Genomic DNA, 57,671 nt, shown 5'->3' on the forward strand with positions numbered 1-57,671 from the left:
CTGCTCGACGGCCTCTGGAGTACCAGCGTACGACTTGGCACCGACAACACCGAGAGGTTTTACCGGCTGATCATCAGCCCTTCACTGGCGGAAGCCGATGGTCGGGACGGCGCGGCGCAGCGGCCATGCCCGGCTGGTGGCGGGCAGCAGTTCCTCCAGGAACGCGTACCGCTCCAGGGCCGCCGGGTCCTGGTCGGCGCAGGTGCGTACGTGCTGCCACCAGGCGGCGATCTCGACCCAGCCGGGCGCGGACAGTGATCCGCCGAACTCCTGGACCGAGAGCGCGGCGGTCAGTCCGGCGAAGGCGAGCCGGTCGGCGAGCGGCCAGCCGGCCAGGGTGCCGGTGACGAACCCGGCGACGAAGACGTCGCCCGCCCCGGTGGGGTCCAGGGCCTCGACCGCGATGGCGGGCACCTCGGCGGCGGTCCCGGTGGCCCGTTCCACGGCGTACGCGCCCTCCGCGCCCAGGGTGACGACGACGAGGGGTACGCGTGCGGCCAGGGCCTGCGCGGCGGCGCGCGGGCAGTCGGTACGGGTGTAGCGCATGGCCTCCTCGGCGTTGGGGAGGAAGGCCGAGCAGTGCCCGAGGTCGGGCAGTGCGTCCAGGTCCCACCGGCCGGTCTCGTCCCAGCCGACGTCGCCGAAGACCATGGCGCCGTCCCGGGCGGCGCCGGTCACCCATGGCTCGCTGCGGCCGGGGGTCAGCGAGGCGATGGCGGCGCGGGCGCGGGGCGGGCAGTGCGGGAGTGTCCGGCCGGAGGTCGCGGCGGGGACGGGGGCGGGTGCCTCGTGGCCGTGCGAGACCATCGTGCGCTCGCCCTCGTAGGCCATGGAGACGGTGACCGGTGAGTGCCAGCCGGGGACCGTGCGCGACATCGAGAGGTCGATGCCCTCGCCCTGTTCGAGAGCGTCCCGGCAGTACTCGCCGTAGTGGTCGTCGCCGAACGCGGCGGCCAGCGAGGTGCGCAGTCCGAGCCGGGCGAGCGCGGTGGCCATGTTGGCGACGCCGCCGGGGCTGGAACCCATACCCCGGGCCCAGGACTCGGTGCCGCGTACGGGTGCGCTGTCGAGGCCGGTGAAGATGATGTCCAGGAAGACCGGGCCGGTCAGGAAGACGTCGCAGGGCGGGTCCTGCGGGGCGCGCAGCCCGAGCAGCGGGTCGATGCCTGAGATGTCTGTGCTCACCGTGCGCTCCCGGCCGTGGTGGATCTGGACAGTGCGAGATCCGGCCAGTGTGCCCGATGCGCCCGCGTGACCGGAGGGTCCGCGCCACCGCGCTCACACTTGCTCCGACCTGCATAAACATCCGCCGCTACCCGGTCGGAAGGCGCATAAACCCGTAAGTGACCCAGATCACATCGAGGCTGCTTTCCGTCCGCTCTGCGCGCTTGATACAAATTGGCCCGCGAGCACCGTTCGGGACAGCTGACGACGAGTGTCGCATCTCCCGCTTTTTATTGCCTTGCCCCCTTTGCGTCACCCTCACTCCGCATCACCCCTCGCTCCGCCCTGCCCGGATCCGCCGGGCCCCCCGCGTCACCCCCGCCTTACCCTCCCCTGCCTTTCTCCTGCCTCTTCTGGCATGTCTTCAGGAACGCCCATGTCCTCGCGCCCCCGCGCCGCGTGGCCCCTGGTCGCCGTGTTCACCGCCGGTTACCTCGCCGCCTATCTGCTCCCCACCATCGTCGGCCGCCTCAGCGCCTATCTGGGGCTGAGCTCCGCCCAGGCGGGCCTGGTCGGCAGTGCCCTGCTGCTGAGTTCGGCCTCGGCCGGTTTCGCCCTGGCGGGACGCGTCGAGCGGTACGGGTCACGGAGACCGGCGCGCGTCGGACTGATACTGGCCGTGCTGGGCTACGGCTGCGCCGCGCTGACCGCCTCGGTCCCGCTGGTGGTCGCGGGTGTCGTGGTCGGCGGGTTCGGCTCCGGCACGGCGACCGCGGTCGCGACGGCCGGCATCGCCGCGCAGCGTGACCCGCACCGGACCTCGTCCCTGGGGCTGCTCAGCGTCTCGGCGACGGCGGGCCTCCTCTATCTGACGGTCCCCCACCTCGGCGGAGGTCACCGCCTGCCGTTCGCGTCGATCGCCCTGGTCGCGCTGCTCGTCTGGCCCGCCACGTCCCGGCTGGGCGGTTCCTCGCCCGCCGGCGCCGCCTCGGCCGTCCAGGGGCGGCTGCCGCACCGGCGGTCGGGCCTGGTGCTGGCCGGCGGGATGCTCGTCTGGTCCATGGCGCAGAACGCCCTGTGGGGGGTCAGCAGCCGGATCGGTGTCGTCCAGGTGGGGCTCTCCGAGGTGACCGTCGGCGCGGTGTTCGCGGCCGCGCTCGGGGCCGGTCTCCTCGGCGTCATGGGGGCCGGGATGCTGGGCGCCCGGCTCGGACGGGCCGTGCCGATCGGGCTCGGGACCGTGATCATCGCGATGAGCATCGTGCTCAGTTCCTCGGCCGAGGACCTCGGCGCGTTCGCGACCGGCGAGATCATGTGGAACGCCTTCTACCCGGTCGTCCTGTCGTATCTGATCGGCCTGGCGGCCTCACTGGACGTGCGCGGCCGCTGGGCGGTCCTGGCGGGCTCGGCGTCATCGGTCGGCGTGGCCTGCGGACCCGTCCTCGGCAGTGTGCTGTCCGAGGAGGCCGGTTACGCGGTGATGGGCCTGATCCTGGGCGCCGCCACGCTGCTGGTCGCCGCCCCCGTGACCGCCGTCGCACTGCACACCGGAGGGCGCCCGCTGGTGCCCGGTTCCGTCCGGCGCAGGGGCGGTGCCCCGGCGGCACTGCTCGCCGCGACGACCGGCAGCCTGTCCGGCGCGGTGCCGAAGCTGGGAGCACCGGAGCAGGCCGTCACGGAGATCAGTGTTCCCGCGCTGCGCCGCAGGCGGCTCGTCAGGAGCGCGTTCCGGACGGCCGGCCCGGCGGGCGGACCGGGTCAGTCGAACGCGTACGCCTCGACCTCGGCCAGGTAGCGCGCCCTGCGCTCCTCGTCGTGGTCGAGGAAGGCCGCCTCGAAGGAGTTCCGGGCGAGGGTGCGCAGTTGCTCGTGGTCCAGGGCGAGTGCCTCGTGGACGGCCTGGAAGTTGTCTCCGGCGTATCCGCCGAAGTAGGCGGGGTCGTCGGAGTTCACCGTGCAGAGCAGCCCGGCGGCCATCATGGCGGGCAGCGGGTGGTCCTCCAGCGTGTCGATCGCGCGCAGCCGTACGTTGGACAGCGGGCAGAGCGTCAGCGGGATCCGCTCGGAGACGAGCCGGTCCACCAGGTCCCGGTCCTCCATGCAGCGCAGGCCGTGGTCGACGCGCTCGACGCCCAGGACGTCCAGGGCCTCACGGATGTACTCCGGTGGGCCCTCCTCGCCCGCGTGGGCGACCTTGCGCAGGCCGAGGGCCGTGGCCGCGGCGTACACCTCGCGGAATTTCGCGGGCGGGTGGCCGACCTCGGCGGAGTCCAGGCCGACGGCGCTGATGCGGTGCAGGTACGGTTTCGCGGCCTCCAGGGTCTCCAGCGCCGACTCGGCGGACTTGTCGCGCAGGAAGCACATGATCAGCTGGGTGGAGATGCCGTGCGTCTCCTCGCTGCGCTCCAGCGCCCTGCCGAGTCCCTCGATGACGGTGCCGATCGGGACACCCCGGCCGGTGTGGGCCTGCGGGTCGAAGAATATCTCCGCGTGGCGGACGCCCTGGGCGGCGGCGCGGGCGAGGTAGGCGTCGGCCAGTTCGGCGAAGTCCTCCTCGGTGCGCAGGACGGCCATGAGGGCGTAGTAGAGGTCGAGGAAGCTCTGCAGGTCGTCGAAGAGGTAGGCGGTGCGCAGCGCCTCGGTGTCCGCGTGGGGCAGGTCCACGCCGTTGCGTGCGGCGAGGGCGAAGGCCAGCTCGGGTTCAAGGGTTCCTTCGATGTGGAGGTGGAGTTCGGCTTTGGGGAGGTGCACGGGGATCTCGTCACTGGTGGCGGGTGGGTACGGGGACCGTGATCAGGTCCTGGGCGATGGTCAGTTCGCCTTCGAAGCCGGCTGCCCTGGCCTGGTGCTCGAAGGCCTCGGGGTCGTTGTAGCGCTGCGAGAAGTGCGTCAGCACGAGGTGCCGTACGCCTGACTCCTTCGCCACGCGTGCGGCCTGGCCCGCGGTGAGGTGGCCGTGGTCGGCGGCGAGCCGGCCGTCCTCGTCGAGGAAGGTGGACTCGATGACCAGCATGTCGCAGCCCTCGGCGAGCGCGTACGCGCCGTCGCAGAGCCGGGTGTCCATGACGAAGGCGAACCGCTGCCCGCGCCGGGGCTCGGAGACCTCGTCGAGCGGGATGCCGCGCAGGACACCGTCACGCTGGATCCGCCCGACGTCCGGACCGCGGATGCCGTGCTCGGCGAGCTTCTCGGGGAGCATGCGCCGACGGTCGGGTTCGGTGAGGCGGTAGCCGTAGGACTCGACGGGGTGCGAGAGGCGGTGGCTGTCGAGGGTGTACGCGTCCGTGGTGGCGAGGATCCCGTCGGCGGCGACCGGGACCTCGGCCAGGTCGACGGACTGGCGGTAGGCCGTCGCGTACCGCAGCCGGTCGAAGAAGTGCTGCCCGCTCGCCGGGAAGTGGGCGGTTACGGGGTGCGGTACCTGGTCCAGGTTGATCCGCTGGATCACCCCGGCCAGTCCCAGCGAGTGGTCCCCGTGGAAGTGCGTGACGCAGATCCGGTCGATGTCGTGCGCGGCGACGCCCGCGCGCAGCATCTGGCGCTGGGTGCCCTCGCCGGGATCGAAGAGGATGCCCTCGCCGTCCCAGCGCAGCAGGTAGCCGTTGTGGTTGCGGTGGCGGGTCGGGACCTGGCTGGCGGTGCCGAGGACCACGAGTTCGCGTACGGACACGGTGTGCGGACCTGTCTAGCCGGGGGGCCACTGCATCCCGCGCCCGCCCAGGACGTGGGCGTGCGCGTGGAAGACGGTCTGGCCGGCACCGGCACCGGTGTTGAGCACGATGCGGTAGCCGCTCCCGGTGATGCCCTCGTCGGCGGCGACCAGACCGGCCTCGCGCAGCACGTCCGCGGCGATCTGCGGTTCGGCGGCGGCGAGCGAGGCCCCGTCCGGGTAGTGCGCCTTCGGGATGACGAGCACGTGCGTGGGGGCCTGCGGGTTTATGTCACGGAAGGCGACGGTCGTGGCGCTCTGGCGGACGATGGTCGCCGGGATGTCGCCCGTGACGATCTTGCAGAACAGGCAGTCGGTCTGCGGCTCTCCCGCCATGGCCCGGCCTCCTCGGTCGTTTGGTGATCGCGATCGGTACACCGGCATGCTATCCGCCCGCGCCCACAGGACGGCCGGTCCGCGTGCCGGGGCCCGCCGGGACGGGGGTGAGGTGGCCCGGGAGGGACGGCCGACGGGGCGCGGGCGGCCTGGGGGCGTCTCCCGGCACGGTGGCCTGGAGGTGACAGCCTCCGCCGTGACGGGTTCGGACGGAACCCGGAAGCTGTGGCCCGGGTGGCGGGCCCAGGTGACGTCTCCCGGGACGAGGGACTGAGGGTGACGGCCTCGGACGGGGCACGGCAGCGGCGGCCCGGGTGGCGGGCCCCCGTGGCCTCTCCCGGGACGAGGGCCTGAGGGTGACGGCCTTCGTCCCGGGAGAGGCCACGGGCAGGAACCCGGAAGCGGGGAGGCGGCGGACGCGGGGCGGTGCCTACCGGGACGGCAGCCCAGGGTGGCAGCCCCTGGGTGAGAGTTCGCGAACGGCCGTCCCCGGCGCGGCGGTCGCTCAGCTCCAGCGTCCCGTACGGCCCATCAGGAGCGCCGCCGCGGCCGTCCCCGCGGTCGAGGTCCGCAGCACGCTGGGGCCGAGCCGGTACGGCGGCGCGCCCGCCTCGGCGAAGGCGGCGAGTTCCTGCGGGGAGACTCCGCCCTCGGGGCCCACGACCAGCACGATCGAGCCCGTGGCGGGGAGCTCGGCGGTGGCGAGCGGCGCGCTGCCGGTCTCCCGGTCCTCGTGCAGGACCCCCGCGAAATCGGCCGAGGCCAGCAGCGCGGCGACCTGCTTCGTCGTCATCACGTCCGCGACCTCCGGGAACCGCACCCGGCGGGACTGCTTCCCCGCCTCCCGGGCCGTGGTGCGCCACTTCGCCAGGGACTTGAGCCCGCGGTCGCCCTTCCACTGGGTGATGCAGCGTGCCGCCTGCCAGGGCACGATCGCGTCGACGCCCGTCTCGGTCATCGTCTCGACGGCGACCTCCCCGCGGTCGCCCTTGGGCAGCGCCTGCACGACGGTGATCCGGGGCACGGGCGCCGGTTCCTCGTGGACCGTGGCGAGGCCGGTGACGACGAGCCGGTCCTTGCCCTCGGCCGCCCGTACGACGCCTTCGGCCCAGCGGCCCCGCCCGTCGGTCAGGACGAGGTCCTCCCCCGGGTTCAGCCGCTTCACGGACACGGCGTGCCGCCCTTCGGATCCCTCCAGGACGAACTCCGGCCCACTGGGCATGTGCTCGACGACGAAGACCGGTGCCGTCACTGGGCACTCCTCCCACTCACTGCCGCACGCGCGGCTTCCGTCTCGGCGGCGAGCAGTTCCACGAGTTCCCCGGCGGGCAGCTCGCGTGCCATCCGGTGCCCCTGGCCCGCCCACAGGGCCATGCCCTGCGGGTCGCCGGCCTCGGCAGCCGCCTTGCGCAGCCCGCTGGTCATCTGATGGACCTGCGGGTAGGCGGCGGGGGCGTACCTGCCGTGCTCGCGTACGAAGCGGTTGACCAGCCCTCGCGCGGGGCGCCCGGAGAACGCTCTGGTCAGGGCCGTCGTCACGAACAGCGGGTCGGTCAGGGCCCGCTTGTGCAGGGGGTGCGCCCCGGACTCGGGGCAGGCCAGGAAGGCGGTGCCGAGCTGTGCCGCGTCCGCGCCCGCCGCCAGCACCGCCGTGATCTGGGAGCCGCGCATCAGCCCGCCGGCCGCGACGACCGGCAGCCGCACGCTCTCGCGGACCTCGGCGACGAGGGTGAGCAGGCCGGTGCCGGTGAGGCCGCCCTGCGGGTCGTCGCGGTGCGTGGACTGGTGGCCGCCCGCCTCGGTGCCCTGGACGCAGACCGCGTGGGCGCCCGCCCACTGGGCGTTCCGCGCCTCCTGGGGTGTGGTGACCGTGACGACGGTGAGCGTGCCGGCCGCGGCGAACGCGTCGAGGACCTCGCGGGTGGGGCAGCCGAAGGTGAAGGAGACCACGGGGACGGGGTCCTCCAGGAGGATCGCGACCTTGGCCTCGTAGCCGTCGTCGCCGCTGGAGTCGGGGTCGCCGAGCGGGGTCTCGTACCAGGACGTCTCACCGGCGAGCTGATGGCGGTAGACCTCCACCGCGCTCGGGTCGGCGAGCAGCGGCTGCGGCATGAAGAGGTTGACGCCGAAGGGCCGGCCGGTCAGGCGGCGCAGCTGCTTGATCTCGTGGTACATCCCGTCCGCCGTCTTGTAGCCGGCGGCCAGGAAGCCGAGCCCTCCGGCGTCGGCGACGGCCCCGACCAGCTGCGGGGAGGAGACACCGCCCGCCATCGGGGCCTGCACGATCGGATACCGGCAGAGATCGGTCAGCGCCAAGGACATGACGGCATCGTGCCACGTCCCGTGCGGGGCGCCGAATCAGCCGATCCGGCCGTCGAGGGGCGGGTCGCCGCACCACCGCACCGCCCGCCGGTACGGAACCGGCGGGCGGTGCGGTGTGGACGTCGTGCGGGGTTCAGCGGCCGTTGAAGGCGTCCTTCAGCCGGGAGAACAGGCCCTGCTGGCCCGGCTGGAACTGGCCGGTGGGCCGCTCCTCGCCGCGCAGCTTGGACAGCTCCCGCAGGAGGCGCTCCTGCTCGGGATCCATCTTCGTCGGGGTCATGACCTCGACGTGGACGATCAGGTCACCGCGCCCACCGCCGCGCAGATGCGTGATGCCGCGCCCGTGCAGCGGGACCGACTGGCCGGACTGGGTGCCGGGCCTGATGTCGATCTCCTCCAGCCCGTCCAGTGTCTCCAGCGGCACCTGGGTGCCGAGCGCGCCGGCCGTCATCGGGATCGTGACGGTGCAGTGCAGGTCGTCGCCCCGCCGTTGGAACACCGCGTGCGCCAACTCGTGGATCTCGACGTACAGATCGCCGGCCGGGCCGCCGCCGGGGCCGACCTCTCCCTCGCCCGCGAGCTGGATGCGGGTGCCGTTGTCGACACCTGCGGGGATCTTCACGGTGAGGGTGCGCCGCGAGCGGATGCGGCCGTCGCCGGCGCACTCGGGGCAGGGGGTCGGCACGACGGTGCCGAAGCCCTGGCACTGCGGGCAGGGCCGCGAGGTCATGACCTGTCCGAGGAAGGACCGGGTGACCTGGGAGACCTCGCCGCGGCCGCGGCACATGTCACAGGTCTGCGCGGAGGTGCCGGGTGCGGCGCCCTCGCCACTGCAGGTCGTACAGACGACCGCCGTGTCGACCTGGATGTCCTTGGTCGTGCCGAAGGCCGCCTCGTTGAGGTCGATCTCCAGCCGGATCATGGCGTCCTGGCCGCGCCGGGTCCGCGAACGGGGCCCGCGTTGGGCGGCGTTGCCGAAGAACGCGTCCATGATGTCGCTGAAGTTGCCGAAGCCGCCGGCTCCGAAACCGCCCGCGCCGCCACCGCCGGAGGCGGACAGCGGGTCGCCGCCGAGGTCGTAGACCTGCTTCTTCTGCGGGTCCGACAGCACCTCGTAGGCGGCGTTGATCTCCTTGAACCGCTCCTGGGTCTTCGGGTCCGGGTTGACATCCGGGTGCAGCTCGCGTGCGAGCCTGCGGAATGCCTTCTTGATCTCGTCCTGAGATGCGTCGCGGCGCACGCCGAGTACGGCGTAGTAGTCCGTGGCCACTTACGACTCCGCCAGGATCTGTCCGACGTAACGTGCCACTGCGCGTACCGCTCCCATCGTTCCGGGGTAGTCCATGCGGGTCGGTCCGACCACGCCGAGTTTGGCGACTGCCTCGTCGCCCGAACCGTAGCCGACCGCGACGACGGACGTGGAGTTGAGGCCCTCGTGGGCGTTCTCGTGCCCGATCCGTACGGTCATGCCTGAGTCCGTGGCCTCACCGAGCAGCTTCAGCAGGACGACCTGTTCCTCCAGTGCTTCCAGCACCGGTCGGATCATCACAGGGAAGTCGTGCCCGAAGCGGGTGAGGTTGGAGGTGCCGCCGATCATCAGCCGCTCCTCCGTCTCTTCGACCAGAGTTTCGAGAAGGACGGAGAGCACCGTCGAGACGGTTCCCCGGTCCTCGTTCTCGAAGGATTCCGGCAGGTCCTGCACCAGTTGCGGAACGTCCGCGAAGCGGCGTCCGACGACCCGGCTGTTGAGCCGGGCCCGCAGATCGGCGAGAGAGGTCTCGCCGAACGGGGCGGGGCAGTCGATCATACGCTGTTCGACCCGGCCCGTATCCGTGATCAGTACGAGCATCAGACGGGCCGGAGCGAGCGAGAGCAGTTCCACGTGCCGCACCGTGGAACGGGTCAGCGAGGGGTACTGCACGACGGCGACCTGCCGGGTCAGCTGCGCGAGCAGCCGGACCGTGCGGCCCACGACGTCGTCGAGGTCGACCGCGCCGTCGAGGAAATTCTGGATGGCCCGGCGCTCCGGCGACGACAGGGGCTTGACGCCCGCGAGCTTGTCGACGAAGAGCCGGTATCCCTTGTCCGTCGGGATACGCCCCGCACTGGTGTGCGGCTGGGCGATGAAGCCCTCGTCCTCCAGCACCGCCATGTCGTTGCGGACGGTGGCCGGGGAGACCCCGAGCCTGTGCCGCTCCGTGAGCGCCTTGGAGCCGACGGGCTCCTCGGTGCCGACATAGTCCTGGACGATGGCGCGCAGCACTTCGAGTCTGCGTTCGCTGAGCATCGCGCACACCTCCAGCTGTGGTTCTCCGGTGTCTGCCTGGCACTCTGTGTGTTCGAGTGCCAGCAATCCCCCCGGTCAGTGTACGGGGGCGGGGTGGGGCGGGGGCAAGGGCGACCGGCCATGCCGTCGCGGGACCGCGCAGGTCGTTGCCGATAGCGTCACCGTATGGACGTCTCTTGGGAAGACCTCGGCTGGGAGCGGTTGGGCAACGGTACGGGACGCCGACGCCTTCCCGTCTGGGACGCGACCGCCGCGCTGGTGGCCGGGGCGGACGGCGTGCTGCTCTACGACACCGGTTCGACGCTCCGCGAGGGGGCCGCGCTGAGGACGCAGGCGGAGGCCCTGTTCGGCCGCAGGGTGACGCATATCGCACTGAGCCACCCCCATTTCGACCATGTGCTGGGCACCGCCGCGTTCGCCGGGGCGGAGGTCTACGGGGCGGTCGGCACGGCCGGTCTGCTGGGGCGGCACGGGGCGGCGGGGCTGCGCGCGGACGCGATGCGGCACGGGATGAGCGAGGAGGACGCCACGGCGGCGACGGACGTGCTCGTGGCGCCGCACCACCAGGTGAGCGGGGAGTGGACGCTCGACCTGGGCGGTGGCCTCCAGGTGCTGCTGGCCAACGTGGGTCCCGGGCACACCGGCCACGACCTCGCGGTGCTGGTGCCGGGCTCCCCCGTCGTGGTGCTCTGCGGTGATCTGGTCGAGGAGTCCGGCGAGCCGCAGGCCGGCCCGGACGCGGCCCCGTCCCACTGGCCGGCCGCCCTGGACCGGCTGCTGGAACTGGGGGGCGAGGACGCTTCGTACGTGCCGGGGCACGGCGCGGTGGTGGACGCCGCGTTCGTACGGGCGCAGCGCGACCGGCTGGCGGCCCGTTTCGGCGGGTCCTGAGCGTGTCGCCCTCTATCGTCGTGCCATGCGCAGCTACCAGCCGGACCTGACTCCGCCGTGGAAGAGGTCCGCCCCCGCACCCGAGGTCCCCGCCGAGCCCGATCTGGTCGTGGAGGAGGCGGTCAGCGGATTCTGCGGTGCGGTGATCCGGTGCGAGAAGACGGCCCAGGGGCCCACGGTCACGCTGGAGGACCGTTTCGGCAAGCACCGGGTGTTCCCGATGGAGCCGCGCGGATTCCTGCTGGAGGGCCGGGTGGTCACCCTCGTGCGGCCGTCGGCCGGCGGGCCCACGCGCCCTGTGCGCACCGCCTCCGGTTCGGTGGCGGTCCCCGGGGCGCGGGCGCGGGTGGCTCGGGCCGGGCGGATCTACGTCGAGGGGCGGCACGACGCCGAGCTGGTCGAGCGGGTCTGGGGGGACGACCTGCGCGTCGAGGGCGTGGTCGTGGAGTACCTGGAAGGCATCGACGACCTCCCGGCGATCGTGCGCGCGTTCTCCCCGGGCCCGGACGCCCGGCTCGGCGTCCTGGTCGACCACCTGGTGCCGGGCTCCAAGGAGTCCCGTATCGCCGCCGAGGTCACGGACGCGGACGTGCTCGTCGTCGGGCATCCGTACATCGACGTCTGGGAAGCGGTGAAGCCGTCGTCCGTGGGGATCCCCGGCTGGCCGGCGGTGCCGCGCGGCCAGGACTGGAAGACGGGGGTGTGCCGGGCGCTGGGATGGCCGGAAAACACGGGCGCGGCCTGGCAGCACATCCTGTCCAGGGTCGGCTCGTACAAGGACCTGGAACCGCAACTCCTGGGCCGCGTAGAGGAATTGATCGATTTCGTCACTCTTCCTGCCTGATGTCCCGGAACGGTTGAAGAGGATCCCGTACCGATCCCGGTGAATCTCTGCGCCACCCACGCACCATCGGTTGTCGAGAGGTGTGGGGTTCGGCGGGCCCGGCGTGCCCGACGTCTGCGACGGGCCCGGCGGGCACGGAGGGGCCCGCGTGTTCCGCGGGCCCAGGGGGAAGCCGGGGGCAGCGGATGGCACGCGAAGTGTGGCGGGACAGTGCGGAGAACGAGGCGGTCTCCGCCGTCTTCCACCTCGTCCAGGAGCTGATCGACCAGTACCGGGTCAACCGGCCGGTGATGCCTCTGGTCGTGGCGCAGGCCGCGGGCGCGGGACCGGACATCGACGGCAGGGTGGAGCAGATCGTCCCGCAGGTCCACCGGGCGAACCGGCTGCGCCGCGTCCCGGTGAAGCTGCTCGCCGGCCACGGCGACACCGCGTACGAGGCGGCGCTGTCCATGGTGCGCACGCTGACCGAGCGTCCCTGGGAGACCCGGAGCACCTCGCAGTACAAGCCGTTCGTCTTCCCCCGCTCCCGACTCCTGGACGCCATCGAGCAGGCCACCGCGACGGTCGTCTCACAGCCGGACCAGGGGTCGGCGGGTGAGCGCGACCTCGACATCATGAAGGTCACCCGGCCCGGTCCGGACGCGAGGACCGACATCGTGTGCGGCCGGGCGGCGGGCGACCCGGCGGTCCTCACCCGGGACCTGCCGCTGGGGTGGCCACGGGGTTCCCGGACCTCGCCGGCCCCGCGACGGCCCCGTAGCCGGACCTCGCAGGCCGTAGCCGGCCCGCTCGTCCCGGCCACGCGGGGCCTCAGTCGACCAGGTCGCGCACCACGGCGTCGGCCAGCAGGCGCCCGCGCAGGGTGAGGACCGCGTGGCCACCGGCGTACGGTCCGGGCTCCAGCAGCCCGTCCGTGACGGCCCGGCCGGCCGCCGCGAGCCCGGCGGGGGCGAGCAGCGACAGGGGGCAACCCTCGACGAGCCTCAGCTCCAGCAGGATCCGCTCGACGCGCCGGTCCTCCTCCGTCAGGATCTCGCGGCCGGCCCCGGGCGAGCGGCCCTCCGCGAGCGCCTGCGCGTACGCCCCGGGGTGCTTGACGTTCCACCAGCGCACCCCGCCGACGTGGCTGTGCGCTCCGGGACCGGCGCCCCACCAGTCGGCGCCGCGCCAGTACAGCTCGTTGTGCAGGCAGCGGCCCTCCGGGGTACGGGACCAGTTCGACACCTCGTACCAGGAGAAGCCCGCCGCGGCCATCGCCTCGTCGGCGATCAGGTAGCGGTCGGCGTGGGTGTCGTCGTCGGTCATCGGGACCTCGCCGCGGCGGATGCGGCGGGCAAGCCGGGTGCCTTCCTCGACGATGAGCGCGTAGGCCGACACATGGTCGGGGCCCGCGCCGATCGCCGCGTCCAGGGAGGCCCGCCAGTCGTCGTCGGACTCCCCCGGGGTGCCGTAGATCAGGTCGAGGTTGACGTGCTCGAAGCCGGCCGCGCGGGCCTCGGCGACACAGGCCTCGGGCCTGCCGGGGGTGTGGGTGCGGTCCAGGATCTTCAGGACGTGCTGCCGGGCGCTCTGCATCCCGAAGGAGACGCGGTTGAAGCCGCCTTCCCGCAGCGCCGCCAAATAGGCCGGGTCGACGGACTCCGGGTTGGCCTCCGTGGTGATCTCCGCGTCGTCCGCCAGCCCGAACTCCTCGCGGATCGCCCCGAGCATCCTGACGAGGTCGGCGGCGGGCAGCAGGGTGGGCGTACCGCCGCCGACGAACACCGTGCGGACGGGGCGGGGGTCGTCGCCGAGCACCTTGCGGGCCTGGCGGACCTCCTCGACCAGATGCGCCGCGTAGTTGTCCCGGGAGGCCAGCGCACCGCCGGAGCCGCGCAGCTCCGTCGCGGTGTAGGTGTTGAAGTCGCAGTAGCCGCAGCGGGTGGCGCAGTAGGGCACGTGCAGGTAGAAACCGAGCGGTCGGCCGGCGGCGCCTTCCAGGGCATGGCGGGGCAGTGCCCCGTCGTCGGGCACGGGCTCACCATCGGGCAGTACGGAAGGCATGCCGTCCATTGTCGCTCGCCGCCGGAGCTTTCCCTCCCACGCTCCCGCCCGCCCTCCCGTTCAGTCGACCTGGAGGACGAGCAGGGCCAGGTCGTCGTCGGGCGGCCGCTCCGCGAAGGCGTGGACGGCGTGCTTGATCCGGTGGGCGATCCGGTCGGCCGACAGCCCGGCACAGCCGGACAGGGCGTGTGCGAGTCCGTCGCCGTCGTCGAACATCAGCCGGCCGGACCTGCGCTCCGTCACCCCGTCGGTGACGCAGAGGAGGCTGTCACCGGGCGCGAGGTCGAAGCTCTGGCTCTCGTACGCCACGTCCTCGACGATCCCGAGCAGGATCTGCGGCTCGGCGGCCGGGCGTACGGAGCCGTCGGGGCGCAGCAGCAGCGGGAGGGGGTGGCCCGCGCTGGCCACGGTGCAGCGGACGCCGCCGCCCGGGAGCGGCACGATGTCGCCGTAGAGCAGGGAGAGGAAGCGGGACTGCGGGCCGTCCTGGATCTGCCGGCCGCCCGCCGCGGCGACCATCAGGGCGGCTGCCTCGGCCGCCTCCATGGCGTCGTCGAGGAGGAGCCGGTTGAGCCGGTCGAGCACCTCGCCGACGCGGAAGCCCTCCCGGGACAGCAGGCGGAGCCAGGGGCGGGCGAGGCCGGTGACGACGGCGGCTTCGGGGCCGCTGCCCTGGACGTCGCCGAGGACGAAGCACCAGCGTCCGCCGGGGCACGGGAAGAGGTCGTAGAAATCGCCGCCGACGACACCGTCGTCCCCGGGCTCGTACACCAGGGCGCTGGTGACGCCGGGTATCTCGGCGACCTTGCTGGGCAGCAGGCCACGCTGCAGGATGCGGCTGATGGTGGCCTGCCGGGTGTAGGCGCGGGCGGCGCCCACGGCGAGGCCGACACGGCGTACGAAGTCGGCGATGAGCGCGGCCACCTCGCCGGGGAAGAGCGCGACCCCTTCCCGGCCCACGAGCACCGCGCCGAGGGTGCGTCCGCCCGAGGTGATGCGGTGGGCGAGCGCGGCGCCGCCGTCACCGTGGCCCGCGACGGCGTCGGCGGGCCACGGGATGGGTACGGGGCCGCTGCCGACGCTGCCGGGTAGGCGGAGGGGCTCCTTCTCCAGTGCCGGGCGGAGTGTCTCGGTGGCTCCCTTGTCGCTGTGCCAGACACCGGCGAGGCGTGGGGCGGCCCCGGGGCCGCCGCCCTCGCTCTCCAGCCAGATCGCGCACCAGTCCGCGAGCCTGGGCACCATCAGCTGACCCGCTATGGACGCCACCAGGTCCTCGTCGAGCTGGCCGGCGAGCAGGTCGGACGCCTCGGCGAGGAAGGAGAGCGCCCCGCGCCCGGCCCGGTCCGTGTCGTCGCGTTCGGCCCGCCGGACGGTGGGGGCGGGCATCTCGGCGCGCCTGCCCCGCCGGACCGAGTCCTCGGCCGGTGCGGGACCGGGGAGGCCGTCCCAGTCGTCGGCCTGGAGCCGGGCCCAGACGGTCTTGAGCCCGGTGCGGTAGGTGATGCCCCAGGATTCGGCGAGGGTGGCGACGAGCTGCAGTCCCCGGCCGTACTCGGCGGGATCGGGCCGTTCGGTCCGGCCGTCCCGCACCGACCGGGCGGGGTGGTGGTCGGTGATCTCCAGCACCAGAGCGGCCGGCTCCGCCCCGGCCGTGTCCTCCAGTCTGAGGAGCAGCTCGACCGTCGTGCCGGCGTGCACGACCGCGTTGGTGACCAGTTCGTTGGCCACGGTCACCGCGTCGTCGGTGAGGCGGTCGCCGAAAGCCCCGGCGGACGGCAGGCCGACGGCCGTCCAGTCGACGAGCGCGGCCCGGACGAACCGGCGGGCCGCGGCGGGGGCCAGCGGGATTCCGGGCAGGCTGGTGCGGGCGACCGTATGCGCGTCGCTGCCCTGACCTGCGACGACACCTTCGGGACGGTGAACGATGTCCCGCTGGATCGGAATGGGCCCCACGGTGCGGCTCCTGACGGTTCTCGCGATACACCGCTGACGTTCTACGACAGAGTGACAGACCGGGCGGGTACATAAGCACCGAGTGACCGAAATGGGCGGGGCCGGACGGGGCGGGCTGAACGGCGGACGGGGCCGGCGGGTGCTCGCGCACCCACCGGCCCCGCCTGTGACCTGCTCCTCCGCTCCGTACGGCGGTTGTCACGCCTCGCGGGAGCCCGCGTACATGTCGTCGATGAGGTCCTTGTACTCGCGCTCGACGACCGGCCGCTTCAGCTTGAGGCTGGGGGTCAGCTCGCCGTGCTCGATGTCGAGGTCGCGCGGCAGCAGCCGGAACTTCTTGATGGTCTGCCAGCGCTGCAGGCCCTCGTTGAGCTGCTTCACGTAGCCCTCGATGAGCTCCACGGCCTGCGGGGAGGCCACCACGTCGGCGTACGGCTTGCCACCCAGCCCGTTCTCCTGTGCCCAGCCGAGGATGGTCGGCTCGTCGAGGGAGATGAGGGCGGTGCAGAAGTTACGGTCCGCGCCGTGCACCAGGATGTTGGAGACGAACGGACAGACCGCCTTGAACTGTCCCTCGACCTCGGCCGGGGCGATGTACTTGCCGCCCGACGTCTTGATCAGGTCCTTCTTGCGGTCGGTGATCCGCAGGTAGCCGTCCTCGGACAGCTCGCCGATGTCGCCGGTGTGGAACCAGCCGTCGGACTCCAGGACCTCGGCGGTCTTCTCGGGCAGCCGGTGGTAGCCCTCCATCAGGCCGGGGCCGCGCAGCAGGATCTCGCCGTCGTCCGCGATCCGGACCTCGGTGCCGGGGAGCGGCTTGCCGACGGTGCCGGTGCGGTAGGCCCCGCCCGGGTTGACGAAGGAGGCGGCGCTGGACTCGGTGAGGCCGTAGCCCTCCAGGATGTGGATCCCGGCGCCGGAGAAGAAGAAGCCGATGTCGGGGGCGAGTGCGGCGGAGCCGGACACGCAGGCGCGGAGCCGGCCGCCGAAGGCCTCCCGGATCTTGGCGAAGACGAGGGTGTCGGCGACCTTGTGCTTGGCGCCGAGTGCGAACGGCACGGACGCCTTGCCGGTACGACGGAAGTTGTCCTGCGACACCTTCGCGTACTCCCGGCCCACGCCCGCCGCCCACTGGAAGATCTTGTACTTGGCGCCGCCGCCGGCCCGCGCCTTGGCCGCGACCCCGTTGTAGACCTTCTCGAAGATCCGGGGGACGGCTGCCATGTAGGTCGGCCGGACCACCGGAAGGTTCTCGATGATCTTGTCGACGCGGCCGTCGACCGCCGTGACGTGGCCGACCTCGATCTGGCCGGAGGTGAGGACCTTGCCGAAGACATGGGCGAGCGGCAGCCAGAGGTACTGGACGTCGTCCGCGTTGATCAGGCCGGTCGCCACGGTCGCCTTGGCCATGTACGACCAGTTGTCGTGCGGCAGACGCACCCCCTTGGGGCGGCCGGTGGTGCCCGAGGTGTAGATCAGGGTCGCCAGCTGGTCGGCGGTGATAGCCGCGACCCGGTCGGTGACCGCGTCCGGGTTCTTCGCCAGGTGTTCGGCACCCCGCGCCTCGAGCTCGGCCAGCGTGAGGAGCCAGCCCTCCGGGTCGCCCTCCACGGGCTCGGCACCGGCCGGGTCGATGACGATGACATGGGCGAGGGAGGGCAGCCCCGCCCGGTTCTCCCGGGCCTTCGCCAGCTGTGCGGCGTCCTCGGCGATCAGGACACGGCTCTCGGAGTCGGCCAGGATGAAGGCGGACTCCTCGGTGTTCGTGGACGGGTAGACCGTCGTGGTCGCGGCACCCGCGCACATCACTCCGAGGTCGGCGAGGATCCACTCGACACGCGTGGACGAGGCGAGCGCGACCCGCTCCTCCGGCCGGACGCCGAGACCGATCAGGCCGGCCGCGATCGCGTACACCCGGGTCGCCGCCTGCGCCCAGGTCAGCGACTTCCAGTCGTCCGGACCCTGGCCGGAGGCCGACGGCACGGGAAAGCGGTACGCCTCACCGTCCGGAGTGGCCGCCACGCGGTCGACGAAGAGGGCCGCCACGGAGGGCGGTCGGCTATCGATCAAGGTCTTTGTGTCGCTCACGACGTCCTCCGGGCCTGCGGCATTGCTACGACCGGCTGCTGGGTACTGGTGCGGGATATATGGGGGGCTGCTGCCTGTGTTCCTGGTTCTCGCGCCCGCTCGCCCTACTTGCTTAACTGGCGAGTAACTAACGGGTGGTGATCAGAGTAGAGCGCACGGGTCCGCGACGTAAGAGGCAACAGGCCGCCGCTTCATAACGAACGGGCCCCCGCGCCGCACAGATGTCTGCGCGGCGCGGGGGCCCGTCTGGCGCTCCCGGGAACCGGCCCCCGGGAGGGAGGAGGGCACGGCTACTTCTTTGCCTTGCCCTCGCCGGCCGACTCGTCGGTCGACAGGACGGAGATGAACGCGTCCTGCGGCACCTCCACGTTGCCGACCATCTTCATCCGCTTCTTGCCTTCCTTCTGCTTCTCCAGCAGCTTCCGCTTACGGGAGATGTCACCGCCGTAGCACTTGGCGAGGACGTCCTTGCGGATGGCGCGAACGGTCTCACGCGCGATGACCCGGGCACCGATGGCCGCCTGGATCGGCACCTCGAAGTTCTGCCGGGGGATGAGCTTCTGCAGCTTGGCGACGAGCCGCACCCCGTACGCGTACGCCTTGTCCTTGTGCGTGACCGCGGAGAACGCGTCGACCTTGTCGCCGTGCAGCAGGATGTCGACCTTGACGAGCTGGGCGGACTGCTCACCCGTGGGCTCGTAGTCGAGCGAGGCGTAGCCGCGCGTCTTGGACTTCAGCTGGTCGAAGAAGTCGAAGACGATCTCGGCGAGCGGCAGGGTGTAGCGGATCTCGACACGGTCCTCGGAGAGGTAGTCCATGCCGAGCAGGGTGCCGCGCCGGTTCTGGCACAGCTCCATGATCGCGCCGATGAACTCGCTCGGGGCCAGGACCGTGGCCCGGACGACCGGCTCGTGCACCTTGTCGATCTTGCCCTCGGGGAACTCGCTCGGGTTGGTGACGATGTGCTCGGTTCCGTCCTCCATCTCGACGCGGTAGACCACGTTCGGGGCGGTGGCGATGAGCTCGAGACCGAACTCGCGCTCGAGCCGCTCGCGGACCACGTCGAGGTGGAGCAGGCCGAGGAAGCCCACGCGGAAGCCGAAGCCGAGTGCGGCGGAGGTCTCCGGCTCGTACACCAGGGCGGCGTCGTTGAGCTGGAGCTTGTCGAGGGCCTCGCGCAGGTCCGGGTAGTCCGAGCCGTCCAGCGGGTACAGGCCGGAGAACACCATCGGCTTGGGGTCCTTGTAGCCGCCCAGCGCCTCGGTCGCCCCGTTGTGCAGGGAGGTGATGGTGTCACCGACCTTGGACTGCCGGACGTCCTTCACACCGGTGATGATGTAGCCGACCTCACCGACGCCGATGCCGTCGGCCGGGGTCATCTCCGGGGAGGAGACACCGATCTCCAGCAGCTCGTGGGTGGCGCCCGTGGACATCATCCGGATGCGCTCGCGCTTGCTGAGCTGGCCGTCGATGACCCTGACGTAGGTGACGACGCCGCGGTAGGGGTCGTAGACCGAGTCGAAGATCATCGCGCGGGCGGCTTCGTCCGCCTTGCCGACGGGGGCGGGTACGTCGCGGACCACCCGGTTGAGCAGTGCGTCCACGCCGATACCGGTCTTCGCCGAGACCTTGAGCACGTCCTCGGGCTGGCAGCCGATGAGGTTGGCCAGCTCCTCGGAGAACTTCTCGGGCTGCGCGGCCGGCAGGTCGATCTTGTTGAGCACCGGGATGATGGTGAGGTCGTTCTCCATCGCCAGGTAGAGGTTTGCGAGGGTCTGTGCCTCGATCCCCTGTGCCGCGTCGACGAGCAGGACCGTGCCCTCGCAGGCGGCGAGGGAACGGGACACCTCGTAGGTGAAGTCCACGTGACCGGGGGTGTCGATCATGTTGAGGATGTGGGTCGCGCCCGTGTCCTCACCCTCGGTGGGCGCCCACGGCAGACGGACCGCCTGGGACTTGATGGTGATGCCGCGCTCGCGCTCGATGTCCATCCGGTCGAGGTACTGAGCGCGCATCTGCCGCACATCGACCACGCCCGTCAGCTGAAGCATCCGGTCGGCAAGCGTCGACTTGCCGTGGTCGATGTGCGCGATGATGCAGAAGTTGCGGATCAGCGCCGGGTCGGTACGGCTCGGCTCGGGCACGTTGGTAGGAGTCGCGGGCACGCAGGGTCCTGATTCTTGAGACGCCGAACGCCGTGTCTCGGGTCGATGTCGGGTCGGTCGGATCAATACGCAGGCTCCATCGTCCCACGCCTGCGGGGCTGGGACCGGTTTGGGCCGGTCCGAGGGTGACTGGTACCGTGGGCAGCTGTGTCTCGTGGCCCTCAGAAGCCATGTGACGCACATAGAAGATCCAACGAACCTGAAAAGGCTCTTTCGTGGCGAACATCAAGTCCCAGATCAAGCGGAACAAGACGAACGAGAAGGCGCGCCTGCGTAACAAGGCCGTCAAGTCCTCGCTCAAGACCTCGATCCGCAAGGCCCGTGAGGCTGCCGCTTCCGGTGACGTCGAGAAGGCCACTGTGGCCGTCCGTGACGCGTCCCGCCAGCTCGACAAGGCTGTCTCGAAGGGTGTCATCCACAAGAACGCCGCCGCCAACAAGAAGTCGGCGCTGGCGCTCAAGGTTGTCGCCCTCCAGGGCTGAGCTACTGATGTGAAAGCCGGAACGGACTCAGCGGGCCCTCTCTCCCGCTCCTGACCGGCACCCCGTGCCGCACACCGAACCTGCGTTCGCCACGCGGGTGCGGCGCACACAGCGTGAAACGGAGGCCCCGGCCACCGTCCTCCCCAGGACGGCGCGACCGGGGCTTCTGTGCTGTCCAGGGCCTTTGTGGCGTCGGGGCCTTTGCGCTGCCCCGGGGTTGGCGGTGCGGCCCGGGCTCGGTGCTGTCCGGGGCCTTTGCCCTGGCCGGACACAGTGCTGTTCCTCGCCGCGCGGCGTGATGCTGTCCGGCCACAGCGCTGTTCGGGCGCGGTGCCGCTGGGGCTCGCACCGGCCGGGCTCGCGTGTGCTCGGGCCCGCGCGCTGCGGAGGGGGCTGGGCAGCCGGCCGCTAGCGTCCGCCGGACCGTGCGGCTCGCGCGATCGCGACGACGGCCTTCTCCAGGGCGTACTCCGGATCGTCACCGCCGCCCTTGACCCCCGCGTCGGCCGCAGCGACCGCGCGCAGCGCGGCCGAGACCCCGTCGGGCGTCCAGCCGCGCATCTGCTGGCGCACCCGGTCGATCTTCCAGGGCGGCATACCGAGCTCCCGTGCGAGGTCCGCGGGGCGTCCGCCCCGGGCCGACGACAGCTTGCCGATCGCGCGGACGCCCTGGGCGAGGGCGCTGGTGATCAGGACGGGCGCGACCCCGGTCGACAGCGACCACCGCAGCGCCTCCAGCGCCTCCGCCGCCTTTCCCTCGACCGCACGGTCGGCGACGGTGAAGGAGGATGCCTCGGCCCGGCCGGTGTAGTAGCGGCCGACGACGGCCTCGTCGATGGTGCCCTCGACGTCCGCGGTCAGCTGGGAGACGGCGCTCGCCAGCTCGCGCAGATCACTGCCGACGGAGTCCACGAGTGCCTGGCACGCCTCGGGGGTCGCGGAGCGCCCGAGGGTCCGGAATTCCGACCTGACGAAGGAGAGCCGCTCGGCGGGCTTGGTCGTCTTCGGGCAGGCGACCTCACGCGCACCCGCCTTCCGGACCGCGTCCAGCAGGCCCTTGCCCTTGGCCCCGCCGGCGTGGAGGAGCACGAGGGTGATCTCCTCGGCGGGCGCGGAGAGGTACGCCTTGACGTCCTTGACCGTGTCGGCCGAGAGGTCGTGTGCGTTGCGCACGATCACGACCTTGCGCTCGGCGAAGAGCGAGGGGCTGGTCAGCTCGGCGAGCGTGCCCGGCTGCAACTGGTCGGAGGAGAGGTCCCGCACGTCCGTGTCGGCGTCGGAGGCACGGGCGGCTGCCACCACGTGCTGCACGGCACGGTCCAGGAGCAGGTCCTCCTGACCCACGGCGAGCGTCACGGGGGCGAGCGGATTGTCGGTGGAACTGCTTCTGGTGGCCATCGCGGACCAGCATCCCACGACCCTGTGACAGGGCGGCGGGGCCGCCCGCCCGGGCGTACCGGAGAATGACCGGGTGAGCGATGTGAGACATGTGCTGGTGCTGCCCGACCGTGACACGGCCCACCACGCGGCCGAGGAACTCGCCGACCGGTTCGGCGTCACGGAGGAGCCCCAGCTCGTACGGGACGCCCTGGCCGGCGAGGACGACGCGGAGGACGCCCAGTGGCTGGTGGTCGTGGAGGATCCCGCCGGGCGCCTGGACTCCGCGGCTCTCGACGCGTTCGCCGCGGAGTACGAGGGGTGGCTGGAGGCGCCGTAGCGGGGGCGGCCGGACCTGGCCGCCCGGCGGGTCCAGCCCCTTGCTTCCCGGGGTGGGCCCTGGGTTCAGCCCTTGGGCACGGCCCTGGGAGCCCTTGGGCGGGTCCTCGGTTCAGCCCTTGGGGACGATCTGGATGTCCATGTCGATCTCGATGCTGGAGCCGACCACCGCGATACCGCGGGCCAGCATCGTCTGCCAGGTGAGGGTGAAGTCCTCGCGGTGCAGTTCGGTGGTGGCCCGGCAGGCCGCGCGGGTCTCACCCTCCAGGCCGTTGCCCAGACCGAGGTACTGGGTGTCCAGCGTGACGGTGCGGCTCACACCGTGCAGCGTGAGTGCGCCACTGACGCCCCAGCGGCTGCCGCCGCGGTGGACGAAGCGCTCGCTGTAGAACTCGAGGGTCGGATAGCGCCCGACGTCCAGGAAGTCGCCGGAGCGCAGGTGGTCGTCGCGCATCCGGACGTTCGTGTCGATCGACGAGGCGTCGATGATGACGTGCATGGCGGACTCCTCCATGCGGTCGGCGATCCGGACGGCACCGGCGAAGCTGTTGAACCGGCCATGGACGCGGGCCATCCCGATGTGACGTGCCGTGAAGCCGATCTGCGAGTGCATCGGCTCGATCTCCCAGTCCCCGGGCTCGGGAAGCCGTGGAGGCTGCACCACCTGGAGCACCACGTCGCCGAGGCTCGCGTGACCACTCTCCGTGACGACGACCGGTCCGTGGAACGGGGTGAATCCCTCGGCCGTGACACCCAGACGGTAGTCGCCTGCCGGAATCGTGGCGACGACACTCCCGAAGGGGTCCGTCTCCCCGCCGACGACCTTGCGGCCCGCGCTGTCCGTGACGACGAACTCGGCCTGCCGCACCGGCTCACCGACGGGATCCAGCACCCGGCAGCTGACCAGACCCGCGGTACTCGGTACCGGTAGCCCTGCGACGGCGCTGCTGAGTGCGGTGCCGGACCTCGCCTTGTTGCCTAGCCAACGACCGAACATACGCACGTACTCCCAGGGGCGGTTCTCATCTCGGACCCCTGACGGCTGGACGTCGTTGTCGGAGCAGCGGTCCGCCGACGAAGACGTATTCGATCACCGTTGCGATGTTCGAGGCAAACGCAGCGGCTCGGAGGGTGTTGTGCCGAGGTGTTACGAGGTATTACCGAAGGTCCGAATTGGCCGTTCCGCTTGTGCGTGCCGCGCAGGACACTCATGGCTCATGTCAGGGTCTGTCGCACCTCGGGCAGCTCGGAGAGACGCAATCCGAAGTGTTCGTGGTAGGCGGCGAGGACCTCGGCATCGGTACCCAGCTCCGTCTTGTGCCGCTCACCGCGCACCGTCGTGACCAGGGTGCGGCCACTGAGCGTCGATCGCCCTGCTGCGGTGGGCAGCGAGCAGACGAGGGACCGGGTGAAGTGCGAATCCGGCGACGTCCGGTGGTACCAGGAGCCGGCCCGGAAGTCCGCGAGCACCCGTGGCCGCAGGTCCAGACGGAACTGCCGCGAGCCGCCGCGCAGCAGATCGAGGTCCCCCTGCGGCGCCTCCCGGAAGCGGAACACACCGCACGGATCGTCCTGCTCGGTGCGGTCGTCCAGCGCGAGCGGGTGGAGGGCGTGGTCGCCGAACCCGACATCGGCCAGCCACGGCCCCGTGCCGTCGTCGGTCTCCACACGCAGCGCCATGTGGTCGTACGGAATGCCGAGGCGCCCTCCGTCGCCGAAGACCCGCGCCTGGAGCAGGGTGACGCGGAAGCCGAGCTCTCGCAGCAACGCGGCGAAGGCCCCGTTGAGTTCGTAGCAGAAGCCGCCCCGGCGGTCCGTCACGATCTTGTCGAGGATCTTCTCCTCCTCCAGGACGATGTCCTCGCCGAAATGGATCGAGAGGTTCTCGAAGGGCACCGTCATCAGGTGCCGGAGTTGGAGTTCGCGCAGGGCGGCCGCATCGGCACGCGTGGGACGGGCGGCGCCGATGCGCTCCAGATAGGCGTCCGTCACACCCGCCGCGCTGTTCATTCCGTTCATGCCGCTCACGCTGTCGATGTGGTCGCGGTTCGTCGGCTTCATGGCGGAAGTCTGTCCCGGTACACCGCACCACGCCATGAGCCCCAAGTCCCGGGTTCGCCGACGGAGGCCCGGAGGACCGCGGATGGCCGGCTTGTCGGCCAGGACGGAACCGGTGCCGGCACGCGGCTCCAACCAGCGCGGACAGGACGTGACCGACCGCAGCGAGGAGGACAACGGCGCCTGGGAGGCGACAGCCCCCGCGAACGGTGTGTCGTGTCCGATGGCGTTGTCGCTCGTGTGGGACCGGGCCAGGATCGTGGAAGGGGCGGACCTTCCCGCCGCTTCGGGCACCCGGCTGGTCCGGCGGCCCGCTCCCGCCCCCGAGCCCGCAACACGCCCCCGTCCCCGCGGTCATGAGCGGCCTGCCGCACGCAGCCCCGTACCGGCCCCTGTCACGGCGACGGCACCGTCGATGTCCGTCCGGAGAACCTTCGCGCCCCCGGCTCTGAGCGCCTCGACCGTGCGGGCTGCCGGATGCCCGTACGGGTTGTCCGTACCGCAGCTGATGAGCGCCAGCCTCGGACGTACGCTGCGCAGGAGAGCGGTGTCCTGGTAAGCGGATCCGTGGTGCGCCACCTTGAGCACGTCCACCCGGGGCAGCGCCGGATAGCTGCGCAGCACCCCTCGCTGGGCCGGGGGTTCGAGGTCGCCGAGGAGCAGCAGCGTCAGATCGCCCGATCGCACGAAGAGGGTGACGCTGGAGTCGTTCGGCTCCTTTGTCACGAAGGCCGGTACCGCGCCCCGCGCATCGGCCGCCGGCCAGAGAACCCTCCAGTCGAGCGGGCCGAACCGCCGACGCTCCCCCGGAACGGCCGGGACCACCGGGACGTCCGCCGTGGCCGCCGTCCGCTTCACGAAGGCGGCCTGCTCCGCCGGCTCGTCGAGACTCGTCGTCTGGATCGCGGCGACCTCCCGTCCCCGCAGGACACCCGGCAGGCCGCGCACATGGTCGGCGTGGAAGTGGGTGAGGAGCAGGAGCGGCACACGGGTGATACCGAGGTCGCGCAGGCACCGGTCGACGAGGCGCGGGTCCGGGCCGGTGTCGACGACCACCCCCGCGCCCTCTCCGGCGGCGAGCACCATGGCATCCCCCTGACCCACGTCACACATCGCGAACGCCCAGTCCGGCGGCGGCCATCCGGTCATGATCCTGGTGAGCGGCACCGGTCTCAGCACCGCGAGGACCAGGGCGAGCGCGGCAGCGGAACAGACCCAGGGGTGGCGGGCGAGAGGGCGTGCGGACAGCACCAGCACGAGCGTGAGGACGGCCAGCAGAGCCGCGCCCCTCCAGCCGCCGGGCCAGTCGGCCTCGGCTCCGGGCAGGGCCGCTCCGGTGCGGGCCACGGAGGCGATCCATCCGACCGGCCAGCCGGCGACCAGGGCCAGGGCCTCGGCCGCCGCCGTCGACACCGGGGCCACGGCGAGCGCCGCGAAACCGAGGACCGTAGCGGGTGCCACGGCGAACTCGGCCAGCAGATTGCAGGGGATCGCCACCAGACTGACCCGTGAGGCGAGCACCACGACGACCGGGGCGCACACCGCCTGCGCGGCGCCCGCCGCGGCCAGCACCTCGGCAAGCCTCGGCGGCACCCGGTGCCGTTGCAGGGCGCTGCTCCACCGGGGCGCGAGGGTCAGGAGCGCCCCGGTGGCCAGCACGGACAGGAGGAACCCGTAACTGCGGGCCAGCCACGGGTCGTACAGCACCAGCAGCAGAACGGCCGCGGCCAGTGCGGGAATCAGCGATCTGCGCCGGCCCGTGCCGATGGCGAGAAGCGTGATCAGGCCACACGCCGCCGCTCGTAGGACGCTCGGCTCAGGGCGGCAGACGATCACGAAGGCGAGCGCGATCCCGCCACCGATCAGTGCGGTCACACGCAGGGAGATCCCCAGCCGGGGTGCCAGGCCGCGGCGCTCGCTGCGCAGGGCCGTTCCGGGTGGGCCGATGAGGAGGAAGAGGAGGATCGACAGGTTGGCACCCGACACGGCGAGCAGGTGGGTGAGATCGGTGGCCTTGAAGGCGTCGTGCAGTTCGGGTGTGACCCTGGAGGTGTCGCCGACCACCAGGCCCGGCAGGAGCGCCCGCGCGTCGGCGTCGAGCCCGTCGGTGGCTTCCCGCAGGCCGGAACGCAGCTGTCCTGCCGTCCGCTGGAGGAAGGTCGGCGCAGAGGTGACCGGCGGCGGATCGTCCGCGTCCGTACCGAGCACGGCGGCGATGCGCTCCCCCTCATGGCGTGGTGGCGCCAGCCGACCGCTGATCCGCAGCCCGGTGGAGGGGAGCAGCCGTTGCCACTGTGCGGAGGCGGCGCCCGGCGAGACCATGACGAGGACCGGGGTGCGGAGTTTGGTGACCGTGCCGTCAGGGCCGGTCAGCCGGTCGACCTCGGCGTCGAGCAGCAGGGACACGGGGGTGCTGTGGTCGCCCCGGACCCGCGGCCGGGTCTGCCGGGGGTCGGACGTGACGGTCACCTCCGCCTCCACCCGGGTGTAGTCCTCCGCCAGTCCGGGAACGGGACCGCTCCGGCTGTGCGCACCGTGGAGTCCGGCAGCCGCTGCCCCGGCCGCCGCGCAGAGCAGTACCCCGGCGGCGGCGGTGGTGCGCAGCCGTGCGCACGACGTGGATCCGGTGGGGCGCCGGAAGGCCCCCGTGCGCCCCGCACCAACCGCTGCCCTCACTCGGGGCCCTGCCAGGAGCGTCAGGGCTGTACAGGCGCAGAGGGCGGCTCCTGCGGCCGCCCACCGGCCCGGCGCACCGAGTGCGAGTCCGGCGGCGGCCCACGCCGCGAGGGCGGGCGGGACGAGCCGGAGGTCTACGGGACCTTCCTGGTGCGGGTCGGCGGAGCCCAGTCGCCTGCCCGAGGCCGTGTGCACGTCCGGGCCGCTCATGGCCGGACCAGTGGCCGAAGGTCGGCGAACCGCCGGTCGCCGATGCCGTCGACCTCTCGGAGTTCGTCGACGGACCGGTAACCCCCGTGCTCGGTGCGGTAGTCGATGATGTGCTGGGCCAGCACCGGTCCGACACCGGGCAGGGTGTCGAGTTGTTCCACGGTGGCCGTGCTGAGACTCACCGGTGCGGCCGGACCGTCCTGGGCCTGCCCGGACCCGCCCCCTCCCGCTGTGCCTCCCGCTGCGGCCTGGACGCCCGGCAGGCCCACCAGGACCTGTTCGCCGTCCGTCAGAACGCGCGCCCGGTTGAGCCCTGTGACGTCCGCGCCCGTACGCACTCCTCCCGCCGCGCGCAGGGCGTCGGCGACGCGCGAGCCGGACGGCAGGTGCTGGATCCCCGGCCGGCGTACCTTGCCGCTCACGTCGACGACGATCCGGCCACCGGAGGCGGGGGTGGGCGGAGAACCGTCGGACGGCCCGGTGAGGAAGCCCGCGCCGGACGGGCCGGAAGGTGCGGGTGCGGCCGGGCGGGCTGCTGCGGCCTCCTTCACCTGCTCGGGGGCCTGTACGGGCTGAGGACGTCCCGACCAGAAGTGTGTCGCGGCGAGGACCGCGGCCCCGACCAGGACAACAGCGAGCGCGGCGAGCGAGCGCGGCTCCAGACCGCATCTGAGGTGCACCCACAGCGGTAACCGTTCCCGCAGAGCCGGCCCGGCTGTCCGCCACCACGGCAGTGCGGCGGCCGATCCCGGCGAAACGGTGGGAGTGGTGGGGTCGGTGAGTTCGATGGGAGCGGTGAGATCGGCGGGAGCAGTGGCGGCCGGCTCAGCGGGAGCCGCAGCCCAGGAAGGTGCCGGGCGGGTGGGCCCGAGCCGGAGGGAAGTCGGTGGCACGCTCCGCGTCGCCGGACGAGGCCCGTCGGCCAGCAGCACATCGGCCCTGAGGCGTGAAGCCGCGGCAGCCTCGGCGTCGCGGCGTCCACGCTCGGTCCGACGTCGGCGCCCGTGGCGGGCGCCCGGCCCGGTGCCCGCCGCTCCCGCGGGCCCTACGCCGGATCCGTGCCGGGAACCCGGCTCGGGGTGGCCGGACGGCCCGCCACGCGTGGCACGCCGAACAGCGCGATGTGAAGTGGCTCGGTGTGTGGAGCCGCTGATCGGCCGGACAGTTGCTCGACCGGGTGCACGAAGCGATCGGAGGGTCATGTCTCAGGACGCTAGACACTTCCGCGAAAACCCGCTGAGCAGCCCCAATTCCGGTGGATAACTGCCCGGTTGTGGATATCTCCGTCACCCGCCTGGGTGGACTTCAGCGCGGTGAGATCACCGCTCCCAGCAGCCCCGGCCCGGTATGGGCACCGATCACGGCACCCACTTCGCTCACATGCAGGTCGAGGAGTCCGGGAACCCGCTCACGCAGCCGCTCCGCCAGTCGCTCCGCCCTGTCCGGCGCCGCGAGGTGGTGCACGGCGATGTCCACCGCACCAGCTCCGGCCTGCTCGGCGATGATCTCCTCGAGCCGTGCGATCGCCTTCGACGCCGTGCGCACCTTCTCCAGCAGCTCGATGCGTCCACCGTCCAGTTGGAGCAGCGGCTTGACCGCGAGGGCGGAACCGAGCAGAGCCTGAGCCGCGCCTATGCGCCCCCCACGGCGCAGATAATCCAGTGTGTCGACATAGAAATACGCGGAGGTGCCTTCGGCCCGCTTCTCCGCGGCGGCGACGGCCTCGTCCAGCCCGCCACCCGCCTCGACGGCCTCCGCGGCGGCCAGCGCACAGAATCCGAGAGCCATGGCGACCATCCCGGTGTCGACCACGCGCACCGGCACCGGCGCGTCCTTCGCGGCGAGCACCGCGGAGTCGTACGTACCCGAGAACTCGGCCGAGAGGTGCAGGGAGACGATGCCGGTGGCCCCGCTCCCGGCGGCCGCGCGGTAGGCGGCGGCGAAGACTTCCGGTCCGGGCCGGGACGTGGTCACGGAGCGGCGCTTCTGGAGGGCCACGGCCAGCGACCGGGCCGAGATCTCCGTGCCCTCCTCCAGGGCCTGATCACCCAGGACGACGGTCAGCGGCACCGCGGTGATGCCGTGCCGTTCCATCATCTGGCGCGGCAGATAGGCCGTTGAATCGGTGACGATCGCGACATGGCGGGACATGAGCCGGAGGTTACCTTCCGGGGCGGTGACACGGCAGCCCGGGCCTGCCGTATTGATCATTTCCGATCGGTTCGGAACACGTCCTGCCGGCCCCGTACACAACCGGTCTGTACACCACTACCCCGTGCACACCCGTCCCGTACACAGCCGGCCGGTGTCAGTTCGTGGTCTCCGGCCTGGTGGCCTTCTGCCACGGGTAGCCGGTCTGGAGGCGGGGGTCCGGAGGTGTGAGTGCCTGCGGTGTCTCCTCGTCGGCCGGTCCGCTCCAGCTCCGGCCCGCGGTGCCGCCCGGGTCGGTCGGCTCCTCCGTCGTCCAGTGCCGCAGGGCGCCGGCCTCGACGTCGATCTGAGCGTTCAGCGCCGCGAGGTCGTCGTCGGCGAACTGCCGCGCCCGGTCACGCGCTGCCCAGCGCAGCGACTCGGCCGAGTGCGTGATGCGTTCCGTGCGCTCCTTCAGAGCCGGCAGCAGCGTGGCCACCGTCGCCCGGTCCGGCTCACGCTCCAGGCGCTTGAGGTCGTTGTCGAGCTCACGCCCGTGCACGCTCAGTCGCTCGAAGAGTCCCAGGGACTCCGACAGCGACGCGTCCTCGGCCGCCCCGGCGTTCAACGCGTCCTGCGTGGCCCGCATCGATGTCCGCAGGGCCAGCCGCAGCTGCGCGAGCTCTCCCGCCACGCCCGGCTGGCCGTAGCTCTTGGCCCGCAGCGTGGTGTCCTCCACGGATCGGCGGGCCTGTGTGATCGTGCGGTCCACCCCGCGCTTGGCCGCGCGTACGGCCTTGACACCGGCGTACACCCCGAGCGCCATGAACGCGACGAACAGCAGCGTCAGGATCAGGATCACGGCTTCCATGAACGCCCCTCGATGGTCGGATCGGCCCCGGTGTGCGGTGCCCCTCCTACCGTAAACGGAACAGGCAGGCCAGGGGTTCCACCGGAACCCCCAACCTGCCCGTAGGGGAAAGCCCTGGCCTCGACCGGCCGACGGCCCTCAGCCGTTACGCGGGGACGATGTTGACCAGCTTCGGGGCCCGCACGATGACCTTGCGGATACCGGCCCCGCCCAGTGCGGCGACGACGCCCTCGTCGGCTAGGGCCAGCGCCTCCAGCTCCTCGTCCGTGGTGGACGGGGAGATCTCCAGGCGTGCCTTGACCTTGCCCTTGATCTGCACGACGCAGGTCACGGTCTCGTCCACGACGTACGCCGGGTCGGCGACCGGGAAGTCCTGGTGGACGACCGATTCGGTGTGGCCCAGCCGACGCCACAACTCCTCCGCCACGTGCGGGGCCAGGGGCGCGACCAGCAGCACCAGCCGCTCGGCGACCGACCGTGACAGCGGGCCGCCCGCCTTCGTCAGGTGGTTGTTCAGCTCGGTGACCTTGGCGATGGCGGTGTTGAAACGCATACCGGCCATGTCCTGACCGACGCCGTCGATGGCCTTGTGCAGCGCCCTCAGCGTGTCCTCGTCGGCCTCCGTGTCGACGACGGTGACCTCTCCGGTCTCCTCGTCGACGACGTTGCGCCACAGCCGCTGCAGCAGGCGGTACTGCCCCACCACGGCACGCGTGTCCCACGGTCGCGAGACGTCCAGCGGGCCCATGGCCATCTCGTACAGCCGCAGCGTGTCGGCACCGTACTCGCCGCAGATCTCGTCGGGCGTCACGGCGTTCTTCAGGGACTTGCCCATCTTGCCCAGGACGCGGCTGACCTTCTCGCCCTGGTGGTAGTACCCGCCGTCGCGCTCCTCGACCTCGGTGGCCGGCACCGCGATCCCGCGGCTGTCCCGGTACACGAAGGCCTGGATCATGCCCTGGTTGTACAGCTTGTGGAACGGCTCGGCGGACGAGATGTGGCCCAGGTCGTGCAGCACCTTGGACCAGAACCGCGCGTACAGCAGGTGCAGCACGGCGTGCTCGGCGCCGCCGACGTACAGGTCGACGCCGCCCGTGGGCATGCCCTCGCGCGGACCCATCCAGTACTGCTCGATCGCCGGGTCGACCAGTCGCCGGTCGTTGTCCGGGTCCAGGTAGCGCAGCTCGTACCAGCAGGAACCGGCCCAGTTCGGCATGGTGTTGGTCTCGCGGCGGTACTTCTTCGGCCCGTCGCCCAGGTCCAGCGTGACGTTGACCCAGTCGGCGTTCCGGGACAGCGGGGTCTCGGGCTCGGTGTCGGCGTCCTCCGGGTCGAAGGTGCGCGGCGAGTAGTCCTCGACCTCGGGCAGTTCCAGCGGCAGCATCGACTCGGGCAGCGCGTGGGCGATGCCCTCCTCGTCGTACACGATCGGGAAGGGCTCGCCCCAGTAGCGCTGACGGCTGAACAGCCAGTCGCGCAGCCGGAAGTTGACGGTGCCCTCGCCGACACCGTGTTCCTGCAGCCACTCGGTGATCTTCACCTTGGCGTCGACGACACCCAGGCCGTCCAGGGAGATCTCGTCGTTCGCGGAGTTGACCAGCTTCGCGTCGTACGAGCCGAAGGCGTCCTCCCAGGTGGAGGCGTCCGTACCGCGGTCGTCCGACGGCTCGACGACACAGCGCATCGGCAGCTCGAAGGCGCGCGCGAAGGCGAAGTCGCGCGGGTCGTGCGCCGGTACGGCCATGATCGCGCCGGTGCCGTAACCCATCAGGACGTAGTCGGCGATGAAGACGGGGACCTTGTCGCCGCTGACCGGATTGGTCGCGTACGCGCCGGTGAAGACACCGGTCTTGTCCTTGGCCTCCGCCTGCCGCTCCACGTCGGACTTGGCCGCGGCCTGCTTGCGGTACGCGGTGACGGCCTCGGCCGGGCTCGCGTGCCCGCCGGTCCACACCGGGTGGGTCCCCTCCGGCCAGGCGGCGGGGATGATCCGCTCGACCAGGTCGTGCTCGGGTGCCAGCACCATGTAGGTGGCACCGAACAGGGTGTCCTGCCGGGTGGTGAAGACGGTGATCGCACCGGCGCCGTCGACCGGGAAGTCGACGCGCGCACCCTCGGAACGGCCGATCCAGTTGCGCTGCTGCAGCTTGATGGCCTCGGGCCAGTCCAGGGCGTCCAGGTCGTTCAGCAGCCGGTCGGCGTACGCGGTGATCCGCATGTTCCACTGGCGCAGCTTGGCCTTGAAGACCGGGAAGTTGCCCCGCTCGGAGCGGCCGTCCGCCGTCACCTCTTCGTTGGCCAGCACGGTCCCCAGCCCGGGCGACCAGTTGACGGGCGCGTCGGAGGCGTACGCCAGGCGGTGCTGCCCCAGGACGTCGGCGCGCTCGGCGGCGTTCAGCGCGCCCCACTCGCGGCCGTCCGGGGTCCGGCGCTCACCGCTCTCGAACTGGGCGACCAGCTCGGCGATCGGACGGGCCCGGTCGGCCTCGGTGTCGTACCAGGAGTTGAAGATCTGCAGGAAGATCCACTGGGTCCACCTGTAGTAGTCCGCGTCGATCGTCGCGAACGAGCGGCGCTTGTCGTGCCCCAGGCCCAGCCGGCGCAGCTGGACCTTCATGTTCTCCATGTTGGCCTCGGTGGAGACCCGCGGATGGGTGCCCGTCTGCACGGCGTACTGCTCCGCGGGCAGACCGAAGGCGTCGAAGCCCAGGGTGTGCAGGACGTTGTGTCCGGTCATCCTCTGGTGGCGCGCGTACACGTCGGTGGCGATGTAACCCAGCGGGTGGCCGACGTGCAGACCCGACCCCGAGGGGTAGGGAAACATGTCCATGATGAACTTCTTCGGCTTGGCGGCCAGTTCGGAACCGTCCGCCAGGTCACCGGTCGGGTTGGGCGCCTCGTACGTTCCGTCGGCGTCCCAGAAGTCCTGCCAGCGTGCCTCGATGTCGGCGGCCATCGCTGCCGTGTAGCGGTGCGGCGCGGCCGCCTCGGCCGCGGTGTTCGTCTCGCTCATGATCCTCAAAGCTCCATCGATCGTCATCTGCCGGGCGCCCACGTCCACGGACACACGTCTATGGACATACGTCTACGGAAACGAAAAATCCCCTCGCACAGGAGGGGACGCCGCACCGAGTCCGACCAGGCGTTCTCACCGGTCGGGAGTGATCAGCGCGGCTCGCTAAGCAGAAGGCCTACGGCACGCATGGCGTCAGGGTACCGCACGGGGCCCGGGCCCCGTCCGAGATGTATCCGCCGATCCGCCTCGGCGGGCCCGTTCACGAACGAGCCCGCACGCCCACGGCATCGGCACGAGTTCTGCGCAGGACCCACACGCTCCGGGGGTTACTCCGCGTACTGCCCTCTATCGGGGCAACAACTCAAAGCTCGTACCGGCCGGTATGCGGCGACCTAGCATGCGGCAACGGGACCGCTTTGCCGAACCTTTCGGAGTCGCCCCCATGAAGCCTCATCGCAGGATCCGCTCATCCCCCTCCATGAGCCGCAGTCCAGGAATGAGCCGCCCGACGCAGGGCGGGCTGACCGTCGCGGTGCTGGTCCTCATACCCCTGCTCGCCGTCGCCGGTAGCGATGACCTGCGCGCGGCGCTGGACTTCACGACCGGCGTCCTCACGCTGGTGTCGCTCACCGCGGCGGTCGCCTGGGGCCTGCTGGCCACCGACCGGCTGTTCCTCTCGACCCGCCACCGGCTGATCGCCCAGGGAATCCACCGGGCAGCCGCTGTCACCTCGCTCGGATTCCTCCTGCTGCACGGCACCGTGAAGGTGGCGCTCGGGCACGTGGAACTGCTCGGCGCCCTCGTGCCGTTCGGCCTGGGGGTGAGCGGCACCTCCGGCCTCATCGGCTTCGGTTCGCTCGCCGGTCTGCTGATGATCGTCGCCGCGGCGACCGGCGCCCTTCGCAGCGCGTTCGCCACCCCGGGAAAGATCGCCGGCCGCTGGCGTGCGCTGCACGCCCTGGCCTACCCCGCCTGGTGCTCCGCGCTGGTGCACGGCCTGTACGCCGGACGGCAGCCCGCGACCTGGGTCGTCGTGATGTACATGCTCTGTCTGCTGGCCGTGGCCGTGGCCCTGGGCCTCAGGTTGCTGCCACGCCCGACCAAACGCCTGATCACCGAGCTGGTCACCACTCTGATCAGCCCCGACGCACCGCCGTCCGAGTCGGCCCCCGTCATCCGCGCGTCGCCGCTCCCCGGCGCGGAACACATGCCTCCGCAGCCGCGTCAGGGCCTGCCACGGGACGCGCCGGGCTGGGGGGACGACGACCGCGACCTGCGCGGCACCCCGGTCCGCCCCCGGACGCTCACCGCTCCCTCGCCGCCTCCGTACGAAGCACCGCCGTCCGGGGCGCCCCTGTACGAGACACCGTCGTCCGGGGCGCCCCTGTACGAGACACCGTCGTCCGGGGCGCCCCCGCACGGGCCGCCGCGGTACGAAGCGCCGCGGTACGAGCCCCCGCCGTACGGGTCCCCGCTCCATGAACCGCCGCCCCGGAGCGCCGAACGGCTCGACCCGGGCCCCGTCCCGGCCGCCGCCCCGGCCCCGGGCTTCGGGCAGGGCATCTCCGCGGCCTACCGCGCCGTCTCGCGGCCCCCCGCGGCACCGATCGAGCAGACGGACGACCACTGGCCCACGCCTTCGCCCGCGCCCCCTACGCAGGCGTACAGGCCCGCGTACGACCCGGACCCCCTGTACGACCCCGAGCACGCGTACGCACGCACCCAGGAGCCGACCGCGTACGAGGCACCCGGGAGTGCGTCCTCGTACGCGCCCCCCGCCCCTCCGGTCGGCCGGACCGGATACGGCGGCGGCGCCGTCCATGGCGACGCCGAGACCGAACAGATGCCGGGGCCGCTCTATCCGCCCCCCGCCGGAGAACCCTGGCACGCACCCGCAGGAGACCGACCTTGAACGTCCCCCTCCCCGATGTTCCCGAGGTTCGCGTCGTCGGCCTTCCCCAGCTGACCACCGGTTTCGACCTGGTGGAGCGCCTCGACCTCGCCATGCACCTGAAGGTGCACGGCCCGCTCGAACCCATGACCGGCGAGCGCCTCGCCGAACTGGCCGAGTCCATCTCCCTGCGCGGACGTGGCGGTGCGGGTTTCCCGTTCGGGAGGAAGCTGCGCGCGGTCGCGAAGGCCTCCATACGCCGGGGGGTACGCCCTGTCGTCGTGATCAACGGCAGTGAGGGCGAGCCCGCCTGCCGCAAGGACACCGTGCTGCTCAACCGTGCCCCGCACCTGATCCTCGACGGTGCGCTGCTCGCGGCGGAGGCGCTCGGCGCGCGCACCCTGGTCGTCGCCGTCACGCGCAACTCCACGGAGATATCCGTCCGCGCCGCCCTGGCCGAGCGCGGCCTGTCCGACCGGCGCGGACAGCACCTGCGCGCCCGGGTGGTGCGCACCCCGGAGCGCATGGTCTCGGGGGAGGCCTCGGCGGTCATCCGGGCGGTGAACGGTGGCCCCGCCCTGCCGCCGGGCCGCCGGGAGCGCGCGGCGGAGTCCGGAGTGGCCGGCGCGCCGACGCTGCTGTCGAACGCGGAGACCTATGCCCAGCTCGCCGTCGCCGCGCGGATCGGCTCCCGTCGCTACGGACACACCGGGCTGCCCGACGAGCCCGGCACGGTCCTGCTCACCGTCTCCGGTGCGGTGGCACGCCCCATGGTCATCGAAGTGCCCACCGGGGTGCCCCTGCGGTACGTCCTCCAGCTGGCCGGTGCTCCACCGCTTCCCCAGGGCGTACTGACGGGCGGCTACCACGGCAACTGGATCGACGCCGTCGCCGCGCACGACGCGGTGGTCTCCAGGGCGTCCCTGGCGGCGGCGGGAGGCGCGCTCGGCGCCGGTGCCATCCTGCCCATCGGTCCGGAGACCTGCCCGATCGGGGAGTCGCTGAGGATCGCCAACTGGCTGGCCGCCGAGACCGCGGGCCAGTGCGGTCCGTGCAAGCTGGGCCTGCCCGCCGCGGCGGGCGGGCTCTCCGACGTGATGAACGGCGGTGGGCCGGCGGCACTGGAGGCGCTGCGCGAGGTCACCCAGGCGGTCAAGGGCCGGGGAGCGTGCAAGCACCCGGACGGCTCGGCGCGCTTCCTGTCGTCGACACTGTCCGCGTTCACGGACGATCTCGCCGCGCATGTCCTGGGCGGCGGCTGCGGGCGGGAGACGCTGGGCGTACTGCCGTTGCCGTCCACCGGCTACGAGGATGTGGAGGAGTCCATTCCGAGCGGGGAGAAGCTGGCGGTCGACTGGACGCTCTGCCAGGGACACGGGCTGTGCGCGGACATCGTGCCCGAGCTGGTCAGGCTGGGCCCCGACGGCTACCCGGCACTCGCGGACGCCGCCGTTCCGATGCATCTGCGGGGCCGCGCCCAGCGTGCCGTCCGTCGGTGCCCGGCGCTGGCACTCCGTATCGAACAGGCGCCCGCCGAGCGCCCGGTGCTCCCCAGCGCGCGGCGCAAGGCCCTGGGCAGCGGACGCGGTTGAACCGAACCCGCCGGGTACGACGAGAAGCGGGCCATCCGATTCGGACGGCCCGCTTCTTCACTGTGGAGCTAAGGAGAATTGAACTCCTGACCTCCTGCATGCCATGCAGGCGCTCTACCAACTGAGCTATAGCCCCTCGTTACTGATCGCCCGGTTTCCCTGGCGACATCGAGAACATTACACGGTCCCCCCTGCCCATCAAAAATCGTTTCCACTCCCACCCGGTACGCCCACGCCGCAAGGCCCTGACCGGTGGGCGGTCCGGCCACCGGGTCTGTCAGGCGGTGGCGAAGGAGTAGAACCGCTTGAGGGTGCAGTGCTCCTCCAGGAGCCTCCCGTAGATGGGTTCCCCCTCAAGCTCGCGGTAGGTCTCGATGGGGTCGCCTTTTATGATCAGCGCCCGCGCGCACTCCTCGCACCAGTACTGGAACTCCGCGTTGACCGGGTCCATGTCCCTGACGATGGGCGTACCGCTGCCGCACCAGTCGCACTTCCGCCTGTGTGCACCCATCCGGTCAGCTCCGACTGCGGCCGCAGGCCGTACACGCGCGGGAGCCCTCTTGCGGGGTGGCTGGGCCGGCGCTCCCGGCGGGGACAAGGAGCAGGTCCGGGACCTGTACGCGGCTCGCAGGCATCGCGCTCCCTCCCGATCGGTCCGTCGCCCCCTCCGGCGCTCCGATTCTGCCATGACCCCGCAAGGGGGTCAGCCCGCCGACGGCCCGGGCCTCCGGGTTTGTCGCAAACGAGCCGTACGGGACCGGTCACCGCACCGGCGTCGACCGAGCCGGCTGACCTCGCGGGCCCTTGTCCCCAACGGGTCAAGGCAGTTGGGCGGAGCCGCGAAGGCCTGCGCGCCCCTCCCGGGCAACCGCACGAAAAAAGATCCCGCCCCCTGCCGGGGACGGGATCTTCACTGTGGAGCTAAGGAGAATTGAACTCCTGACCTCCTGCATGCCATGCAGGCGCTCTACCAACTGAGCTATAGCCCCGCTGTTCGCTGTGTTTCCCTGCGTTTCCGCGCTGCGAACAAGAAGAACTTTAGCCTGCGACCGGCCGGAAAGTGAAATCCGGCCCCCACTGGCCGAAGACGCCCTCCGGGCCCCCGCTAGTCGTCGTCCCCGAGGACGGGCTCGGGGAGCGTCCCGGCGTTGTGTTCCAGCAGGCGCCAGCCGCGCGCGCCCTCGCCCAGGACGGACCAGCAGCAGTTGGAAAGCCCGCCGAGTCCCTCCCAGTGCTGCGATTCCAGCCCGAGAAGACGGCCGATGGTCGTCCGGATCGTGCCCCCGTGGCTCACCACGACGAGCGTGCCCGCGTCGGGAAGCTTGCCGGCGTGCTCCAGGACCACCGGGGCAGCCCGGTCGGCGACCTCGGTCTCCAGCTCGCCACCGCCCCTGCGCACGGGCTCGCCACGCTTCCACGAGGCGTACTGCTCGCCGTACTGCTCGACGATCTCCTCGTGGGTGAGCCCCTGCCAGGCGCCGGCATACGTCTCGCGCAGCGCGGAGTCGTGTGCGACGTCGAGGCCGGTGACCGCGGCGAGCTCACCGGCCGTGGCCGCCGCCCGCCGCAGGTCGGAGGCGACGATCGCGTCCGGCTTCAGCGAAGCGAGCAGCCGGGCGGCCCTGCGGGCCTGCCCGACGCCGGCCTCGGTCAGCTCGATGTCCGTGGAGCCCTGGAATCGGCGTTCCAGATTCCACGCCGTCTGGCCGTGCCGCCAGAGGACGATCCTGCGGCCCCTGCCGCTCCTGCTGCCGTTCAGCTCTGCTCACCTTCCGTGATGCCGTGGAGCTGTGCGTGCTCCTCGGCCTTGCCGCGGGTCTTGAGCGCGTCCTCGGGGAGCGCGATCTCCGGGCAGTCCTTCCACAGGCGCTCGAGCGCGTAGAACACACGCTCCTCGCTGTGCTGGACGTGGATCACGATGTCGACGTAGTCGAGGAGGATCCAGCGGGCGTCGCGGTCGCCCTCGCGGCGAACCGGCTTGGCGCCGAGCTCCTTCTGCAGCCGCTCCTCGATCTCGTCGACGATCGACTTGACCTGGCGGTCGTTGGGGGCCGAGGCCAGCAGGAAGGCGTCGGTGATCGACAGCACGTCGCTGACGTCGTAGGCGATGATGTCGTGCGCGAGCCGGTCGGCTGCCGCCTGGGCGGCAGCGTTGATGAGCTCGATGGAGCGGTCCGTGGCGGTCACATGCAGGCTTTCGTCGGCGGTCAGATCGACCTCTAGGGTCTCACGGACCGCCGACAGCCCCTACGACGTCCGTTCCGGTGCCTTCACGACGTCTGTTCCGGCATCTTGTAGTTCTGTCCGAGCAGGACGGAGACGTCGGCGTTCGCGGCGGGCTCGCCCTTCTTCACCGCGTCCTCGGGAAGGCCCAGGGTCTTGGCGACCTCGACCGCCTTCGCCTTGTCCTCGGCGGTTCTGTAGGTCACCTCGGACGATGCCGCGGGGTCCGCCTCGCCGCTGTCGACGAAGGCATATCCGCCGTTGACCAGCTGGACCCTGGCGAACTCCGAGCCCTTGGTGTCGCCCGTCGCGTTCTTGATCCCGACGCGTACCGCCGCGTCCGGGTCCGGAGCCCTGACCGCGCCGCCCAGGACGTCCTTGACGACACTCGCGGTGGCCTTCTCGGTGAGCGTTCCGTCGTCCTGGACGGGGAGAAGCGCCGTCTTGTAGTCGCCGACCTTGGCGTACCCGGCGAGTTTCGCCAGTGAGGCCCCCAGGTCCTGCTCGGGCAGTGACGGATCGAGGATCTGCGCCAGCGTCTCGATGGTGACCGTCGCGGCCTTGGGGTCCTCGGACATCTTGCGCAGCGTGCTGCGCAAGACCTCGCCGAAACGCGTCAGCTGCTTGGCCTGCGGCTCGCCCGGTGCCTGGTAGGTGGCGTACGCGACGGCCATCTGGCCGCTCAGCGTCTGCTTCTCCCCCTGGTTCACGAGCGGCGCCGCACCCTTCTCGGTGTCGGGCACCGCGATGTCGGTGTCGACCTCGATGTTGCCGACGAGCTCGACGAGGTTCTCCAGGTACGGGGTGTCGAGCCGCCAGGTGCCGCTGATCCTGGTGCCGAGGAGGGTGTCGATGGCCTCGCGCGTACCGGTCGAGCCGTCGTCGTCGACGGACTTGCCGAGCGTGGTGGTGGAACCGTCGTCCGTGGCCACGGCGAGCGAGTTGGGCAGCAGGACGGTGGTGCCCTGCTCGGTGGTCACGTTGTCGACGAGCAGCGCCGTCGAGGTGCCGCCCTTCTTGGTGTTGTGCAGGTGGACGACGATGACGTCACGCTTCTGCGGGCCCGTCGCCGCGGACTCCCGCCCGTCCTGGCCCGAGACGCCGGGGATCTTGCCGGCGAACCAGAGGTAGCCCGCGCCGCCGACGACGACGAGGGCCACCACGACTATGAGCGCGACCATCCGGTTGCGCCCGCGGCGCCGCGCTTCCTCGCGCCGCTCGCTGCGGCTCTCGGTGAATTTCAGCCAGTCGATGACGTCTTCGGAGTCCTCGTCGGGCTCCTCGATGAAGGAGAACTGTTCCGTGCGGTAGTCCCGGTCGGCGCGGCGCTGTTCGGGGACGACGGCGTCGGGAAGGGGTTCTGGCTCCCGCCGGAGTTCTGGCTCCCGCAGGGGCTCGGGCTCACGCGTCGGTTCGGGCCGCTGCTCGGGCGGAGCGGCCACCTGGTTCTGCTCGGTGTTCCACTGCTGGGCGGAATCGTCCACGACCGACTGCGGGCCCGTGTCGTAGCCGTACGTCCCGTAGGCGCCGTCGTACCCGTAGTCCTGTTGTGCGGACTGAGCCTGCTGGGGGTGCTGTACCGGCTGCGCCTGCTGCGGGGCGGCGTACGGGTCGTACTGCTGCTGGGTGCCGGCGTAGGGGTCGTAGCCGTATCCCTGGTCCGCGTAACCCGGCTGCGTCTGCCCGTCCTGCTGGTGCGGCTGCTGGGGCTGTTGCTGCGCGTACGGGTCGTATTGCTGCTGTTCCTGCTGCTGCCCTTGCTGCTGATAGACCGGCTGCCCGTACTCGTCGTAGCCGATGATCTGCGGCTGCTGCTGGTAGTACGGGTCGTACGGGTTCTGTCGGTCGTTCACCGGTGCCCCTCTACGTGGCTTATTCGGCGCGGTACAGCTGGCGCTTGTCGATGTAGCGGACCACACCGTCCGGCACCAGGTACCAGACCGGCTCCCCCTGCGCGACCCTCGCGCGGCAGTCCGTGGACGAGATCGCCAGCGCGGGCACCTCGACGAGCGAGACGCCGCCCTTGGGCAGCCCGTCGTCGGTCAGTAGATGGCCCGGCCGGGTCACACCGATGAAGTGGGAGAGCGAGAAGAGTTCCTCGGCGTCCCGCCAGGTGAGGATCTGGGACAGCGCGTCGGCGCCGGTGATGAAGAAGAGGTCCGTGTCATCGTTGGCCGTGCGCAGATCCCGCAGCGTATCGATGGTGTACGTCGGTCCGTCGCGGTCGATGTCGCTGCGGCTGACCGAGAACTGCGGGTTGGACGCCGTGGCGATGACCGTCATCAGGTAACGGTCCTCGGCCGGGGACACGTGCTTGTGGCTCTTCTGCCACGGTTGCCCGGTCGGGACGAACACGACCTCGTCGAGGTCGAACCGGGCGGCCACTTCGCTGGCCGCCACCAGGTGTCCGTGGTGGATGGGGTCGAACGTCCCGCCCATCACGCCGAGTCGGCGCTTGCCGCGTCCGGTAGGCATTTCCTGCTCTCCCATGCGTGCAGACCCTACTCGTACGGCTGTTCGCCTACGCCTCAGCGGTCCCGGTTGAAGCGAGTGGTGATCCACAGCAGGAGCAGCAGCACGACGAGCGCGCCGCCACCGGTGAGGTACGGGCTGAGGCTTTCGTGGCTACCACCTTGCTCGCCGCCCTCGGAGGCGAGGGTGACCAGCTGGTGCGCGGTGCTCGTGAGGCTCATCTTCTGCAGGACCTATCGATCGGGAGTCGGAAGGAAGACGTCGCGCACATCGTATGCGGGCGTCACGGGCACGCTCACGCCGACTCAGTCGTTGTTGTCGTCGTTGCGGTATCCACGCAGCAGGAACCAGGCGAGCAGGGCAGCTCCGAGGAGCGAAACGACGAGCACGACACGCAGTGTGCTGCCTGCCCCCTGGTCCTCGGACGCGGCGGCGAGCAGTGCGGCGGTGTGCGGCATTTCGGGCGCTCCTCAAAGTTATCCACAGCCCCCGCACACCGTAACGCCAGCACATACGCTGGCATGTGTCAGGGGGACGAGCGACGTCTCGTACGAACAGGGGGCCATCCATGACCGACAACAGTCACGAGAGCGTGCCGAGCAGGCAGCGCAAGCGATTCCCGGGCATCTCCTCACGTGCCTACGAGCATCCGGCGGACCGCTCGGCCCTGGTGGCCCTGCGGAAGCTGACCGGTTTCGACACCGTGTTCAAGGCGCTCAGCGGGCTGCTCCCCGAGCGCAGTCTGCGACTGCTCTTCCTGTCGGACTCCGTCCGGGTGAGCGACGCCCAGTTCACGCATCTCAACGGCATGCTGCGGGACGCGTGTTACATCCTGGACCTGGAGAAGGTCCCGACGATGTACGTCAAGCAGGACCCGCAGCCCAACGCCATGTGCATCGGCCTGGACGAGCCGATCATCGTGGTGACGACCGGGCTGGTGGAGCTCCTCGACGAGGAGGAGATGCGGGCGGTCGTGGGCCACGAGGTGGGCCACGCGCTCTCCGGTCACTCGGTGTACCGCACGATATTGCTCTTCCTCACCGGCCTCGCGGTCAAGGTGGCGTGGATCCCGCTCGGCAACGTCGCGATCATGGCCATAGTGACGGCGCTGCGCGAGTGGTTCCGCAAGTCGGAGCTGTCCGCCGACCGGGCCGGGCTGCTGGTCGGGCAGGATCAGCAGGCCTCGATGCGCGGTCTGATGAAGATCGCGGGCGGCAATCACCTCCACGAGATGAATGTGGACGCCTTCCTCGCCCAGGCGGACGAGTACGAGAAGGCGGGGGACCTCCGCGACTCGGTGCTCAAGATCCTCAATGTGCTGCCGCGGTCGCACCCCTTCACCACCGTGCGCGCCGCTGAGCTGAAGAAGTGGTCCGAGACCCGTGACTTCCAGCGGATCATGGACGGCCACTACCCGAGGCGGGACGGGGACAAGGACGCCTCGGTGACGGATTCCTTCCGGGAGTCCGCCTCGCACTACGCGGACACGGTGCGGACCAGCAAGGACCCGCTGATGAAGCTCGTGGGTGACATCGCGGGCGGCGCGGGTGACCTGGGCGGCAAGCTCCGCGACAAGTTCACCGGTGCGGCCGGCGGAAGCGGTGGTTCCACCGGCAAGGGCGGCGCCCCGTCGGGCGACGACGCTACGGACGACCCGAAAGGGACCTGGCGGCGTCCGGACCACCCCGAGGGGGGCCCGGGGACGGGGAGCTGATCTCCAGCGTCCCGCACATGCCCGCCGTGGGCAGGCCCGTGCTGTAGGGGTCGGTGCCGGCCGGCCCCCGGGGATCCGCCCGCTCGCCGGCGAGCAGCGGGCGCAGGGCACCGGCCGGGTCGGCCGAGCACGACTGCGGCCCTGCCTGGACGTGGGCGCTGCGTACCTCCAGCCGGTGCAGCCGGAGGTCCTCCCGGTCGAGGAGGAAGTGCAGCACTCGCCGCACGGTGAACAGCGAGGCGTCGTCCGTCCGGTGGGGGCCGGACGCGGAGGGGCGCAGCGCGTACGTGAAGGTGTGGTCGGACACCACCTCCAGGGTGTCCGCCCCCGCCTCCGCGTAGCTGAGGGTCCCCCGGACACGGATCTCGGGGTCGGCCAGTTCCACCTCGGCGGGGTCGAAGCGCACCAGCCAGCCCGTGGCGATGTGCTCGCCGTCGTCGGCCGGTGAGTTCACGCTCCGGTCGAACTGGGCCGCCTGTTCCGGGTCGAGCAGCCTTCCGACCGGCCGGACGACACCGCCGGTGAGTACGTCGGGGTCGAGGGAGGACTCCACCAGGTAGTCCTTGACCGTGATCAGGGCAATGGTCACCTGGCTGTCCGAGAAGTTCTTGGTGCGCCGGACCCCCGGCAGGTTGATTCCGGCGGCGCCGGTCGGGAATTGCGCGGTGGGGCCCGCGTCCAGGAGGGCCTCAGGGGTTCCGCCGGGGACCGCACCTCGCGGAGCGAGGGGGATCACGGTCGTCCGCAGCGGCTCGGCGTGCCGGCCGACGGGCTGCGGGTACGGGTTGCGGAAGCCGACGTAGACGGCGGTGGCGAAGGCCAGCACGATCAGCACGACAAGGGCGACGGCGGCCCGGGAGCGCCGGCGGGGGCCGCCACCCGGCAGGGAGCGAACGGCGCGTGCGGGTTCGCCCATCCGTTCCCGCGCCGAGAATTCCTGTAGCCGGGCAGCGCGCACGAACGATTCGTCGAAGACGAGGGAGCGGTACTCGTCCTCGCCGCCCGAGGGGTTCTCGGGCGGACCTTCCGGCGGTTCTCCGCGGCCTGTCATGACTTCTCCCGATCTCCGCGCCACCCTTCAGGGCGGGCGCTGGGATCCGCCTCGGCCGGGGGCTCGGGCGGACCTGTCCGTCACGGGTTCGATCGACACACGAACAGATGAGTGGCCCTCTCCCCGGCGACGGGGACGGAAGGAGGGACCGGGGACATACCTTCAGATTAGGTCGATCGTCATCAAGGTAAACGCGCTGCAGGTGGGAGCACAGTCGGAAGTACGGGACGGGAGCGCGACCTGGAGCACCGGCGATGACGCGACCGCGAACGCCGAGGGGAACGCGGCCTGCTGCGGCGCCTGCGCCGGACCCCTGCCCGGTGCCGATCCCCCGGCCCCGCCGCCGGGCCTCACCAGCCGTACGCCGCGTTACGCCAACCCGTGGCCGGGCGGGGAAGGTGGGCCATACGGTGGGTCGGCGCGGGAGGGGCCGGGACGTGCGTGGGCACGGGAAGGCCGGTACGCGGCCGGGCCGTCACCCCGGAGCGGCACTCCCGGAACCCGTGCGGACGTCGACCGCCCCCCGCCCCTCCGCAGCCCCGGCCCGCACCGTCCCACTGCACGGCGTCCCACCCTCGCGGCCCCCACCCCGCGCAGCCGACAGCGGGCGCTCAGGCTCCAGGTGCTCAGGCCTCAGGCGCTCAGGGTGTGCGCGGGACCGCTGATACAGCCGGGCGTGAGTAGTCGGCCGAGGCCGACGGGGCGGCGCCCGGTACGTCGACACCGCTCGTCGCCGGGGGCGGGACCTGGTCCTGCCGGTTGCCCGCGGCGCCTCGGTAGACGGCGCTGAACGCCAGCGCGATCATGCCGATACCCATCAGCAGGGCGAGCAGCCAGGCGACCGGCCGGTGCCAGCGCGCGGTGCCCCGGTAGGGGCGCAGGGCGCCGCCATGGCGCCCGTACGGGCCTTGGCCGTCCTCGTCGTCGCCGTAGCCCCCGTTCGGGCCAGGGGCGTCCCCGAAGGGCCTCTGGCGGCCGTACACGGCGTCCGGCCCGTAGCCGTCGCCGTAGAGGTCGTCGTCCATGGCGCCTCGGCCGGAGCGCGCACGGCCGGCTTCCGCCTCCGCACGGGCCTCCGCGGCGGCGAGCAGCCGCTCCACCGCGGTGGGTTCATGGATCTCGGCCGACCGTACGAAGTCCTCGTCGAACACCACGGAGGCGAAGTCCTCGTCCGCGCCCCCGCGGTCGTCGTCGGGCTCCCCGCCGTCCGGGAACGGCCTGCCCCCCACGTCGTCCGGCACGGCTTCAGCGTAGCCCCGGCGGGGCGTTTTGGGCAGAGAGCCCGCGAACTCCTCGCCGGGGCCGCGCGGGCACACCGGGCCGCCCTGCTAACGGATGTGACCGTCGCCCGTGACGATGTACTTCGTCGACGTGAGCTCCGGCAGTCCCATCGGACCGCGGGCGTGCAGCTTCTGCGTGGAGATGCCGATCTCGGCGCCGAACCCGAACTGCCCGCCGTCCGTGAAGCGCGTGGACGCGTTCACGGCCACCGTCGTGGAATCCACCAACTGGGTGAACCGGCGCGCCGCTGCCTGCGAGGTGGTGACGATCGCCTCGGTGTGGCCGGACGACCAGAGGCGGATGTGCGCCACGGCCGCCTCCAGCGACTCCACGACCGCGGCCGCGATGTCGTACGAGAGGTATTCGGTCTCCCAGTCCTCCGCGGTCGCCGCGACTACCGTGGCCTTGGACCCTTCGGCGTACTCCAGCACCTGCTCGTCGCCGTGCACGGTCACCCCGGCCTCGGCCAGTGCCTCCAGCGCCCGCGGCAGGAAGTCGGCGGCGACGTCCTTGTGGACCAGGAGGGTCTCGGCGGCGTTGCAGACACTCGGGCGCTGCGCCTTGGAGTTGATCAGGATGTCGACGGCCATGCCGAGATCGGTCTGCGCGTCCACGTACACGTGGCAGTTGCCGGTGCCGGTCTCGATGACCGGGACCGTCGACTCCTCCACGACGGTGCGGATCAGCGAGGCACCACCGCGCGGGATCAGTACGTCCACCAGGCCGCGGGCGCGCATGAGTTCACGGACGGAGTCTCGGTTCTCGCCCGGCACGAGCTGCACCGCGTCGGCCGGGAGGCCGGAGCCGCCCACCGCGTCGCGGAGGACCCGCACGAGGGCGCTGTTGGAGGAGTACGCCGACGACGATCCGCGCAGCAGCACGGCGTTCCCGGACTTGAGGCAGAGGGCGGCCGCGTCGACCGTCACGTTGGGCCGGGCCTCGTAGATGATGCCGACCACACCGAGCGGCACACGTACCTGGCGCAGGTCGATGCCGTTGGGGAGGGTGGAGCCGCGGACCACTTCGCCGACCGGGTCGGGCAGCGCCGCCACATCGCGCACGTCGGCCGCGATCGCGCGGATCCGCTCGGGGGTGAGCGTCAGCCGGTCGACGATCGACTCGCTCGTCCCGGCCTCGCGGGCGCGCGCCACGTCCTCGGCGTTGGCCTCGACGATCTCGCCGGTGCGCACCTCGAGCGCGTCCGCGATCGCCAGGAGCGCGTCGTCCTTCGCCGCGCGCGGGAGTGGCGCGATGTCGGCGGCGGCGGCGCGTGCCCGGTAGGCGGTCTGGGCGACCGGGGACATGTTGTCGTACGGCGAGAGCGTGGTCATGCCCGCAGGGTAATGCGCACACTGCGGGCATCCGTCACGTATCCCGTGATGCGAGACAGGTGTCCATCCGTTGATGCGGGACAGGTGCCCGGCGTCAGTACGGGTGCACGCCGACCGGGGCCGCCGGCGGCGGGCCGTACCCCTCGGCGACGCGCTGGTGGTAGGTCTCCCGGTCGATGACCTCCAGGCCGACGATCTCCCAGGGCGGGAGTCCGGCGCTGGAACGGTGTTCGCCCCACAGCCGCAGTGCGACGGCCGCGGCGTCGTGGAGGTCCCGTGCCTCTTCCCAGTAGCGGACTTCCGCGTGGTCGTTGGCATACCGGCTGGTCAGCAGGAACGGGTGGTCGTGCGCCAGCTGTTCCAGCCCGCGTCTGACCTCCTTCAGCGGAGTCTCGCCGCCGGAGACGCTGAGGGTGATGTGCCACAGCTTGGACCGGGTCCGTTCCTCGCTCACCACCACCCGTTCCTGCTCAAGGGTCCGGTCGGTGGGCGGACCGCCGAAGTCGGCCCCTGCTCCGACGCTGGTCAGGGCACGGCTGCCCGTTCCGCGGGGCGGCGCCCCCGGGCGCGCTCGTCTCACCGGCGGCCTCCTGTGAATGTGTAGCTGTGCTGACCCGTTGTGTCCCCGTGACAAAGTTGACCAGTCCGGGGCCGGGCTTGGGGCGGTTTTGGTGAAGGTCTCCGCCCGAAGGCTGGACTTTCGGCCGTTTCAGGGGGAGGGGCGGGGCGTGAGGACGACGAGATCGTCCCTGTGTACGACCTCGCGCTCGTAGGCGGGGCCCAGTTCGCGTGCCAGGTCACGGGTGGAGCGGCCGAGCAGCTGGGGGATCTCCTTGGCGTCGAAGTTGACGAGTCCGCGGGCGACGGCACGGCCCGCCGGGTCCCGCAGTTCCACCGGATCGCCCGCGGAGAACTCGCCCTCGACCGCGCTGATCCCGGCCGGCAGCAGCGAGGTGCGGCGTTCGACGACGGCCTTCACGGCCCCGTCGTCGAGGGTGAGCGCGCCCTGCGGGGTCGAGGCGTGGGCCAGCCAGAGCAGCCGGTCGGCCGAACGGCGTCCCGTGCGGTGGAAGTACGTGCCGGTGTCGCGGCCCGCGAGGGCGTCGGCGACCCGGCTCGCCGAGGTGAGGACGACGGGGACTCCCGCGGCGGTGGCGATCCGCGCCGCCTCGACCTTGGTGACCATGCCGCCGGTTCCGACCCCTGCCTTGCCGGCGCTGCCGATCGTGACGCCTTCCAGGTCCGCAGGTCCGCTCACCTCGGCGACGCGGGAGGTGCCGGGCGTGCTGGGGTCGCCGTCGTAGAGGCCGTCGACGTCGGAGAGGAGGACGAGGAGGTCGGCGTGCACGAGGTGGGCGACGAGCGCGGCCAGCCGGTCGTTGTCGCCGAACCTGATCTCGTCGGTGGCCACGGTGTCGTTCTCGTTGACGACGGGGAGCGCGCCCATCTCCAGGAGCTGGTCGAGGGTGCTGTAGGCGTTGCGGTAGTGCGCGCGCCGGCTGGTGTCGTCGGCGGTGAGGAGCACCTGGCCGACGCGTACGCCGTAGCGGGCGAACGAGGCGGTGTACCGGGCGACGAGCAGCCCCTGTCCGACGCTGGCCGCGGCCTGCTGGCGGGCCAGGTCCTTGGGTCTGCGGACGAGCCCGAGCGGGGCCAGACCGGCCGCGATCGCACCGCTGGAGACGAGGACGATCTCACGCTCCCCGCCGCTCCTGACCTTCGCGAGTACGTCGACGAGGGCATCGACCCGGTCCGCGTCCAGGCCGCCGGCCGCGGTGGTGAGCGAGGAGGATCCGACCTTGACCACGATCCGGCGGGCGTCGGTCACGCCCGGCCTCCGCACCGCACCGTCCCCCGAGGGTGTGCGGAGTGCGCCTTCGGATTCCCTTGCCCCTGACACGTACGCCCGTCCCCATCACGTCGTCCTGCTCGGTTCCCCCAATCTACGCGAGGCCGCCGGGGGCGTGCCGAGCCGTCTCAGCACCCGCACGGACCTGGGCAACGCGCCGCGGCGTCCCGCACCCGACGCCGTGCACCCGGACCCACCCGAACGGCCGCCCCTACCGGAACGGGCCCCGCTCGGGTGGCTTTCGGCATACCGCGGAAATGAGCCATTTACGTAATCTCCACCGGTCATTCATGGGGCTACGCTTTACACGTGACTGATGAACCGACCCGCAAAAAGCGCATTCTTCTCAGATCGGGCAAGAGCCCCTTCGACGTGGCCTCACTCGAGCAATCCCTCCACAGAGATGTCTTCGCGACGAACGCGGGCAACCTGATCTTCAGCGACGCGGCGCACAAGCTTCTGACGACGCCGCGGGCAGAGGTCTTCTCCAACGGCATCCGCACGGTCGCGTCCGAGGCCGCGCGGATCAACGAGGAGTACGACGCGTTCGTCGTCCCCCTGGCGAACGCCTTCCGCCCGACGTTCGAGCGCCCGCTGCAGCGGATGACACAGCTGATCAAGAAGCTGCGCATCCCGGTCGTCGTGCTGGGGGTCGGCGCCCAGGCCGACCTCAAGTACAACGCCTCCCGGCTGAAGCCGATGGAGCCGACGGTCAGGGAATTCGTCACGGAGGTGCTCAACCGCAGCGCGTCCATCGGCGTGCGGGGCGAGTTCACGGAGCAGTACCTCAAGGAGATGGGCTTCCGGGACGTCGAGGTCATCGGCTGCCCCTCCATGTTCATGAACGGTGACACGTTCCAGGTCGAGAAGAGGAGCGAGACGCTCACCGCGGAGTCCCGCGTCTCGGTCAACGGCTCGCACAGCGCCGTCCGTTCGCACGGCCTCGACGCCATCATCCGGCAGGCCCACGAGCGCTATCCGCATCTGCGGTTCGTCGGGCAGAACCTCCTGGAGGCCGAGCTGCTGCACTGGCGGGAGACGGCCAACCCGATCGGCGCGCTGACCTCGATGCCGACCCACCCGTCCCACCCCATGTACCGCGAGGGCAAGGTCCGCCTCTACGTCGACCCGGCGACCTGGATCAGCGACCTGCGCGAGTTCGACTTCTCCTTCGGTTCTCGCATCCACGGCAACATCGCGGCGCTGCTGGCGGGCGTCCCGAGCACCGTGCTCTGCAGCGACTCCCGGACGCTGGAGCTGTGCCGGTACTTCGGCATCCCGCACCGCAAGATCTCCGAGACCCCCAAGAACATCGACCCCGCCGAGCTGTACGCGGCGGCCGACTTCGGTGATCTCGTGAACGGCCACAAGGAACGTTTCCTCCGCTTCACCGGTTTCATGGAGAAGAACGGCCTGGAGAACACCTTCACCCACGGTGACGGCGGTGCCGCGTTCGACGCGCAGATGAGCGAGCTCACCCTCCCGCCGGGCGTCCGCCCGTGGATCGACAGCGACCCCGGGTCGCTGGCCGGCCGCTTCAGCTGGATGCGGAGCCGGATGGAGGAACTGACCGAGCAGAACACCAAGTTGCGGAGCCAGCTCGCGAAGAAGGCCTCCCCGGTCAGCATCAAGGTGCAGGCCGCTGACGGAGATGCCCCCTGGCCGTCGGCCTACCGGCGCGCCAGGCGTGTGGTCGGGCGCCCTGTCCGGAGGCTGCTGCGTCCCGAACAGTGAGGCCGCGCGTCCACTGCCGCCGTTCCGCGGGTCTCAGACCTTGTGCGCCCTGCGTGGCACGTGCAGGGTGGCCCGGGCCGTCCTGCGCGCCTTGCGCGCCAGGCGCCGCAGGAACACGGCAGTGGACTGGCGTCCCGGCACGTCGATCCTCCGGCCGCCGATCCGCTCGGTCACGGTCACCTCGTACACGGCGTCGGGCAGCACCGCCTCCTCGCCGAAGTGCGGGTAGGCCAGGTGGAGCCGGCCCCGGACGCCCTTGCGCACGGCCTTGGGCTCGCGCTTGTCCCGCATGAACTGCAGGACGTCCAGCAGCAGGTCGAGCCGGCCCGCCGACACACAGGCCAGCCGCAGGCGTTCGTGGACCTTGAGCCGACGGCCCAGGCCCGCCGACCAGTAGGCGTCCAGCAGCGGGGCCGCCAGCCGCATCTTCTTCTCCCGTACGGCCTCGGACTGCCTCAGCAGAGCGGGCCCGAACTGCGGGAGCAGTGTGATGACGAACGGCCGGACCATCAGCGCGTCCCGCTCGGGCCCCGGCGGGACGTGAGTTGCGATGAGCTCCATGAGCGCCCGGGCGGAGTCGAAGCGCAGCAGGTAGCTGCCGCTCTTCGTCACGTGTTTGCCGTCGTCCCGGCCCACCAGGTAGTAGCAGGTGTAGTCGGCGACGACGGAGACCCCGTCGCCCCGCAGATACGCCTCCATGGTGAAGAGGGCGTCCTCGCCCGTCTTCAGGCCCTCGTCGAAGGTCATTCCGAGCCGTACGAGGAGTTCCCGCCGGAAGAGCTTCTGGGCGCTCAGCGTGAATTTGATGTTGGAGGAATACAGGTCGGCCCGCTCGACGGTTTCCTTCCACATCGACTTGGCCGCACCGCGGTTGACCCCGACGACCTTTCCGAGCACCACGTCCGTGCCGGCCCGGTCGCCCATGGAGACCATTCGCTCCAGGGCCTCCTCGCCGAAGTAGTCGTCCGCGTCGAGGAAGAAGACGTAACGGCCGCGGGCGAGGCCGAGGCCGACATTGCGCGGGCCGCTGGGCCCGCCGGAATTCTCCTGGCGGATGACACGCATCGGTATCGCGGTCCGGGCGGCGAATTCCTCGAGGTACCCCCCCGTGCCGTCCGTCGAACCGTCATCGACGGCGATGATCTCCATCCGTCCGGCCGGAAGCGTCTGTGCCTCGACCGATTCCAGGCATCGGATCAGATAGGGCATCGCCTCGTAGGCCCCTATGACGACGCTGACATCTGGCTCGCTGGTGGTCATCGCTCCCCGGTTCACCCATATCCGTACCAATCAGAAGAAACGATAGTTCGACGCCTCTTCGTGCACTCCGGTCACGGATACGCCGAACGGCCCGTTCGTTCTCCTCAAGAGGAGACGAACGGGCCGTCGGCCAGGTTGCGTCGCAATCCGGACGCCTTTCGAACATCTGGATGACGTCTGGATTACACCAGCCGGTCAGCGAGCCACGGCAGGCCCTGTGCCGACTCCCGCGTCGGCATCCGGATCGGCCGCGGCCTCGGCCCGCGCGACCGCCTCCGCCATCCCGTCCCCGGCCCCGCTCGACTCGGCCTCGGGGTCCGGCATGGGCGCGGCCTGCGCCCCGATCCGCTGGGCGACGCCCGCGTTGCGGGCCTCGGCCTTGGCCGCGAGCGCCCGCACCGCGGCGTTGAACTGTTCCATCGAGGTCGGCTCGTCCGGTCCCAGCAGGTAGCTCTTCAGCTCGTGGCGGGCATCCGCCAGCGGGTCCGCCGACGCGTCGGCGACGGCGTCCAGCAGCCCGCCGATCTCCTCGGCGCCGTTGGAGAGGATGACGGCGGCTCGTACGGCGGTGTTCTGGCGCTTGAACTCCTCCACGCCGAGCCCGCCCGAGTCCGTGACCGCGTACGGCTTGCCGCTCGCGATGAAGTCGGAGACCACGCTGGAGATGTCCGAGACCATGGCGTCGGACTGGTTGAAGCAGTCGTACAGCTTCGGCTGCGCTCCGGACACCGTCCGGTGCTCCCACCAGCCGAAGGAGCGCCAGTAGGCGTCGTTCCACTCGGCCCGCAGCGTGGCGATCTCGGCCTGGCGGGCGGGGTCGGCGAGCGAGACGCGCGACTCCTCCGACTCGTCGCCGCCGGACCGGCCGGGCTGTGCCAGCTCGGCCAGCCTCGACTCGATCCTGGCCAGCTCGGTCCTGGCCGCGCCCTGACCGGCCGCCGCCGAGGCGGCCTCCGTCGCCCAGCGCGGGTCGGCGGCGCGCTCCTGCGCGGCCTTGGCGATCCGGGCCTTGATCCGGCCGTGGACGGCCTTGGCCTTGGCGCTGCGGATCCCGGTGAAGGGGTGCGGCTTGTAGATGACGCGGACGGGCCTGTCCGCCTCCAGCAGCCGGCGGACGATGTTCTCACCGGCGAGCAGCAGCGAGGTGTTGCCGGGGTTGTCGTCCCAGCCCTCCCAGGTGGGGGCGTAGAGCACCGTCGGGATGGGGTTCCTGGTCGTGCCGGTCCAGCTCTCGATGGGCGCCAGCTGCGGGCGTCCGACCTCGACGATGTCCTCGTCCCGGATGCCGACGTCGGCCAGCGCGTACCGGTCGCGGCCCGCACGGCCGGCCGTCCACACCTCGTCGTACACCTTGGAGTACGGGTTGACGCTGGCCAGCTTGTCGCTGTCGCCGTGCCCGATGAAGACGTGCTTCATCGTCGGGACGCGCAGCATGTGGATGTTCTTGCCGACGTTGGCGGGATACAGGCAGACCCGGACGCTGGACAGGTCCAGGTTCATCAGGTGCGTCCCGGCCGGGATGCAGAGCACGGGTACGGCGGTGTCGGCGAGCTGCGCGACCAGGTTGCGCTCGCGCATGACGATCAGCGGGCGTCCTTCGACGGCCGCCATGGTGTCGAGCCACATGTTGCCCTGGTAGGCGGACTCGTTCGAGCCGGAGAAGTAGAGCACGACGGTCGGCTGGTACTCGCGCAGCCAGGTGTCCAGGGCCTTGAGTACGGCGGGGGCCGACGGTACCTGGCGGACCTTGCGCAGGTACGGGACGAGCAGGGCGTTGTAGACGACGGCCAGGAGCACGGTGACCCCGGCGCCGATGTACCCGAGGAGGTCCTCGCCCGTGCCCGCGGCGATCAGGATGCCGGCCACCGCGGGGATGTCGAGGTGGAGCATCTTCTCGGCGGAGCGGTGCAGCAGCGAGCGCGGCGGCGCGTCGGGGATGCGGACGGCGTGCAGGTCCACGTTGCGGGTGACGATCGGCATGGTGCGGCGCAGCCGGATCAGGGTCGACAGCGCGCCGTGCGGGGCCTGCAGGCCGTAGAAGACGAGGAAGCAGGCGACCGCCGCGTAGAACAGCGGTTCCTCGGCGAGGTCCAGCCGGGCCAGCAGCAGGATGATCATCAGCTGGCGGAGCAGGAAGCGGATGGAGAGCCCCGCCCGCACCTTGCCGAGCCTGTTGACCAGATAGCTGCCGCGCTGGTGCAGATACCAGTCCGCGACGTACGTGACAGCCGTGGCCGCCGCGAAGAACCAGATATCGGGGAGAAGCGCGGCAATCATGACGCAGGGGTAACCCAGCGTCATCAGTATCGCTGCCGCCAGTTCTGACCGACTGCCCACACGGGCCAGGCGAATGGCTGTCGAAATCACGAAGAACCTGCTCCAGGGGGTGCCGGTTGTTTCACGTATGGAGGGAAATGTGAAGATGCGGCTTCACGCATTCGGGCCTCCGCGGTCGCATTTCTGCGATCACAGAGGCCCGAAAAAGTGCATTTGTCAAGAATTATTACACATCTTCCTGACGGTCCAACACCGAGGCCAATGCCTGCTCGAATCCGGAGGATCCGGTGGCGTTACGGGTCGGGTCCTGCTGGCGTACGTCGATGACATGTCCGGTCATCGCGGAGAGGAGCACGTCGAGCGAGGTGCGCGCCACGGCCTCGGAGGAGAGCAGGGAGCCGTCGGGCTCCTTGCCGAACGCCTTGGTGCGCATGGGGGTGGCGGTGCGCTCCGGGTTCACACAGTTGACCCGGATGCCCTCACCGGCCCACTCGTCCGCGAGCGCCTGCGTGAGGTTCACCATGGCGGCCTTGGTGGAGGAGTAGAGGCTGTATTCGGCCCGCCCCCGGGTGTAGCTGCTGGAGGTGTAGAGCAGCAACTGGCCCTGCGTCTCAGCCAGGTACTTGTAGGAGGCACGGGCGATCTGGACGGGCGCCAGGTAGTTGACGTTCAGCGCTTCCTGGATCGTCGTGTTGTCGGTCTCGGCCAGCTTGCCGATGCGCAGCACGCCCGCGGTGTTGATGACGTAGTCGATGCGGCCGGTGTCCGCGTACGCCTTGGACAGCGCGTCGTCGACGTGCTCCGGGTTCTCGACGTGCGTACCGGTCGTGGAACGGCCCAGCGCGTACACGCTGGCGCCGTACTGCTCGGCGAGCGTGGCGATGTCCGCGCCGATGCCGTACGAACCGCCGAAGACGACCAGGGTCTTGCCCGAGAGCAGCTCGCGGTAGGCGGCCTCGTCGGCCTGGCGCGGGGCCGCGGTGGAGGCCAGCTGGAAGAGCTTGTCGGTGATGAAGACGTCTACCGGCTGGGTCACCTTCATGTTGTACTCGTCGCCCGCGACCACGTAGATCGGTACGTCGGGGAGGTAGCGCAGCACGACCGAACAGTCGTCGGTGGCCTGGAAGTTGGGGTCGCCGCCCGCGATCGCGTACGCCTTGCGGATCGTGGAGAGCTTGAACGCCTGCGGGGTCTGGCCGCGGCGCAGCCGGGACCGGTCCGGGACGTCCGTGATGAATTCGCCGTCCTCGCCGTGGGTGCGGGTCACGATGATCGTGTCCGCGGACGGGATGGCGACGTCCACCGCCTGGTAGCGGTCGAGGGCGTCTACGCAGTCCTTGATGACGCGCTGTGACAGGAGCGGTCGGACCGCGTCGTGGAAGAGGACGTTGCGGTCCTCGCCCTCCGCGAGACCTTCGCCGAGGGCCTCGATGGCGCGCTCGGTGGTCTCGTTGCGGGTGTTGCCGCCTTCGATGACCTTGGTGACCTTGGTCAGGCCGGCCTTGGCGACGATCTTCTCGACGTCGGGTACGAAGCCGGGTGCCATCAGCACGATGACGTCGTCGATGTCCTCGGCGTTCTCGAAGATGGTCAGCGTGTGTTCGATGACTGCCTTACCGGCGATCTTCAGCAGCTGCTTGGGGATCGACAGTCCCACTCGCTGACCGGTACCACCGGCGAGCACGACCGCTGTGGTCCGGGGCTTGGCTTCATGCGGCACAGACACAGACGACCTACCTTGCGACGACAGGGGGAGACAGTGTGATGGTCGCACTCTCCGTGACCGTCTCGCAAGGCGGACGTTTACCGCTGCTCGCCTCTGGGAAACCTGCAGTTCACTGCCTGGCCAGGCAGGTTGGCCCCACGGGGCCCACAACTGGAGTGACGGACTCCACAGACGTGTTACCCAATCCGCACATCGTCGGCCCCTCAACCGCCCCCTACCTGGCAGTTCTCTGTGAATCCGGGCGCCCCCCGGCGAGGAGGGGCGCCCGGCACCGCGCCTAGAAGGGGTCGAACTCGTCGTACTCGCGCTGCGCGTCGTCGCGCTCGGATTCCCGCTCCCGGCGACGCTGCGCGGCGGGGCGGGGAGCCTCCAGGCGGTGGTCCTCGCCGCGACGGCCGAGCATCTCCGCACCGGCGGCCATGCTCGGCTCCCAGTCGAAGACGACCGCGTTCTCCTCGGGCCCGATGGCCACGCCGTCGCCGGCCTGCGCACCGGCCTTGCGGAGCGCGTCCTCGACGCCGAGGCGGTTGAGCCGGTCCGCGAGGTAGCCGACGGCCTCGTCGTTGTTGAAGTCGGTCTGGCGGATCCAGCGCTCGGGCTTCTCGCCACGCACGCGGTAGATGCCCTCGTCGTCCCGCTGCACCGTGAAGCCCGCGTCGTCGACGGCCTTGGGACGGATGACGACCCGGGTCGACTCCTCCTTCGGCTTGGTGGCGCGCGCCTCGGCGATGATCCCTCCGAGGGCGTACGAGAGCTCGTTGAGGCCCTTGTGCGCGATGGCGGAGACCTCGAAGACGCGGTAGCCGCGTGCCTCCAGGTCCGGGCGGATCATGTCGGCGAGGTCCTGGCCGTCCGGGATGTCGACCTTGTTGAGCGCGACGATGCGCGGCCGGTTCTCCAGGCCGCCGTACAGCCGCAGCTCCTCCTCGATCATGTCGAGGTCGGAGACCGGGTCGCGGTCCGACTCCAGCGTCGCGGTGTCCAGGACGTGCACGAGGACGGAGCAGCGCTCGACGTGCCGCAGGAACTCCAGGCCGAGGCCCTTGCCCTGGCTGGCGCCCGGGATGAGCCCGGGGACGTCCGCGATGGTGTAGACGGTCGAGCCCGCGGTGACGACGCCCAGGTTGGGCACGAGGGTCGTGAAGGGGTAGTCCGCGATCTTCGGCTTGGCCGCGGAGAGCACCGAGATCAGCGAGGACTTGCCGGCGCTCGGGTAGCCGACGAGCGCGACGTCGGCGACGGTCTTGAGCTCCAGGACGATGTCCCGGCTCTCCCCCGGCTCGCCCAGCAGCGCGAACCCGGGGGCCTTGCGGCGGGCCGAGGCCAGCGCGGCGTTGCCGAGGCCGCCGCGGCCGCCCTGGCCGGCGATGAAGGTGGTCCCCTGGCCGACCAGGTCGGCGAGGACGTTGCCGTCCTTGTCGAGGACGACGGTGCCGTCCGGGACGGGGAGCACGAGGTCCTGGCCGTCCTTGCCGGAGCGGTTGTCACCGGCGCCGGGCTGGCCGTTCGTGGCCTTGCGGTGGGGGTGGTGGTGGTAGTCCAGCAGTGTGGTCACGGCCTGCTCGACGACGAGGATCACATCGCCGCCGCGCCCGCCGTTGCCCCCGTCGGGACCGCCCAGCGGCTTGAACTTCTCACGGTGTACGGAGGCCACGCCGTGGCCTCCGTTACCCGCGGCGGCATGCAGCTCGACGCGGTCCACGAAGGTGGTCATGGTTGGTGCCTCCAGGTACTGCCGATAAATACGGGATTGTCTCTTGACGTAACACGCCGAGGGCGGACCCGCTTCCCCGATTACCGGGAAAGCTGAGATCCGCCCTCGGGAGGTACTGTGTCGCCTCGCCGTTGCCTGACTCAGGCAGCGACGGGAACGATGTTCACGACCTTGCGGCCACGGTGGGTACCGAACTCCACCGCGCCGGCGGTCAGCGCGAACAGCGTGTCGTCGCCGCCACGGCCGACGCCCGTGCCCGGGTGGAAGTGGGTGCCGCGCTGGCGGACCAGGATCTCACCGGCGTTCACGGCCTGACCGCCGAAGCGCTTCACGCCGAGCCGCTGGGAATTGGAATCGCGCCCGTTCCGAGTGGACGATGCGCCCTTCTTATGTGCCATGTCTCCTCAGTCCCTTACTTCGCAGCCGCGGGGATACCGGTGACCTTGATCGCCGTGTACTGCTGACGGTGGCCCTGGCGACGGCGGTAGCCCGTCTTGTTCTTGTAGCGAAGGATGTCGATCTTCGCGCCCTTGTGGTGGTCCACGATCTCGGCCTGGACCTTGATGCCGTCCAGGACCCAGGGGTCGCTGGTCAC

General features: G+C 71.1%; 47 protein-coding genes, 2 tRNA genes and 1 pseudogene (1 of these 50 only partly in view). 10 read left to right on the top strand and 40 right to left on the bottom strand.

What is annotated here, in order from left to right; all coding sequences use genetic code 11:
* Window positions 1-81 precede the first annotated feature (81 nt).
* Window positions 82-1,185: a PfkB family carbohydrate kinase gene (locus ACFWVP_RS01575; RefSeq protein WP_384492911.1), complete on the bottom strand. Its 1,104-nt coding sequence runs from the start codon at window positions 1,183-1,185 to the stop codon at window positions 82-84.
* A 415-nt stretch (window positions 1,186-1,600) separates the two neighbouring features.
* Here ACFWVP_RS01575 and ACFWVP_RS01580 point away from each other — a divergent pair, with 415 nt between their 5' ends.
* Window positions 1,601-2,959, top strand: coding sequence for an MFS transporter (locus tag ACFWVP_RS01580; RefSeq protein ID WP_384492912.1), 1,359 nt, complete (start codon window positions 1,601-1,603; stop codon window positions 2,957-2,959).
* Here the strand turns inward: ACFWVP_RS01580 and ACFWVP_RS01585 are convergent.
* From ACFWVP_RS01585 to hrcA, 7 genes are all read right to left on the bottom strand, one after another.
* Complete coding sequence (locus tag ACFWVP_RS01585; protein ID WP_384492913.1) at window positions 2,923-3,915, bottom strand: adenosine deaminase; 993 nt, start codon at window positions 3,913-3,915, stop codon at window positions 2,923-2,925. The two genes, ACFWVP_RS01580 and ACFWVP_RS01585, sit on opposite strands and share 37 nt — an antisense overlap.
* A 10-nt stretch (window positions 3,916-3,925) precedes the next feature.
* Window positions 3,926-4,834, bottom strand: coding sequence for a ribonuclease Z (locus ACFWVP_RS01590; RefSeq protein ID WP_384492914.1), 909 nt, complete (start codon window positions 4,832-4,834; stop codon window positions 3,926-3,928).
* 15 nt (window positions 4,835-4,849) lie between these two features.
* Window positions 4,850-5,209 carry a histidine triad nucleotide-binding protein gene (locus ACFWVP_RS01595; protein WP_384492915.1) on the bottom strand — a complete coding sequence of 120 codons (360 nt, stop codon included), beginning with the start codon at window positions 5,207-5,209 and terminating at the stop codon, window positions 4,850-4,852.
* A gap of 505 nt (window positions 5,210-5,714) precedes the next feature.
* Window positions 5,715-6,461, bottom strand: coding sequence for a 16S rRNA (uracil(1498)-N(3))-methyltransferase (locus tag ACFWVP_RS01600; protein WP_384492916.1), 747 nt, complete (start codon window positions 6,459-6,461; stop codon window positions 5,715-5,717).
* Window positions 6,458-7,531: a nitronate monooxygenase gene (locus ACFWVP_RS01605; protein WP_384492917.1), complete on the bottom strand. Its 1,074-nt coding sequence runs from the start codon at window positions 7,529-7,531 to the stop codon at window positions 6,458-6,460. The genes ACFWVP_RS01600 and ACFWVP_RS01605 overlap by 4 nt, the downstream gene beginning before the upstream one ends.
* A 133-nt stretch (window positions 7,532-7,664) precedes the next feature.
* Window positions 7,665-8,801 carry a molecular chaperone DnaJ gene (gene dnaJ / locus ACFWVP_RS01610; protein WP_384492918.1) on the bottom strand — a complete coding sequence of 379 codons (1,137 nt, stop codon included), beginning with the start codon at window positions 8,799-8,801 and terminating at the stop codon, window positions 7,665-7,667.
* A complete protein-coding gene (gene hrcA / locus ACFWVP_RS01615) occupies window positions 8,802-9,818 on the bottom strand; it encodes a heat-inducible transcriptional repressor HrcA (protein WP_384492919.1) in 1,017 nt (338 codons plus the stop codon).
* 165 nt (window positions 9,819-9,983) lie between these two features.
* On the opposite strand from hrcA, the gene ACFWVP_RS01620 reads away from it, so the two are divergent.
* From ACFWVP_RS01620 to ACFWVP_RS01630, 3 genes and pseudogenes are all read left to right on the top strand, one after another.
* Entirely contained in the window at window positions 9,984-10,709 is a 726-nt protein-coding gene (locus ACFWVP_RS01620) for an MBL fold metallo-hydrolase (protein WP_384492920.1), read from the top strand.
* Between the two features lie 25 nt (window positions 10,710-10,734).
* A complete protein-coding gene (locus ACFWVP_RS01625) occupies window positions 10,735-11,553 on the top strand; it encodes a DUF3097 domain-containing protein (protein ID WP_384492921.1) in 819 nt (272 codons plus the stop codon).
* Window positions 11,554-11,738: 185 nt separating this feature from the next.
* Window positions 11,739-12,173, top strand: a pseudogene (locus tag ACFWVP_RS01630) (hypothetical protein); the annotation flags it as partial.
* Window positions 12,174-12,363: 190 nt separating this feature from the next.
* On the opposite strand, the gene hemW reads toward ACFWVP_RS01630, so the two are convergent.
* From hemW to lepA, 4 genes are all read right to left on the bottom strand, one after another.
* Window positions 12,364-13,605 (bottom strand): radical SAM family heme chaperone HemW, encoded by a 1,242-nt coding sequence (gene hemW / locus ACFWVP_RS01635; RefSeq protein WP_384492922.1) that lies wholly within the window; start codon window positions 13,603-13,605, stop codon window positions 12,364-12,366.
* A 51-nt stretch (window positions 13,606-13,656) separates the two neighbouring features.
* Window positions 13,657-15,549 (bottom strand): SpoIIE family protein phosphatase, encoded by a 1,893-nt coding sequence (locus tag ACFWVP_RS01640; RefSeq protein WP_384492923.1) that lies wholly within the window; start codon window positions 15,547-15,549, stop codon window positions 13,657-13,659.
* Window positions 15,550-15,747: 198 nt separating this feature from the next.
* On the bottom strand, window positions 15,748-17,637 hold the full coding sequence (locus tag ACFWVP_RS01645; protein ID WP_384492924.1) for an AMP-dependent synthetase/ligase: 1,890 nt from the start codon (window positions 17,635-17,637) through the stop codon (window positions 15,748-15,750).
* A gap of 290 nt (window positions 17,638-17,927) precedes the next feature.
* Complete coding sequence (gene lepA / locus ACFWVP_RS01650; protein ID WP_384492925.1) at window positions 17,928-19,802, bottom strand: translation elongation factor 4; 1,875 nt, start codon at window positions 19,800-19,802, stop codon at window positions 17,928-17,930.
* A gap of 215 nt (window positions 19,803-20,017) precedes the next feature.
* On the opposite strand from lepA, the gene rpsT reads away from it, so the two are divergent.
* Window positions 20,018-20,284: a 30S ribosomal protein S20 gene (gene rpsT / locus ACFWVP_RS01655; protein ID WP_384492926.1), complete on the top strand. Its 267-nt coding sequence runs from the start codon at window positions 20,018-20,020 to the stop codon at window positions 20,282-20,284.
* A gap of 408 nt (window positions 20,285-20,692) precedes the next feature.
* Here the strand turns inward: rpsT and holA are convergent, their stop codons facing one another.
* On the bottom strand, window positions 20,693-21,682 hold the full coding sequence (gene holA / locus ACFWVP_RS01660; protein ID WP_384492927.1) for a DNA polymerase III subunit delta: 990 nt from the start codon (window positions 21,680-21,682) through the stop codon (window positions 20,693-20,695).
* Between the two features lie 73 nt (window positions 21,683-21,755).
* Here holA and ACFWVP_RS01665 point away from each other — a divergent pair, with 73 nt between their 5' ends.
* A complete protein-coding gene (locus tag ACFWVP_RS01665) occupies window positions 21,756-22,001 on the top strand; it encodes a hypothetical protein (RefSeq protein ID WP_384492928.1) in 246 nt (81 codons plus the stop codon).
* Window positions 22,002-22,112: 111 nt separating this feature from the next.
* Here the strand turns inward: ACFWVP_RS01665 and ACFWVP_RS01670 are convergent, their stop codons facing one another.
* The 7 genes from ACFWVP_RS01670 to leuS form a co-directional block, all read right to left on the bottom strand.
* Complete coding sequence (locus tag ACFWVP_RS01670; RefSeq protein WP_384492929.1) at window positions 22,113-22,997, bottom strand: YceI family protein; 885 nt, start codon at window positions 22,995-22,997, stop codon at window positions 22,113-22,115.
* A 218-nt stretch (window positions 22,998-23,215) separates the two neighbouring features.
* Window positions 23,216-24,010 carry an arylamine N-acetyltransferase gene (locus ACFWVP_RS01675; RefSeq protein ID WP_384493012.1) on the bottom strand — a complete coding sequence of 265 codons (795 nt, stop codon included), beginning with the start codon at window positions 24,008-24,010 and terminating at the stop codon, window positions 23,216-23,218.
* Window positions 24,011-24,412: 402 nt separating this feature from the next.
* Window positions 24,413-26,944: a ComEC/Rec2 family competence protein gene (locus tag ACFWVP_RS01680; RefSeq protein ID WP_384492930.1), complete on the bottom strand. Its 2,532-nt coding sequence runs from the start codon at window positions 26,942-26,944 to the stop codon at window positions 24,413-24,415.
* Window positions 26,941-27,624 carry a helix-hairpin-helix domain-containing protein gene (locus ACFWVP_RS01685; RefSeq protein ID WP_384492931.1) on the bottom strand — a complete coding sequence of 228 codons (684 nt, stop codon included), beginning with the start codon at window positions 27,622-27,624 and terminating at the stop codon, window positions 26,941-26,943. The genes ACFWVP_RS01680 and ACFWVP_RS01685 overlap by 4 nt, the downstream gene beginning before the upstream one ends.
* Before the next feature lie 625 nt (window positions 27,625-28,249).
* Complete coding sequence (locus ACFWVP_RS01690) at window positions 28,250-29,095, bottom strand: DegV family protein (RefSeq protein ID WP_384492932.1); 846 nt, start codon at window positions 29,093-29,095, stop codon at window positions 28,250-28,252.
* A 157-nt stretch (window positions 29,096-29,252) separates the two neighbouring features.
* Entirely contained in the window at window positions 29,253-29,945 is a 693-nt protein-coding gene (locus ACFWVP_RS01695; RefSeq protein ID WP_384492933.1) for a hypothetical protein, read from the bottom strand.
* Window positions 29,946-30,090: 145 nt separating this feature from the next.
* Entirely contained in the window at window positions 30,091-32,958 is a 2,868-nt protein-coding gene (leuS, locus tag ACFWVP_RS01700; protein ID WP_384492934.1) for a leucine--tRNA ligase, read from the bottom strand.
* A gap of 499 nt (window positions 32,959-33,457) precedes the next feature.
* Between leuS and ACFWVP_RS01705 the strand changes: the two genes are divergently transcribed.
* Window positions 33,458-34,873: a hypothetical protein gene (locus tag ACFWVP_RS01705; protein WP_384492935.1), complete on the top strand. Its 1,416-nt coding sequence runs from the start codon at window positions 33,458-33,460 to the stop codon at window positions 34,871-34,873.
* Window positions 34,870-36,444, top strand: coding sequence for an NADH-ubiquinone oxidoreductase-F iron-sulfur binding region domain-containing protein (locus tag ACFWVP_RS01710; RefSeq protein WP_384492936.1), 1,575 nt, complete (start codon window positions 34,870-34,872; stop codon window positions 36,442-36,444). The genes ACFWVP_RS01705 and ACFWVP_RS01710 overlap by 4 nt, the downstream gene beginning before the upstream one ends.
* A gap of 63 nt (window positions 36,445-36,507) precedes the next feature.
* Here the strand turns inward: ACFWVP_RS01710 and ACFWVP_RS01715 are convergent.
* The 9 genes from ACFWVP_RS01715 to ACFWVP_RS01755 form a co-directional block, all read right to left on the bottom strand.
* Window positions 36,508-36,580 (bottom strand) — tRNA-Ala (locus ACFWVP_RS01715).
* Window positions 36,581-36,721: 141 nt separating this feature from the next.
* Window positions 36,722-36,955 (bottom strand): hypothetical protein, encoded by a 234-nt coding sequence (locus ACFWVP_RS01720; protein WP_033305681.1) that lies wholly within the window; start codon window positions 36,953-36,955, stop codon window positions 36,722-36,724.
* 405 nt (window positions 36,956-37,360) lie between these two features.
* Window positions 37,361-37,433, bottom strand: a tRNA-Ala gene (locus tag ACFWVP_RS01725).
* A gap of 116 nt (window positions 37,434-37,549) precedes the next feature.
* Window positions 37,550-38,203, bottom strand: coding sequence for a histidine phosphatase family protein (locus tag ACFWVP_RS01730; RefSeq protein ID WP_384493013.1), 654 nt, complete (start codon window positions 38,201-38,203; stop codon window positions 37,550-37,552).
* Window positions 38,200-38,631 (bottom strand): ribosome silencing factor, encoded by a 432-nt coding sequence (rsfS, locus tag ACFWVP_RS01735; RefSeq protein WP_384492937.1) that lies wholly within the window; start codon window positions 38,629-38,631, stop codon window positions 38,200-38,202. Before rsfS ends, ACFWVP_RS01730 begins: the two co-directional genes overlap by 4 nt.
* Window positions 38,632-38,714: 83 nt before the next feature.
* Window positions 38,715-40,520 (bottom strand): LytR C-terminal domain-containing protein, encoded by a 1,806-nt coding sequence (locus ACFWVP_RS01740; RefSeq protein WP_384492938.1) that lies wholly within the window; start codon window positions 40,518-40,520, stop codon window positions 38,715-38,717.
* Window positions 40,521-40,539: 19 nt separating this feature from the next.
* A complete protein-coding gene (gene nadD / locus ACFWVP_RS01745; protein WP_384492939.1) occupies window positions 40,540-41,157 on the bottom strand; it encodes a nicotinate-nucleotide adenylyltransferase in 618 nt (205 codons plus the stop codon).
* A 38-nt stretch (window positions 41,158-41,195) separates the two neighbouring features.
* Entirely contained in the window at window positions 41,196-41,360 is a 165-nt protein-coding gene (locus ACFWVP_RS01750) for a hypothetical protein (RefSeq protein ID WP_384492940.1), read from the bottom strand.
* Between the two features lie 84 nt (window positions 41,361-41,444).
* A complete protein-coding gene (locus tag ACFWVP_RS01755) occupies window positions 41,445-41,597 on the bottom strand; it encodes a hypothetical protein (protein ID WP_384492941.1) in 153 nt (50 codons plus the stop codon).
* Between the two features lie 110 nt (window positions 41,598-41,707).
* Here ACFWVP_RS01755 and ACFWVP_RS01760 point away from each other — a divergent pair, with 110 nt between their 5' ends.
* Window positions 41,708-42,853 carry a M48 family metallopeptidase gene (locus ACFWVP_RS01760; RefSeq protein ID WP_384492942.1) on the top strand — a complete coding sequence of 382 codons (1,146 nt, stop codon included), beginning with the start codon at window positions 41,708-41,710 and terminating at the stop codon, window positions 42,851-42,853.
* Here ACFWVP_RS01760 and ACFWVP_RS01765 read toward each other — a convergent pair.
* The 5 genes from ACFWVP_RS01765 to proB all read right to left on the bottom strand — a co-directional run bounded on the left by ACFWVP_RS01765 (window position 42,783) and on the right by proB (window position 48,344).
* Window positions 42,783-43,904 carry a hypothetical protein gene (locus ACFWVP_RS01765; protein WP_384492943.1) on the bottom strand — a complete coding sequence of 374 codons (1,122 nt, stop codon included), beginning with the start codon at window positions 43,902-43,904 and terminating at the stop codon, window positions 42,783-42,785. The genes ACFWVP_RS01760 and ACFWVP_RS01765 overlap by 71 nt on opposite strands.
* A gap of 641 nt (window positions 43,905-44,545) precedes the next feature.
* Window positions 44,546-45,145, bottom strand: coding sequence for a hypothetical protein (locus ACFWVP_RS01770; protein WP_384492944.1), 600 nt, complete (start codon window positions 45,143-45,145; stop codon window positions 44,546-44,548).
* 87 nt (window positions 45,146-45,232) lie between these two features.
* Complete coding sequence (locus ACFWVP_RS01775) at window positions 45,233-46,516, bottom strand: glutamate-5-semialdehyde dehydrogenase (protein ID WP_384492945.1); 1,284 nt, start codon at window positions 46,514-46,516, stop codon at window positions 45,233-45,235.
* Window positions 46,517-46,610: 94 nt separating this feature from the next.
* On the bottom strand, window positions 46,611-47,096 hold the full coding sequence (locus tag ACFWVP_RS01780; protein ID WP_384492946.1) for a hypothetical protein: 486 nt from the start codon (window positions 47,094-47,096) through the stop codon (window positions 46,611-46,613).
* A 129-nt stretch (window positions 47,097-47,225) separates the two neighbouring features.
* Window positions 47,226-48,344 carry a glutamate 5-kinase gene (gene proB / locus ACFWVP_RS01785; protein WP_384492947.1) on the bottom strand — a complete coding sequence of 373 codons (1,119 nt, stop codon included), beginning with the start codon at window positions 48,342-48,344 and terminating at the stop codon, window positions 47,226-47,228.
* Between the two features lie 330 nt (window positions 48,345-48,674).
* On the opposite strand from proB, the gene ACFWVP_RS01790 reads away from it, so the two are divergent.
* Window positions 48,675-50,099: a polysaccharide pyruvyl transferase family protein gene (locus ACFWVP_RS01790; RefSeq protein WP_384492948.1), complete on the top strand. Its 1,425-nt coding sequence runs from the start codon at window positions 48,675-48,677 to the stop codon at window positions 50,097-50,099.
* A 33-nt stretch (window positions 50,100-50,132) separates the two neighbouring features.
* Here ACFWVP_RS01790 and ACFWVP_RS01795 read toward each other — a convergent pair whose 3' ends face one another.
* The 6 genes from ACFWVP_RS01795 to rplU form a co-directional block, all read right to left on the bottom strand.
* Window positions 50,133-51,359, bottom strand: a complete 1,227-nt coding sequence (locus ACFWVP_RS01795; RefSeq protein ID WP_384492949.1) for a glycosyltransferase family 2 protein — start codon at window positions 51,357-51,359, stop codon at window positions 50,133-50,135.
* Window positions 51,360-51,554: 195 nt separating this feature from the next.
* A complete protein-coding gene (locus tag ACFWVP_RS01800) occupies window positions 51,555-53,636 on the bottom strand; it encodes a hypothetical protein (protein ID WP_384492950.1) in 2,082 nt (693 codons plus the stop codon).
* A 226-nt stretch (window positions 53,637-53,862) separates the two neighbouring features.
* Window positions 53,863-55,362, bottom strand: coding sequence for an SDR family NAD(P)-dependent oxidoreductase (locus ACFWVP_RS01805; protein WP_384492951.1), 1,500 nt, complete (start codon window positions 55,360-55,362; stop codon window positions 53,863-53,865).
* Between the two features lie 277 nt (window positions 55,363-55,639).
* Complete coding sequence (obgE, locus tag ACFWVP_RS01810) at window positions 55,640-57,076, bottom strand: GTPase ObgE (RefSeq protein ID WP_384492952.1); 1,437 nt, start codon at window positions 57,074-57,076, stop codon at window positions 55,640-55,642.
* Between the two features lie 140 nt (window positions 57,077-57,216).
* Window positions 57,217-57,474 (bottom strand): 50S ribosomal protein L27, encoded by a 258-nt coding sequence (gene rpmA, locus ACFWVP_RS01815; RefSeq protein WP_056785490.1) that lies wholly within the window; start codon window positions 57,472-57,474, stop codon window positions 57,217-57,219.
* A gap of 14 nt (window positions 57,475-57,488) precedes the next feature.
* Window positions 57,489-57,671: the 3' portion of a 50S ribosomal protein L21 gene (rplU, locus tag ACFWVP_RS01820; protein ID WP_018551604.1), read on the bottom strand. The gene runs 138 nt beyond the window's last position; 183 of the gene's 321 nt are visible here — the last part of the coding sequence; the start codon falls outside the window, past its right edge; the stop codon is at window positions 57,489-57,491.

This window comes from Streptomyces sp. NPDC058637 (genome assembly GCF_042717325.1).
Taxonomy (GTDB): domain Bacteria; phylum Actinomycetota; class Actinomycetes; order Streptomycetales; family Streptomycetaceae; genus Streptomyces.

Bases quoted from the DNA above. Each gene is read 5' to 3' on its own strand.
- ACFWVP_RS01580 (WP_384492912.1), top strand. From the start codon at position 1,601: ATGTCCTCGCGCCCCCGCGCCGCGTGGCCCCTGGTCGCCGTGTTCACC.
- ACFWVP_RS01595 (WP_384492915.1), bottom strand. From the start codon at position 5,209: ATGGCGGGAGAGCCGCAGACCGACTGCCTGTTCTGCAAGATCGTCACG.
- ACFWVP_RS01605 (WP_384492917.1), bottom strand. From the start codon at position 7,531: ATGTCCTTGGCGCTGACCGATCTCTGCCGGTATCCGATCGTGCAGGCC.
- hrcA (WP_384492919.1), bottom strand. From the start codon at position 9,818: ATGCTCAGCGAACGCAGACTCGAAGTGCTGCGCGCCATCGTCCAGGAC.
- ACFWVP_RS01620 (WP_384492920.1), top strand. From the start codon at position 9,984: ATGGACGTCTCTTGGGAAGACCTCGGCTGGGAGCGGTTGGGCAACGGT.
- ACFWVP_RS01625 (WP_384492921.1), top strand. From the start codon at position 10,735: ATGCGCAGCTACCAGCCGGACCTGACTCCGCCGTGGAAGAGGTCCGCC.
- hemW (WP_384492922.1), bottom strand. From the start codon at position 13,605: ATGGACGGCATGCCTTCCGTACTGCCCGATGGTGAGCCCGTGCCCGAC.
- holA (WP_384492927.1), bottom strand. From the start codon at position 21,682: ATGGCCACCAGAAGCAGTTCCACCGACAATCCGCTCGCCCCCGTGACG.
- ACFWVP_RS01670 (WP_384492929.1), bottom strand. From the start codon at position 22,997: ATGTTCGGTCGTTGGCTAGGCAACAAGGCGAGGTCCGGCACCGCACTC.
- ACFWVP_RS01675 (WP_384493012.1), bottom strand. From the start codon at position 24,010: ATGAACAGCGCGGCGGGTGTGACGGACGCCTATCTGGAGCGCATCGGC.
- ACFWVP_RS01680 (WP_384492930.1), bottom strand. From the start codon at position 26,944: ATGAGCGGCCCGGACGTGCACACGGCCTCGGGCAGGCGACTGGGCTCC.
- ACFWVP_RS01690 (WP_384492932.1), bottom strand. From the start codon at position 29,095: ATGTCCCGCCATGTCGCGATCGTCACCGATTCAACGGCCTATCTGCCG.
- ACFWVP_RS01695 (WP_384492933.1), bottom strand. From the start codon at position 29,945: ATGGAAGCCGTGATCCTGATCCTGACGCTGCTGTTCGTCGCGTTCATG.
- leuS (WP_384492934.1), bottom strand. From the start codon at position 32,958: ATGAGCGAGACGAACACCGCGGCCGAGGCGGCCGCGCCGCACCGCTAC.
- ACFWVP_RS01705 (WP_384492935.1), top strand. From the start codon at position 33,458: ATGAGCCGCCCGACGCAGGGCGGGCTGACCGTCGCGGTGCTGGTCCTC.
- ACFWVP_RS01720 (WP_033305681.1), bottom strand. From the start codon at position 36,955: ATGGGTGCACACAGGCGGAAGTGCGACTGGTGCGGCAGCGGTACGCCC.
- nadD (WP_384492939.1), bottom strand. From the start codon at position 41,157: ATGGGAGAGCAGGAAATGCCTACCGGACGCGGCAAGCGCCGACTCGGC.
- ACFWVP_RS01750 (WP_384492940.1), bottom strand. From the start codon at position 41,360: ATGAGCCTCACGAGCACCGCGCACCAGCTGGTCACCCTCGCCTCCGAG.
- ACFWVP_RS01755 (WP_384492941.1), bottom strand. From the start codon at position 41,597: ATGCCGCACACCGCCGCACTGCTCGCCGCCGCGTCCGAGGACCAGGGG.
- ACFWVP_RS01760 (WP_384492942.1), top strand. From the start codon at position 41,708: ATGACCGACAACAGTCACGAGAGCGTGCCGAGCAGGCAGCGCAAGCGA.
- ACFWVP_RS01765 (WP_384492943.1), bottom strand. From the start codon at position 43,904: ATGACAGGCCGCGGAGAACCGCCGGAAGGTCCGCCCGAGAACCCCTCG.
- ACFWVP_RS01775 (WP_384492945.1), bottom strand. From the start codon at position 46,516: ATGACCACGCTCTCGCCGTACGACAACATGTCCCCGGTCGCCCAGACC.
- ACFWVP_RS01795 (WP_384492949.1), bottom strand. From the start codon at position 51,359: ATGACCACCAGCGAGCCAGATGTCAGCGTCGTCATAGGGGCCTACGAG.
- ACFWVP_RS01800 (WP_384492950.1), bottom strand. From the start codon at position 53,636: ATGATTGCCGCGCTTCTCCCCGATATCTGGTTCTTCGCGGCGGCCACG.
- obgE (WP_384492952.1), bottom strand. From the start codon at position 57,076: ATGACCACCTTCGTGGACCGCGTCGAGCTGCATGCCGCCGCGGGTAAC.
- rpmA (WP_056785490.1), bottom strand. From the start codon at position 57,474: ATGGCACATAAGAAGGGCGCATCGTCCACTCGGAACGGGCGCGATTCC.